Raw genomic sequence first — 57671 nt, forward strand, 5'->3', positions numbered from 1 at the left:
CTCCGCTCACCGACCACCGAGTCCTGGTCCTCGGTCCCCGATCCTGAGCTGAGAGACGAGGCCGATCAGGTCTGGGCAAGGGGAGAAGTGCGTGCCGTCGCACCGCCGGCAAGCGACTGCGAAGCGCGCTGGCCGCGACGGGCCGCGCTGCGGCGGGCGTCGGGTCCGCGCGATCAGGGCAATCGGGAGCCTTCGACCAGCGGGGCGGCGATGCCGCGGATCAGCGTGGCCAGTTCCGGAAGGAACTCGCGGAAGGCGCTGGTCTTGCGCCAGAACAGGGCGATCGTGCGGGTCGGTGCCGGGGCCTTGAAGCGCAGCAACGCAATGTCCTCCGAGGTCGCCACTGGCGGCTGCACCGCCAGCAGCGGCAGCAGGGTGATGCCGACGCCGGCCGCCACCATCTGGCGCAGGGTTTCCAGGCTGGTGGCACGGAAGCCGCTGCGTTCGGCGGCACCGGCCAGCCGGCACACTTCCAGGGCCTGGTCGCGCAGGCAGTGGCCGTCCTCCAGAAGCAGCACGCTCTCGCCCTCGATGACCTCGGCCGGGACCGGCCGGTCGCGGCGGGCCAGCGGATGCGCCAGCGGCACCGCCAGCACGAAGGGCTCTTCGAACAGCACGTCCTGCTGGAGCTGGTCGTCGTGTACCGGCAGGGCCAGGACACCCGCATCCAGGCTGCCCTCGCGCAGGCCGCGCAGCACTTCCTCGGTCTTCTGCTCCAGCAGCAGCAGCTCCAGCCGAGGCCAGCGCGCATGGATGCGCGGTACCACATGCGGCAGCAGGTAGGGCCCCAGGGTGGGGAACAGGCCGATGCGCAGGGTGCCCGATTCCGGGTCACGGGCACGGCGGGCGATCTCGCGGATCTGGTCGGCCTCGCGGACGATCGCCCGGGCCCGCTCGATCACCTGGGCGCCGATGTCGGTCAGCAGCACCTGGCGGGGACTGCGCTCGAACAGTTCGACGCCCAGCTCGTCCTCGAGCTTGCGCACCTGGGTCGACAAGGTGGGCTGGCTGACATGCACCGCCTCGGCGGCCCGGCCGAAATGGCGGTGCTCGGCCAGCGCCACCAGGTAGCGAAGGTCGCGCAGGTTCACGGGCATCGCCTCCTGCTGCCCGGCCGTGCCGCACCGGAGCGCCCGCCGGGGCGACCGGCGAACGGCGCAGGCGCGTGCAGGGCCGGTGGCGGCATGGCGATCAGGCCGCCCGCGCCTCGGGCTGGCCGGCCTGTGCCGGCGCCGCGCTGCGGATCAGGTGGTCGAAGGCGCTGAGGGCCGCCTTGGCGCCCTCGCCCATGGCGATCACGATCTGCTTGTAGGGCACCGTGGTGACATCGCCCGCGGCGAACACGCCGGGCAGCGAGGTGCGGCCGGCGGCATCGACCTCGACCTCGCCGCGCGGCGACAGCGCCAGCGTGCCCTTCAGCCATTCCGTGTTGGGCAGCAGTCCGATCTGCACGAAGATGCCGTCCAGCACCAGGCTGCGCGACTGGCCGCTGGTGCGCTCGGTGTACTCCAGGCCGGTGACCTTGTTGCCGTCGCCCAGCACCCGGGTGGTCTGGGCGCTGACTAGCACGTCGACGTTGGCCAGACTTCGCAATTTCCGCTGCAGCACCTCGTCGGCGCGCAGCTTGCCGTCGAACTCGATCAGGGTGACGTGGGCGACGATGCCGGCCAGGTCGATGGCCGCCTCGACGCCGGAGTTGCCGCCGCCGATCACCGCCACCCGCTTGCCCTTGAACAGCGGGCCGTCGCAGTGCGGGCAGTAGGCGACGCCGCGGTTGCGGTACTCGTCCTCGCCGGGCACGTTCATCTGCCGCCAGCGCGCGCCGGTGGCCAGCACCACGGTGCGCGCCTGCAGCGTCGCGCCGGATTCCAGCTCGACGCCGATCAGGCCGCCGGGTTCGCCGGCCGGGACCAGGGCGCGGGCGCGCTGCAGGTTCATCACGTCGACCTCGTAGTCGCGCACGTGCTGTTCCAGCGCGGTGACCAGCTTCGGGCCCTCGGTGTGGCTGACCGAGATGAAGTTCTCGATGCCCAGGGTGTCCAGCACCTGGCCGCCGAAGCGCTCGGCGGCGATGCCGGTACGGATGCCCTTGCGCGCGGCGTAGATCGCCGCGGCGGCGCCGGCCGGGCCGCCGCCGACCACCAGCACGTCGTAGGGGGCCTTGTCGCGCAGCGCCAGCGCGGCGCGCTCGGCGGCGCCGGTGTCGAGCTTGGCGAGCAGCTGCTCGACGGTCATCCGGCCCTGTCCGAAGTGCTCGCCGTTCATGTAGATGGTCGGTACCGCCATCACTTCGCGTCGCTCGACCTCGTCCTGGAACAGGGCGCCATCGATCGCGATGTGGCGGATGCGCGGGTTGATCACGCTCATCGCATTGAGCGCCTGGACGGTGTCCGGGCAGCTCTGGCACGAGAGCGACATGAAGGTCTCGAAATCGTAGTCGCCGGGCAGGTTGCGGACCTGCTCGACCACCGCGTCCTCGAGCTTGGGCGCGACGCCGCCGACCTGCAGCAGGGCCAGCACCAGGGAGGTGAATTCATGACCCATCGGGATCCCGGCGAAGCGGACTTCGACATCGGTACCGGCGCGCCGGATCGCGAACGAGGGGCGCAGGGGCGCCTCGCCGTTGCGAACGAGGGTGATGTGGTCGGACAGCGAGGCGATGTCGGACAACAGGGCCTCCAGCTCGCGGGAGGACTCGCCGTCGTCGAGCGAGGCGACCAGCTGCATCGGCTGCGTCACCCGGGCCAGGTAGGCCTGCATCTGCGATTTCAGTTCGGCGTCAAGCATGGCGGCGCTCCGGGATCGGGGTGTCGGGAAGAGAAGGCGGCACCCGGGCATTCCGGATGCCGCCTGACCGAAGGGTGCGGGCCGGCGGGTCCCGCGGCGCGCGGCTGCATGGCTGTCGCCGCGCGCGCCCTCAGGGTTGGGGTGGCGTCGGCGTCAGATCTTGCCGACCAGGTCCAGCGACGGCTTCAGGGTCTTCTCGCCTTCCTTCCACTTGGCCGGGCAGACCTCGCCCGGGTGGCTGGCGACGTACTGCGCGGCCTTCAGCTTGCGCAGCGACTCGGTGACGTCGCGGGCGATGGCGTTGTCGTGGACCTCCATGGTCTTGATCACGCCGTCGGGGTTGATCACGAAGGTGCCGCGCAGGGCCAGGCCCTCCTCGTCGATGTGGACGCCGAAGGCGCGGGTCAGCTGGTGGGTCGGGTCGCCGACCAGCGGGAACTTCGCCTTGCCGACCGCCGCCGAGGTCTCGTGCCAGACCTTGTGCGAGAAATGGGTGTCGGTGGTGACGATGTAGACCTCGGCACCGGCCTTCTGGAACTCCGCGTAGTGCTCGGCGGCGTCCTCGACCTCGGTCGGGCAGTTGAAGGTGAAGGCGGCCGGCATGAAGATCACGACCGACCACTTGCCCTTCAGGCTGGCCTCGGTGACCTCGACGAACTTGCCGTTGTGGAAGGCCTGCGCCTTGAACGGCTGGACGGGGGTGTTGATCAGGGACATCTGCGGACTCCTGTGTGCTTCAGGGGTGGAGAAGGACGGCTGATAGGCAGCGGATGCCATCGTAGGCCGTGGCGATTGATACATCAAATCGATTCGCGGCATGAAAGTGATAGACAGGGACTATTGAGTCCCCCCTCCGGGGAGATTGCCCGCCGGTACGGCCGCCTGCTCTACCATGGCGCCATGCCCAGCCGTTTCAACAGCTTCCGCGAGTTCTACCCGTACTACCTTTCCGAGCACCGCAATCCCACCTGCCGGCGCCTGCACGTGGTCGGCAGCGGCCTGATCGTGCTGCTGGTGGTGGCCGTCGTGGCAGCGCTGCTGTCGCCCTGGTGGCTGCTTGCGGTGCCGGTGCTGGGCTACGGTTTCGCCTGGGTCGGCCACTTCGTGTTCGAAAAGAACCGGCCGGCCACCTTCACCCATCCGCTGTGGAGCCTGATGGGCGACTGGGTGATGTTCAAGGACGTGCTGACCGGCCGGATCCGCCTCTGAGGTCGCGGTTCGGCGTTCGGGATTGGAGCCGGGACTCGGGAGCCGGGACTCGGGACTCGGGACTCGGGACCCGGGACCCGGGACCAGGGACCAGGGACCAGGGACCAGGGACGAGGGACCAGGGGAAATGCGCCCCTCCCCCTTCTGCTTGGCATGCGGCGCAGGCCGGGTCGCCGCGGCATTCGTGTGCGAATGCCGCGGCGGAGTTGACGCGGCCTCTTGCCCCGTTGCGGTGGGCGGCTTCAGGCGCCGGCGCCGACCTCGGTATCGGCCAGGGTCATCAGCGACGCCGGTCCGGCCTCGATGCAGGCGGCGTGGCAGTCGGCGCGCGGCAGGATGCGGGCGAAGTAGAACGCAGCCAGTTCGCGTTGGGCGCGCTTGAACGCCTCGCCGCGGTCGGAGCGCTCCGCCGCCGCGACCCGCTGCGCCCAGCACCAGGCAAGCATCACGTAGCCGGAATAGAACAGGTAGTCGTAGGCCGCGGCCGGCGCCACGGCCGGATCGCCGGCCGCCTGCTCGGCGATCGCGCGGGTGAGCCGCGCCCATTGGTCGGTGCGGTCGGTCAGTGCCGACAGCAGGTCGGCCAGCGCCGGGTTGTCGGCCTCCATGCGGCAGAACGCGCCGATCTCGGCGAGGACGGCCTTGAGCCCGGCGCCATCGGCCAGCAGGGTCTTGCGGCCGATCAGGTCGAGCGCCTGGATCTGCGTGGTGCCCTCGTAGATGGTGGTGATGCGCGCGTCGCGGGCGATCTGCTCCATGCCCCACTCGGCAATGTAGCCGTGGCCGCCGTAGACCTGCTGGGCGTGGTAGGCGCATTCGACGGCCGCCTCGGTCAGCAGCCCCTTGCAGATCGGTGTGAGGAAGCCGACCACCGTCTCGGCCGTGGCGCGCTCGGCGGCGTCGCTGGCGTGCGCGGCGACGTCGGCCTTCAGCCAGGCGTACAGCGACAGCACCCGGCCGCCCTCGGCGAAGGCCCGGCAGGTCATCAGCATGCGCCGGATGTCCGGATGCACGATCAGCGGGTCGGCCGGCCTGTCGGGATACGCCGGCCCGGCCGGCGCGCGCATCTGCAGGCGGTCGTTGGCATAGGCCAGGGCGTTCTGCCAGGCGCGCTCGATCAGGCCCAGGCCCTGGATGCCGACTGCCAGGCGCGCCGAGTTCATCATCAGGAACATCGCTGCCAGGCCTTTGTTGGGCGGTCCCAGCAGCCAGCCCTCGGCGCCGTCGAAGTTCATCACGCAGGTCGCCGATCCGTGCAGGCCCATCTTGTGCTCGATGGAGCCGCAGCGCACCGCGTTGCGTTCGCCCATGACGCCGTCGCGGCCGACCTTGAACTTGGGCACCACGAACAGCGAGATGCCCTTCACACCGGGCGGCGCGTCCGGTAGCCGGGCGAGCACCAGGTGGACGATGTTGGGCGTGAAGTCGTGCTCGCCGGCGGTGATGAAGATCTTCTGGCCGCTGATCGCATGGCGGCCGTCGCCGAGCGGCTCGGCGCGGGTCTTGAGCAGGCCCAGGTCGGTGCCGCAGTGGGGTTCGGTCAGGCACATGGTGCCGGTCCAGCGACCGTCCACCAGCGGCTGCAGGAAGGCCGCCTTCTGCCAGTCCTCGCCGTAGTGACGCAACGACTCGATGGCGCCGTGGCCGAGCAGCGGGAAGGTGCCCCAGGCGACGTTGGCGCCGTTGATCATCTCCTTGAACGCGCCGTCCAGAACATAGGGCAGGCCCTGGCCGCCCTCCTCGGCGGGGGCGGTGATGCCGCTCCAGCCGCCTTCGGCGAACGCGGAGAAGGCGTCCCGGAAGCCCGCCGGGGCGGTCACTTCGCCGTCGCGCCAGGTGCAGCCGGCGTCGCCGCCCTGATACAGCGGCGCGATGACCTGGTCGCAGAAGCGCGCGGCTTCTTCCAGCACGGCGTCGACCAGTTCGGCGCCGGTCTGGGCATGCGCCGGCAGGCCGGCCAGGGTATCCGGGGCGGAAAGAACCTCGTGGATGACGAAGCGCAGGTCGGCCTGCGGGGAGCGGTAGGCATTCATGGTCGGGTCCGGACGAGGCGCGAGGAGGGGAAAATCAGCGGTAGACGCCGGCCAGGCCAGGCACCGGCAGCAGACGGCTGCGCCAGGCGACCTGGAAGCGCTGGTTGCGCGGCTCGCTGGCGACCACGCGACCGGCCACGTGGTAGGCGTGCTCGCCGGCGTCTGCGGCAATGCCGGGGCAAGGCAGGGTGTGATCGAAGGGTTCGGCGCTGGTCGGCGGCACGTCGATGCCGGGCGACAGCGTCACCGGACCCAGCGCATTGCCACCCAGCGTCAGCGTCTCCAGTTCCAGGCTGGCGTAGCGCATGCGCACGGTGGAGTGGTTGTGCAGGCGCAGGCGCAACTGGCACTGGCCGGCCTCGACGCGCAGTTCCTGGATGCTGACCGTCGGTGGATTGATGCGTTCCTTGGGCCGACCTGCGGTGCAGGCGACGAGCGGCACCAGAAGCAGCAGCATCAGCAGGGGGCGCAGGGGCATCGCTGGGTCTCCATACGGGCCCGTAGAGTCTACCCCGGACGCCACCGGGCAGTGCCGGATCCACCCTGAGCGCACTGGCCTCCTGTCGGGCTCAGCCGAGCTGGCCGCGCTGGCGAAGTTCGCGTTCGATGTGGTCGGCCAGGGCATTCACCCAGCCACGACTCTGCCAGCGCGCCATCAGCCGGGTGGCCAGGCGCATCGGTGCGCTGCTGCGGGCCAGCAGGTGGTCGATGGCATGCGGCAGCAGCGCATGGATGCGGCCGCGCAGCAGGCGCCGCAGATGCCGCATCCGTTCCCCGGGGATGGTCGGCCACGCGGGCATGGGCAGTGGCTGCGCCGCACTGCCGACCAGGGGCAGCACGGGCAGCCGGCCCCGACGGTCGGCGTGCCGCGCGCGCAGGGCGTCCGGCCAGCGCGCGAACAGCGGGTCGCCGCCGGGCAGGCGCAGGTGGCGCTCCAGGAAGCGTTGGCAGTTCAGGCGGCCCAGCCGGAAATCGTGGACCCGGAAGCTGCGGTCCAGGAAGCCGCCGAAACCGTCCAGCACGCCGCCGGCCAGGGGGTGGTCGGCGCGTACCCCGTCGATGCGTCGCGAAGGCGCCACCATGTGCCGGCTGGCCATCGGGTCGTCCTGGGCGGTGACCAGTTCCTCGGGCTTGAAGCGGGTCTGGTTCTTCATGGCGACGAGCAGCGCCCGCGCCAGGTCGAGCAGACCCTCGGGGACCGGCTCGCCGGGCCGGAAGCCGACAATGTCGGGGAACGGGTCGATCGACACCAGGCTCCGGCCGGCGACCGGCGTCCGGGGGCGCACCGGTGGGCGACCGACCAGCAGGCCGCGGCCCAGCGTGAACGGCTGGTTGTCCAGCATGCCGCCATCGACGGCCAGGAAGGCCAGCGTCTCCGGCGCGGCGTGCGCGCCCCAGTGAGGTGGCAGCGGGTGCCAGCGCCGGCACGCCGGCGGCTCCTCGTCGGGTCCGGCCGGGAACGGCCACAGTTCGTTGTCGTAGTCGACGACCGGGCGGACCAGGGCGCGCGGCGGCAGGGCCAGGGGAAACGCCCCCGAGGCCAGCGCAGCCTGCTGGAGCCGGGTCCAGCCAGGGCCCAGCATCGCCCAGTCCAGCACGGTGTCGGCGCCGGCAGGGTCTGCGCTGTCCGCGCCCAGGCGGAAGCGCAGCGCTTCGGCATGCCGGCGCATGCCGTGGCCCGGCCGGGGCAGGGACTCCGCTTCCGCCTCGCCGAAGCCCAGGTTGTAGGGGACACCGCGCAGGTTGGTGATGGTGAACGCCAGGTCCACCCCGGCGCCAGCCCAGGCTCGGGGCCGGCCGCCGGCGCCCGCAGGCAATGCCGCGGCGGCGATCTCGTCCAGGCTGCCGCCGTTGAGCAGGGACAGCAGCCGCTGCTCGCTGCCCAGGTCGTCGGGGGCGAGCAGCGCGTCGGCGTCGATCCGGTTGACCCAGCTGTCGAACAGGGCGTTGTCGGGCACGGCCGGCCCTGGATCGTCGGCATGGGCCGGCCGGTGCGGCCGGCCGGCCAGGATGCCTGCGAGGATGCCGGCGGTCATGGCACCGCCGGACGCGCCGGTGAGGCTGGCCAGACGAACCCGGTGCGGGGCCGTTCCGGGACCGTCGGGCTGCGCCTCGTGCCAGCCGTCCAGGGCCTCGACCAGGAAATCGACGACGCCGGCCGTGTAGGCGCCGGCCGACACCGCGCCGGCCATCACCAGGCCGAGTTCGTGGACTGGCGGCGAGTCGTCGGACGTGATCATGGCCGCCATGGTACGTGCTGCGGCTTTCGCGACGGGTCCCGGCGCGCGACACTGCCGCCATGGATTCTTCAGCCGAAGGTGTTCGCGTCGACGTGTGGCTCTGGGCGGCGCGCCTGTACCGCACGCGCGCCCTGGCCAAGGCGGGCGTCGCGGCCGGCCGGGTCACGGTCGGTGGCGTCGCCTGCAAGCCCTCCCGACTGCTGCGCCCCGGCGACCGCCTGGTCGTCGAGCGCGAAGGCGAACGTTTCGAACTCGAAGTGCAGGCCCTGTCCGACCGCCGCGGCCCGGCGCTGGTGGCGCGCACCCTGTACCGCGAGGATCCCGCCTCGGTCGCCGCCCGGGAGGCGGAGCGCGCCCGGCGCGCCGCCGAACGCGCCGGCTACCGGCCGCCCGAGGCACGCCCGGACAAGCGCGCGCGCCGCCTGATCCGCGCCCTCGGAGACTTTGACGCAACCTGACCCGGACGTTTCATGAGGCCGCGGCGGCCGGCGATCCGCGCGCCGCGGCGCGACCTGCACCTGTCAAGCAGATCGATGCAGGGTGGACCAGCCCTCACTGTCCGGCGTGGCTCCACCCGCACCACGACGCGGCGTCGGCGGCCACGCCAGGCGTGCTCATCAAGCCGCCAGGACAATGCCGTACACCTCTCGACCCGCTGAGGGTGGCGGGCGGGCCTCTTCAGTCCGTGGCAGCCGGGATCGACCCGCTACCCGCCGGCGACGGCACGCGTCGCGCAGCCTCAGGACTCGCCCGAAAGCCACGCCAGGAATCGATACCAGGCCCAGGCGAGCAGGCAGGCCAGCGGCGTCGCCGCGAGCAGGCCAGCGGCCGCTTCCAGTTCGCGGCTGCCGCTCCGGGCGGCCTGGTCGACCGCAGTCGTCAGCCACGGCGCGAAGCGCAGCACCAGCGCGATGTTCGCGAGCATGGCGACCACGAACAGCGGCAACACGGTGATCGCGAAGATTGCGCGGCCGGGCTGCCGGATTCGCGCGCGGCGCCAGGCGATCGTCGTGACGATGCCATACAGGAGCGCGACGAAGAGCGAGATCAACGCGGTGCCGAACGACATTCAGGGTGCCTCGTACGGTGGCCCGGTCGTGGCGTGCGAGGCGGAGGGCGCCCGTTCTGGACGAACCTCAACCGCCCAGGCGGTCGCGCAGCCAGGCCCGCGCCACCGTCCAGCGCCGGTGCACGGTGCGCTCGTCGCGACCGATCACCTGACCGATCTCGGCCATTTCCAGTCCGCCGAAGAAACGCAGCTCGACGACGCCGGCCAGCTCCGGGTCGATCTTCTCGAGCGCCTGCAGGGCCTCGTCGACCTCCTGCAGGCCGTAGTGCTCGGGGATCGGCAGTTCCAGGCTGGCATGGAAATCCTCGCGGATCCAGCCGCCGCCGCGCTTGCCGGCCTGGCTGCGGCGGGCGTCGTCGACCAGGATCTGGCGCATGATGCGGGCGGCGCCGTTGAACAGGTGCCGGCGGTCGCTGAAGTTGACGTGCCCGGCGCCCAGCAGGCGCACGAACATCTCGTTGACCAGGGCGGTGGGCTGCAGGGTGTCGTGGCCGCGGTGGCCGCGCAGCTCGGAGGCCGCCAGGGTGCGCAGGTCGCCGTAGACCATCGGCAACAGCTCGGCCAGCGCCGCCTGGTCGCCTTCCTGCCAGCGCGCCAGCAGCCCTTGCAGATGCTCGGTGTCCGCCATCGCGCAGCTCCCTGTCCTTCCCCTGGGGTGATTCTACGCCCGTGGCTCAGTCGGCCGGCGTGACCTGGTCGCCGGAAAGCTGCGCCAGTGCCAGCGTCGCCTGGCGGGTGTCCCAGGCCGCCTCGCCGAGGCCGTCGCGCAGCTGCGCCACCACGCCGGCAAGGGCGGCCGCCAGGTCGTCCGGGGTGCGGTCGTGCCGGCGCAGGCAGTCGATGCGATGCCAGGCCAGCGCCGGTGCCCGGAAGCGGTCGTCCCCATAGCGCGCGGCGGCGGCGCGGAAGCCGTCCAGCGCGGCCTCCAGGTCGCCGCGGGCGCACGCCAGCCGGGCACGGGCATGCTGCACGCGCGGAAAGTAGGCGCTGTCCGGCCAGGGGGCGATGATCGCCCAGGCTTCGTCGAGGTCGGCCGCGGCCTGGTCCAGGCGTTGCAGCCCGAGCAGGGCGGTGCCGCGGTTGTTCAGCGCGGCGGCCACATAGGCGTTGTCGTCCCCGAACACGGTGCGCAGGATCGGCAGCGCTTCGTCGAGCAGGACCTGCGCCTCCGCGAACCGGCCAAGTCGGATCTCCATCAGCGCCAGGTTGTTGAGCTTGATCCCGACGTCGCGGTGGTCGTCGCCAAGGGTGCGGCGCAGGCGGTCGATGCCTTCGCGGTAGTTGGCGCGCGCCTCCTCGTAGCGATGCAGGTCGGTCTGCTGGTCGGCGAGCTGGGCCAGTGCCCGACCGTAGTCGGGATGATCCACGCCGAAGGCCAGGCGGTACGCGGCCACCGCCTGGCGGGTCCGCTCGGCGGCCTGTTCCGGCCGCTGCAGCACTTCCAGGGTGCCGGCGCTGGTCAGCAGGGCCTCGCTGAAGAACGACGGGTCCTGGTCGAACAGCCGGTTGCGCAGGGCCAGCAGCCGGTCCTGGGCCTGCACGGCCTCTTCGAAGCGCCGCTGATTGAGCAGGCTGCCGGCCAGGGCCGACAGCGCGTGGGCATGGGCCAGACCGTCGCCGGGGCCCAGGCGCTCGAGGAGACGCTGCGCCAGGTCGTGGTGGCGAAGGGCGTTGTCCTGCCAGTTGCCGTCGGTGTCGGCCTGGCTGGCCGCGGCCAGGATGCGTGCCAGCTGGGCGCGCTGGGCGCGGTCGTCGGGATCGAGCAGCTCGAGCGCCTGGGCGTACAGGGCACGCGCCTCCGGATACAGGCCGATGCTCTGGTAGGAGCGCGCCACCGTGGCCAGCAGGCCGGCGCGGGTATCGGCGGGCATGGTGGCGGCGCCCGCCACCCGGCTGGCGCCCAGGTCGAGCAGCTCGCGGGCCGTGGTGTCGGCCTGGGGCTGGATCCGCGGGTCGGCGGCACTGAACATCTCCTGCATGAAGCCGGCGATGGCCTGGGCCTGGTCGCGCTCGACGCGGATCTGCCGGTTGCTGGCGGCGAGCTGCACCAGGTGCCAGACAGCGCCGGCGAACAGCAGCGTCAGGGCGATGCTGGCCACCTGGTTGCGGCGCAGGAACTTGCCAGTGCGGTACAGGATGTGGCCGCGTCGCGCGCGCACCGGCAGGCCGGCCAGCCAGCGTTGCAGGTCCTGCACCAGCGCGGCGACCGTGTCGTAGCGGTCCTGCGGCGACGGCGCCAGGGCCTTGCCGAGGATCCGCGCCAGGTCGCCGCGCAACTGCCTCAACAGGCGTTCGGGCGAGGCGCGGCGCAGGCTGGCAAGGTGCCGGGCGCGCTCGGGATCGGCGGCAAGCAGGGCCTTGAGCGCCTGGTCCGGGCGGGGCACGGTTGCCGTGGCGTCGGCGCCGGCGCGCGACCGTGCCTCGTGGGCGGGGATGCCGCTGAGCAGTTCGAACAGCACCAGGCCCAGCTGGTAGACGTCGCAGGCGGTGCTGACCGGCTCGCCGCGAATCTGTTCCGGGGACGCATAGGCCGGTGTCAGGCTGAGCGTGTGCAGGGGGCCGCCGGTCTCGTCGAGCAGGCGGGCGATGCCGAAATCGAGCAGGCGCGGCTCGCCGCTGCCGTCGACCAGGATGTTGGCCGGCTTGATGTCGCGATGCACGACCAGGCTGCGGTGCGCCGACTGCACGGCTTCGCCGACCCGGGCCAACAGTCGCGCCCGGGCGCGCAGGTCGAGCCGGCGGCCATCGCACCAGGTGGTGATCGCCTCGCCGCGGACATGCTCCATGGCGAACCAGGCCTGGCCTTCGTCGGTGAAGCCGCCGTCGACCAGACGGGCGATGCCCGGGTGGCCGAGCCGCGCCAGGATGCTGCGTTCGCGAAGGAAGCGCTGCGCCAGCACCGGCGTGTCGGCGCGGATCAGCTTGAGCGCGACCCGCTGCTCGAAGCCGCCGTCGACACGCTCGGCGAGATAGACCACCCCCATGCCGCCATGGCCGATCACGTCGATCAGGCGGAACGGGCCGATGCGCTGGCCGATCCGGCGTCTTGCCGGCGGCAGCCGCGTCGGCTCGGACCCGCCGGCCTCGCCGCTGAGTCCGGTTTCGGTGCAGTCGACCTGGACGAGCAGGGCGCGGACCCGGGCCAGCAGGTCGCGGTCCTCGCCGCAGCGCTCGGCGACCAGCGCCGCGCGGGCGGCGCCCTGCGGCTGCGCCAGCGCGTCCTCGAGTATCTCCAGAGCCCTGCGTTCCACCGTCCCGCCCCTTGCCGGTCCGTGTCGGCACCCGTTGCGGGCGCCAGAGGCCATCATGTCAGGTTTGCGTCCCGGTCTGCGTAGGAACCTCAGGAAGGACGGAAGAGCTCCGGGCTGCTAGCGTGGCTCGGCGGCGCCCGAGCCGCCGTCCGATCCCCGCCTCTCACGGAGTCAAGGTCATGACCGATTCGCGTCTTCCCGCCCGCGGCCTGCATGCAGGCACAGAACAGCCCAAGCCCGGCGACAGTCCGGAACCGGAGCCGACGCCGACGCCGAAGACCCCGGACTTTCCGAACGGTCCGCGCTGATCACAGCAGGGCACGCAGCCGGTACAGCGCGGCCAGTGCGTCGCGCGGGCTGAGCGCATCCGGGTCGAGATCGCGCAGCGCCTGCTCGGCGGCCGACGGCGCTGCGGCCGTGAACAGGCTGAGCTGGCCCTGCGCAGGTGCGCCGACGCCGGCCGCGGCCTGGCGTTCGAGGCCGGCCAGCACGGCGCGCGCCTGCGTCACCACCGTCGCCGGCACCCCGGCCAGGCGCGCCACCTGCAGGCCGTAGCTGCGGCTGGCCGGACCCTCCTTGACCGCGTGCAGGAACACCAGGCGCTCGCCGTGCTCGACGGCATCCAGGTGCACGTTGGCGATGCCCTCGTGCTCGCCGGCCAGGGTGGTCAGTTCGAAGTAGTGGGTGGCGAACAGGCACCAGCAGCGGTTGGTGGTGGCCAGGTGCACGGCGATCGCCCGGGCCAGCGCCATGCCGTCGTAGGTGCTGGTGCCGCGGCCGATCTCGTCGACCAGCACCAGTGAGCTGGCGCTGGCGTTGTGCAGGATGTTGGCGATCTCGGCCATCTCGACCATGAAGGTGGACTGGCCGCGCGCCAGGTCGTCGCCGGCGCCGATGCGGGTGAAGATGCGGTCCACCGGCCCGATCCGCGCGCTGCGCGCCGGTACGAAGCTGCCGATGTGTGCGAGCAGCACGATCAGCGCCACCTGGCGCATGTAGGTGCTCTTGCCGCCCATGTTCGGACCGGTCACCACCAGCATCCGGCGGTCCGCATCCAGGCGGATGTCGTTGGGCTCGAACGGGCCGTCCAGAACGCGCTCGACCACCGGATGGCGGCCGCCCTCGATGGCGATTCCGGGCGCTTCGTCGAGCACGGGACGCACGTAGTCCAGGGCGCCGGCGCGCTCCGCCAGGGCCGCCAGCACGTCCAGCTCGGCCAGTGCCTGCGCTGCCCGGCGCAGCGGGTCCAGGCGGTCGGCCAAGGCGTCGATCAGGTCTTCGTAGCGCGCGCGCTCCCGCATCAGGGCGCGCTCGCGCGCCGACAGCGCCTTGTCCTCGAACGCCTTGAGCTCCTCGGTCACGTAGCGCTCGGCGTTCTTGGTGGTCTGCCGGCGCGTGTAGTGCGCCGGCACCCGGGCGTCGTGGCTGCGGCCGAATTCGATGTAGTAGCCGTGCACCCGGTTGTAGCCGACCTTGAGGGTGGCGATGCCGGTGGCGGTGCGCTCGCGCGCTTCCAGCTCGGTCAGCCAGCCGGCGGCGTCGGCATCGATCCGTCGCAGCTCGTCGAGTTCCGCATCGAATCCGGCGGCGATCACGCCGCCGTCGCGGAGCAGTGCCGGTGGCGTCTCCACCAGAGCCGCGGCGAGCAGCGCGAGGCTGGCGTGCTGGTCGCCCAGCGCATCGAGCAGGCTGGCCAGCAACGGACTGTCGTCCTCGACCGCCAGGATCTCGCGCAAGGCCGGCAGCAGCGCCAGGCCATCGCGCAGCGCCGCCAGGTCGCGCGGCCGGGCCGAGCGCAGCGCGACCCGCGACAGGATGCGTTCCAGGTCGCCGCAGCCGCGCAGCAGGTCCCGGAGCGACTGCTCCCGGCGCGTTTCCTGCAGCCAGGCCAGCGCCTGCTGGCGCTGCGCGAGCACGCCGCGGTCGCGCAACGGGCGATGCAGCCAGCGGCGCAGCAGGCGGCCACCCATGGTGGTCACCGTGCTGTCGATGACGCCGAGCAGGGTGTGCTCGCGGCGGCCCTCCGGATGGCTGTCCAGCTCGAGGTGCCGCCGGGTTGCGGCGTCCAGGGCCACCGCCTGCTCGGCGACCTCCAGGGTAAGCCCGGTGAGGTGGGGCAGGGCGGTCTTCTGGGTGTCCTGGACATAGGCGAGCAGCGCGCCTGCCGCGGCCACCGCCAGCGGCGCGTCGCTGCAGCCGAAGCCGCTCAGGTCGCGGGTCCCGAAGAACCGGCACAGGGCCGACTGCGCGCCCTCGGGGTCGAAATGCCAGGGCGGCCGCTGGCGCAGGCCGGCCAACGCCGGCAGCCCATCCGGCAGCGTCACGCCCTCGGCGAGCAGGGTTTCCGCGGGCGCCAGCCGCGCCAGCTCGGCGGCCAGGGCCGGCGGCCCGTCCAGCTGGGCCAGGCTGAAGCGCCCGGCTGCCAGGTCCAGCCAGGCAAGGCCGTAGCCGTCGGCGCCGGCATGGATGGCGGCCAGCAACTGGTCGCGACGCTCCTCCAGCAGCGATTCGTCGGTGACCGTGCCGGGCGTGACGATGCGCACCACCTTGCGTTCGACCAGCCCCTTGCTGGCGGCCGGATCGCCGACCTGCTCGCAGATCGCCACCGGTTCGCCCAGGCGGACCAGCCGTGCCAGGTAGTTCTCGGCGGCGTGCACCGGCACACCGGCCATCGGGATCGGCGCGCCGGCGCTGGCGCCGCGCTGGGTCAGGGTGATGTCGAGCAGGCGCGCCGCCTTGCGGGCGTCGTCGTAGAACAGTTCGTAGAAGTCGCCCATCCGGAAGAACAGCAGGATGTCCGGGTGCTCGCGCTTGGCCGCCAGGTACTGGCGCATCAGCGGCGTGTGCTGGTCCAGCTCGGAATCGGTGATGGCCACGGAATGGTCGGTCGCGAGGGGGCGGCGCTACAGTGGCGCGGCCCGCCCTTGTACCGTGACCGCCGATGATGCTCAAGCCGGCCGACGACGACCTCGACGCCCTTGCCGACCGCGTGGCGGCGGCGCTGCGCCGGCGTGGCTGGCGCCTGGCCTGCGCGGAGAGCTGCACCGGCGGCTGGCTGGCCAAGGTGCTGACCGACCGCGCCGGCAGCTCGACGTGGTTCGAGGGCGGCGTGGTCGCCTATGGCAACGACGCCAAGCAGGCCCTGCTGGACGTGCCGGCGCCGTTGCTGGCCAAGGTCGGCGCGGTCAGCGAGGCCTGCGCCCGGGCGATGGCGCTTGGCGCGCTGCGTCGTTTCCGCGCCGACCTGGCGGTGGCGATCACCGGCATCGCCGGGCCCGGCGGCGGCAGCGCCGACAAGCCGGTCGGCACCGTCTGGCTGGCCTGGGTCGGGCCGGGGCCGGCGATCGCTGCCCGATGCCATCGCTTCGAGGGCGACCGCGACGTGGTGCGCCGGCAGGCGGTTGCCTGCGCCCTGGCCGGCCTGGAGGAACGGGCCTGAACGCGCCGGCGCCACGGCGCGAGCCGCACATCCTGCTGATCCTGCTGGCGCTGGCGGCGCTGCTCGCCCTGCTGCTGCCCTGGCTGCCGGCGGGCAGCTTCACCGCCGGCGAGCCGGTGTCGATGGCCAGCTACCAGGCCAGCGAGGCGCCGGTGACGGCGCGGCTGTTCGCCGGGCCCGGACAGGGCACCGGCTTCGTCAATCTGCTCTACGAGGGCTTCGTGTCCGGCGGCCGCAGCAGCGCCGCGATCGGCGTGATCGCCTTCGTGCTGATGGTCGGCGGCGCGTTCGGCGTGGTCCAGGCCAGCGGCGCCATCGACCGCGGCCTGGTACGCGTCGTCGGCGCCACCGCGGCCCGGCCGGGCCTGCTGCTGGCCGCGCTGTTCGTGGCCTTCTCCCTGGGTGGCGCGGTGTTCGGCATGGGCGAGGAAACCATCGCCTTCCTGGCCCTGCTGCTGCCCTTGCTCGACCGCCTGGGTTACCGCCGCGAGGTCGGCGTCATGGTCACCTACCTGGCCAGCCAGGTCGGCTTCGCGAGTTCCTGGATGAACCCGTTCAGCGTCGCCGTCGCGCAGGGCGTCGCCGAGCTGCCGCTGCTGTCCGGGGCGCCGCTGCGGATGGCCGCCTGGGCGACCCTGACCACGGTCGCCCTGCTGCTGGTGCTGCGTCATGCCGCGCGTACCCGCATGGCTCCCGTGGACTCCGGGCCGGTCCCACAGGCGGTCCTGGCGTCGGCGGCGCCGGCGGGGACGGAGCGCCTGCACTGGAGCGATCGCGCCATCCTGCTGGCGGTGGCCGCTGCCGTGGCCTGGATCGTCTGGGGCGTCACCGCGCGCGACTACTACATACCGGAACTGGCCAGCGTGTTCGTGGCGCTGGCCATGGTGGTCGGCGCGCTGGCGGTGGCCGGCGGCCGACTAAGCGCCAATGCCGCGGCCGAAGCCTTCGTGGACGGCGCCCGCGCGCTGCTGCCGACCGCCCTGGTGATCGCCCTGGCCAAGGGCCTGGTGATCCTGCTGGGTGGCACCGACCCGCACCAGGTGTCGGTGCTGAACGCCTGGCTGCACGGCCTGGCCGGCGCGCTGGCCGATGCGCCGCCGGTGCTGGCCGCCCAGGGCATGCTGGCCGCGCAGTCGGGCTTCAACCTGCTGGTCACCTCCGGCTCGGCGCAGGCGGCGATCACCATGCCGCTGATGGCGCCGCTGGCCGACCTGGTCGGCCTGACCAGGCAGGTCGCGGTGCTGGCCTTCCAGTTCGGCGACGGCCTGACCAATGCCCTGACCCCGGTCTCGCCGACCCTGATGGGCGTGCTCGGCGTCGCCGGCCTGTCCTGGACGCGCTGGCTGGCGCTGGCCTGGCGCATCGTCGCCACCACCCTGCTGCTCGCCGCCGGCTTCATCGCCTGGGCCGTCCTCACCGGCTACGCCTGATCCCCGCCCAGCAACCCGGCCACCCACACGCCCAGTCCCCGCTCCCCACGCCCCGCTTCGCGCCTCCCGCTCCCCGCTCCCCGCTCCCCGCCGCTTCCCGCCGCTTCCCGCCGCTTCCCGCCGCTTCCCGCCGCTTCCCGCCGCTTCCCGCGTCTCCGCTTCCCCGCTTCCCTGGTCCCTGGTCCCTGGTCCCTGGTCCCCGGTCCCCGGTCCCCGGTCCCCGGTCCCCGCCCCTTGCATCACGACCCCATGAGTAGTAATACTGCTAACCCATGGAGCTCACAGCCACCCAGCAGGCCATCCTCGACCTGATCGCCGAACGCGTCGAGGCCGAGGGCGTGCCGCCCTCGCAGGCCGAGATCGCCCGCGCCTTCGGCTTCAGGGGCGTCCGCGCCGCCCAGTACCACCTCGAGGCCCTGGAGGCCGCCGGCGCCATCGAGCGGATGCCCGGGCGCGCCCGCGGCATCCGGGTGCTGCGCGCGCCGATGCCGCCCCAGGGCAGCCTGCCGCTGGCGCCGGCCCTGCCCGATGCCGCGGTGGCGCTGCCCGTGCTCGGCCGGGTCGCCGCCGGTGCCCCGATCGGCACCGACCTCGACCACGACCACCAGGTCATCCTCGACCGCAGCCTGTTCTCGCCGATGCCCGACTACCTGCTGCGCGTGCAGGGCGATTCCATGCGCGACGAGGGCATCCTGGACGGCGACCTGATCGGCGTCCGCGCGACCCGCCAGGCGCGCGCCGGCCAGGTGGTGGTCGCCCGGATCGACGACGAGATCACCGTCAAGCGCCTGGACCTCACCGCCGCCGGCGTCCGGCTGCTGCCGGCCAACCCGGACTACCCGGCCATCGAGCTGGCGACCGGCCAGGATTTCGCCATCGAGGGCCTGTACTGCGGCCTGGTGCGCCCGAACCGATGAGCCGGCCCCGGCCACCGGAATTTTCCGCCCGCCCGCCGCGGCGTCTTCCCACGGCCGGCTGCGGCGCCGTTCCGCTGCCGCCGTCCGTCCGGCCCGGCATCCTTCTCAGGGCGTGAGACCGCGCCCGCCCATACTCCAGCCATCCAAGCCAACGACACGGGACAAAGCACCATGGACGAGAACCGCAAGCGCGCCCTGACCGCCGCCCTGGGCCAGATCGAGAAGCAGTTCGGCAAGGGCACCGTGATGCGCATGGGCGACCGGCCCAGCGACTCGGTGGATGCCGTGTCGACCGGCTCGCTGGCGCTGGACGTCGCGCTCGGCATCGGCGGCCTGCCGCGCGGCCGCGTGGTCGAGATCTACGGTCCGGAATCCTCGGGCAAGACCACCCTCACCCTGCAGGTGATCGCCCAGGCCCAGAAGGCTGGCGGTACCGCCGCCTTCATCGATGCCGAGCACGCGCTGGACCCGTCCTACGCCGAGAAGCTGGGCGTCAACATCGACGACCTGCTGGTCAGCCAGCCGGACACCGGCGAACAGGCCCTGGAGATCGCCGACATGCTGGTGCGCTCCGGCGCCGTCGACGTCGTCGTGGTCGACTCGGTGGCGGCGCTGACCCCGAAGGCCGAGATCGAGGGCGAGATGGGCGAGCTGCAGGTCGGCCTGCAGGCGCGCCTGATGAGCCAGGCGCTGCGCAAGCTGACCGGCAACATCAAGCGCAGCAACTGCATGGTGATCTTCATCAACCAGCTGCGCATGAAGATCGGCATGATGATGCCGGGCCAGAACCCGGAGACCACCACCGGCGGCAACGCCCTGAAGTTCTACGCCTCGGTGCGCCTGGACATCCGCCGCATCGGCGCGATCAAGAACGGCGACGAGATCGTCGGCAACCAGACCAAGGTCAAGGTGGTCAAGAACAAGATGGCGCCGCCGTTCAAGGTGGTGAACTTCGAGATCCTCTACGGCCAGGGCATCTCCCGCGAAGGCGAGATGATCGATATGGGCGTCGAGCACAAGATCGTCGACAAGTCCGGCGCCTGGTACAGCTACGGCGGCGAACGCCTGGGCCAGGGCAAGGAGTCGGCGCGCCAGTTCCTGCGCGACAACCCCTCGGTGGCCGCCGAGATCGAGGGCAAGCTGCGCGAGAAGCTGGTGGTGCCGGTCGCCAGCCGCGGCAGCGAGGCCGAGGTCGCGCTGGAGGAAGCCGACTGATGGCACGGCCGGCGGCATGCCGGATGGCAGGGCCGGCGCCGGACGGCCTCGTCCCTGCCGTGGCGGACCGGGTGCCGCCGTCGTCGCCTGAAGTGGCCCGGCTGCCATGAGTGGCCGGGGGCCGCGCTGGGGCGGCGGGCGCGGCGGCCGGCGCGACCGGGACGAGCCGCCGCCGGCGGTCGATCCGATGGCCCGGGCCATGGGCCTGCTTGCCCGACGCGAACATTCCGCGCGGGAGCTGGCACGCAAGCTCGCCGACGGCGGCGCCGAGGCCGATGCCATCGCCGCCACCCTGTCCGAACTGGGCGACCGCGACCTGCAGTCCGACCAGCGCTTCGCCGAACTGCTGGTCCGCAGCCGCATCGCCCGCGGCCAGGGTCCGATCGCCATCGCTTCGGAGCTGCGCAGCCACGGTGTCGACGACGCCAACGCGCGGGCGGCCGTCGAGGCCCAGACGGTCGACTGGGCGGAACGGGCGCGCGAACTGTGCAGCCGCCGCTTCGGCGCCAGCCTGGGCGACCCGGCCGGGCGCCGGCGCTGCGCGGCCTTCCTGCAGCGGCGCGGCTTTCCTGGTGCCCTGGTCCGTGAGGTCCTGGCCGGGTTCTCCCTGACCGGCGAGTCCGACGACGACTGACCCCGGGACGGCTCGCGCGCGGCGATCCCGGCGCGGCGATGGCATCATGCGCGACCGCCTTCCCGATCTCCCGGCATGAGCATCGATCCCGACCTCCAGCAGCACTTCGATCGCGACCGTCTGTTCCACGACAGCACCGCGCACGTCTACGACCAGGTCATCTCGGAGCCGCGGGCGGCCGGCAGCGCCCTGCTGTTCCGCCGCATCGAAGCGCACCTGCCGCGCGGCGGCGACATGCTCGACCTGGCCTGCGGGACCGGCCACATGCTGATGCGCTATGGCGACCGGTTCCAGGGCCTGGTCGGCGTCGACCAGAGCGGCGGGATGCTGGCGCAGGCGCAGCGCAACCTGCAGGCCGCCGGCCTGGCGCGAGCGCGGTTGCAGCAGGCCTCGGTGTTCGATTTCCTCAAGGCCGACCGGCAGCGCTACCGCTTCATCAGTTGCGTGGGCTTCGTCCACCACCTGCCGCCCGAAATGTTCGCCGGCCTGCTCGACCTGATCCGGCCGCGGCTGGCCGACGATGGCGTGCTCCTGCTCGCCGAGCCGGTGCAGCCGAAGGTGTCGCGCGCGCCCTGGCCGATCGAGCGCTGGAACGCCGGCAGCGTGATGAGCGAGCGCGTCGCGCTGCTGGCAGGCGACCACGAAGACGCCGACGAGGCGCCCCTGCCCGAGGCGCTGTTCCTGGAAACCCCGCTCCGCCACGGCTTCCGCCTGCTGGGCGAGAGCCGCGGCTGGGAGCTGTATGCGCGACATCTGCCCGAGCGCTGGATCGACCGCCTGGCGATCCGCGTCCTCGACGCCCTCTATTGGCGTCAGGGCTACATCGTCGTCCGTGTCCTCGCCCCGGGCTGACCGGCGGGTCGCCCACCCGGGCCGGCGATCCGGACGATCGCCCTGCCTTTCCGGCGCGACTGCGCGTCCCGCGAGCAGGCGGCGGCCTTCCCGACACCCGGGCAGGGCCCGCGTGCGGCACGCGCGGGCGCGCCCGCCATCCCGAGAAACCCTGCGGCCCGTCAGGATCCGGGGACGTCCACCCGGCGCGTGGCGAGGCGCCAGCCCGGGTGTTCGATGAGGACGCCGCTGAGGCCGCCGACCTTCGCGCCGGGGCGCAGGCCGCTCGCGCTGGCCGGATCGACAGGGCGTCGGGCGTGCCTTCACGGTCCGGCGGTCCGCCGCCCGCCCCACGACGCGATCCCGACAGCCTCGCTGCGCGTCCTGACGAAACGTCCGGGCTAGAATGCCCAGTTCCCGGCGAGTGCCCCCCGGTCGTCCCCAAGCGGCCGGCCGGGCCCGCCCGACCCTTTCGAAAGCCGCCATGCCCAGCAGCAACCAGATCCGCCAGCAGTTCCTCGACTTTTTCCGCGGCAAGGGGCATGAAGTCGTGCCGTCCAGCCCCCTGGTGCCGGGCAACGACCCCACCTTGCTGTTCACCAATGCCGGCATGGTGCAGTTCAAGGACGTGTTCCTGGGCGCCGAGAAGCGCAGCTATGCGCGCGCCGCCACCAGCCAGCGCTGCGTGCGTGCCGGCGGCAAGCACAACGACCTCGATTCGGTCGGCTACACCGCGCGCCACCACACCTTCTTCGAGATGCTGGGCAACTTCAGCTTCGGCGACTACTTCAAGGACGAGGCGATCCGATACGCCTGGGAACTGCTGACCGGCGTCTACGGGCTGCCCGCCGAACGGCTGTGGGTGACCGTCTACCACACCGACGAGGAGGCCTTTGCGCTGTGGCGCGACGCCGTTGGCGTGCCCGAGGAGCGCATCGTCCGGATCGGCGACAACAAGGGCGCGCCGTTCGCCTCCGACAACTTCTGGCAGATGGGCGACACCGGTCCCTGCGGGCCCTGCACCGAGGTCTTCTACGACCACGGCCCGGAGGTCGCCGGCGGCCCGCCCGGCTCGCCCGACGAAGACGGCGACCGCTACATCGAGATCTGGAACCTGGTCTTCATGCAGTTCGACCGCCAGCCAGACGGTACTCTGGTGCCGCTGCCCAAGCCCTGCGTCGACACCGGCATGGGCCTGGAGCGGCTGGCGGCGGTGCTGCAGCACGTGCATTCCAACTACGAGACCGACCAGTTCCGGCACCTGATCGGCGCCGCCGCGGCGCTGACCGGCACCGCCGACCTCGAGAACAAGTCCCTGCGGGTGATCGCCGACCATATCCGCGCCTGCAGTTTCCTGGTCGTCGACGGCGTGCTGCCCTCCAACGAGGGGCGCGGCTACGTGTTGCGACGGATCATCCGCCGCGCCCTGCGCCACGGCCACCAGCTCGGCTGCCGCGAGCTGTTCTTCCACCGCATGGTTGCGCCCCTGGTCGAGGTCATGGGCCAGGCCTACCCCGAGCTTGCGCGCAAGCAGGCCCTGGTCGAGCAGGCCCTGCGCACCGAGGAGGAGCGGTTCGCCGAGACCCTCGACCAAGGCATGAAGGTGTTCGAGGAGGTCGCGGCGCGCAGCAGCGGCACCGTGGCCGGCGAGGACGTGTTCCGCCTGTACGACACCTACGGATTTCCCGCCGACCTGACCGCCGACGTCGCCCGCGAGCGCGGCCTGGCCATCGACATGGCCGGCTTCGAGGCGGCGATGACCAAGCAGCGCGAGCGTGCGCGCGCGGCCGGCCAGTTCGCCGCCCGCGGGCAGATCCCCGCCGACCTGGTGCAGCGCCTGGCGCCGACCCGCTTCCTGGGCTACGACGGCGGCGCTGCCGGCGACCTGCAGGTGCTGGCGATCCTGCGCGATGGCCGCGAAGTCGATTCCCTGGCCGAGGGCGAAGAGGCCATCGTCATTCTCGATGCCACCCCGTTCTACGCCGAGTCCGGCGGCCAGGTCGGCGACACCGGCACGCTCGAGGTCTCCGGTGGCCGTTTCGAGGTTTCCGACACGATCAAGCTGGCTGGCACCTTCCACGGCCATGTCGGCCGCTGGCAGGGCAGCGCCGCATTGCGCGTCGGCGACCGCGTCAGCGCCGGCATCGACACGCAGCGTCGCGCGGCCACCGTGCTCAACCACACCGCCACCCATCTGCTGCACGCCGCCTTGCGCGAGGTGCTGGGCGAACACGTCCAGCAGAAGGGTTCGCTGGTCGCGCCCGACCGCCTGCGCTTCGACTTCTCGCACTTCCAGCCGGTCGGCGCCGCCGAACTGGCGCGCATCGAGGCGATCGTCAACGCGCAGATCCGCGCCAACCACGAAGCCGACATCCGCCACATGGGCATGCAGGAGGCGCTCGATTTCGGTGCCCTGGCTCTGTTTGGCGAGAAGTACGGCGAGCGCGTCCGCGTGCTGCGCCTGGGCGATTTCTCCACCGAGCTGTGCGGCGGCACCCACGTCGCCCGCACCGGCGACATCGGCCTGTTCCGCATCGTGTCCGAAGGCGGTGTCGCGGCCGGCGTGCGCCGCATCGAGGCGGTCACCGGCGATGGCGCCCTGGCCCACGTCGCCCAGCAGCAGGCGCGGCTGGAGGCCGCCGAGCAGCTGGTCGGCGGTCGTGGCGAGGATTTCGTGGACAAGCTGCGCGCGCTGCTCGAGCGCCAGAAGTCGCTGGAGAAGGCCCTGGAGGCGGTCAAGGCCCGGCAGGCCGCGGCCGCCGCCGGCGACCTGGCGGCGCGAAGCGTGGAAGTCGGCGGGTTGAAGGTCCTGGCGGCGGTGCTGGACGGTGCCGACAGCAAGGCGCTGCGCGACGGCGTCGACAGCCTCAAGCAGCGCCTGGGCGATGCCGTGATCGTGCTGGCGGCGCGCGCCGACGGCAAGGTGCAACTGGTCGCCGGCAGCCACGGCGCGGCGCTCGGCAAGGTCAAGGCGGGCGAGCTGCTGGGCCATGTCGCTGCCCAGATCGGCGGGCGCGGCGGTGGCCGCCCCGACATGGCGCAGGGCGGCGGCGAGGACTCGCCGGCGCTCGAGTCCGCCCTGGCCGCGGTGCCGGACTGGGTCCGCCAGCGGATCGGCTGACGACAACACTTGCCGGCTTCCGGTCTTCCGCTGCCAATCCCCACCCGGGGCCAGGCAGCGCAGATCGACCAGGTCTCTCGCTCTGCGGTCGTCGCTTCGAGCCTTCCGCGTCCCACCCCCGGTCCCTGGTCCCTGGTCCCTGGTCCCCGGTCCCCGGTCCCCGGTCCCCGGTCCCCTTCGCCACCGCCACCGCCACCGCCACCGCCACCGCCAAGTGTGCGCCTGTTCCGCGTTGCGGCTTTTTCCGCGGCTCCGCTACTATCGGGCGCACAGGGGCCCGTCCCGGGTGCAGGCGCATCCGGGGTCGGAGCAGTGGAAGCTCCGTACCTGCGCAGGAATCGCGCAGCGGGCGGCTAGGAGGGCAGCGAGCATGCTCATACTCACGCGCAGGGTCGGCGAGACCCTGATGATCGGCGATACCGTCACGGTGACCGTGCTCGGCGTCAAGGGCAACCAGGTCCGGCTCGGCATCACCGCGCCGCGCGACGTCACCGTGCATCGCGAGGAGATCTTCCAGCGCATCCACCCGGAGGCTGAGCGCGGCGAACCGCCGGCGCCCGGCGACGGCGGCAAGGGCAGCGGCTGAGCGGCTTTGACCCGGGCCCGCCGCTGCCGCTATGCTTTGCGGCCGCGGTTGCGCTCCGGTTGGAGCCTGGCCGGTGCGTTCCCGGCGAGATCAGGATGATCGAGCCTGGAATGATTACGACCGGGCGATGTCACCGGCTGCGGAGTTGCACGAACAACGGAGAGATGCCCGAGAGGCCGAAGGGGCTCCCCTGCTAAGGGGTGAGCCGCAAGGCGAACGGGCCAGGCAGGAAGCCTGGCCCCGGCATTCTTGGCGAGATCAGGATGATCGAGCCTAGAATGATTACGACCGGGCGATGTCACCGGCTGCGGAATTGCACGAACAACGGAGAGATGCCCGAGAGGCCGAAGGGGCTCCCCTGCTAAGGGAGTATGGGGCTAAAAACTCCATCGAGGGTTCGAATCCCTCTCTCTCCGCCAGATAAGAAAACGGCCCCGACGGGGCCGTTTTCGTTTCCGGTGCCTGGAGCCGGCGCCCTGGACTCAGTCCTCTTCCGGGTCGTCTCCGGAGTCGTCTTCCCCACCGCGCCGCGCATCGGCGGCGGCGAGCAGTTCGCGCAGGGCACGGAACAGCGCGCGTGCGGCATGCGGTGGTGCGTTCTCCTCGCGCTCCTTGTGCGCCTGGCGCAGCAGTTGTCGCAGGTGCGTGGCATCGGCATGCGGGTGCTCATCCAGCAGACCTTCCAGTGCGCCGTCGCCCTCGACGAGCAGGCGGTCGCGCAGGCGCTCGACGCGATGCAACCTGGCCGCTTCACGGCGGGCGGCATCGCGGTCCTCGGTGAAGGCGGCACGGATCGTCTCCAGCAGTGCGGCATCCTGCCTGCGCAACTGCTTGGCCAGGTACTGGGTCTGCCGCTTGCGGGCGATCTGCTGCTGGACGCGCCTCGACGTCGCGACCAGCTCGGCCAGTTCCTCCGGCATCGCCAGGCGCTGGACCTGGCCAGCCGGCGCCGCCATCAGCGTGGCGGCCAACGCCAGCACGTCGAGCGCCTCGCGCTTGCGCTGGCTGCGCGACGGGCCGGTGGCGCGCTTGCTGATGCGCTCGGCCGGCGCGAAGTCGTCTTCATCGTGATCCATCGTCGCAGTGTATTGCCCGGCGACGGCTGTGGCACGATGACCGTCGAAGGGAGAGGGACGTCCCGATGTCGGACAACCTGCCCGCCAGGATCGGCGGACACGAAATCATCGGCGTGCTGGGCGAGGGGGCGATGGGTCGCGTCTACCTCGCCAGGCAGCGCTCGCCCGAACGCGAGGTGGCGCTCAAGGTGGTGGCCGGGGTCGGGCCGGCGGCCAGCGCCCGGATCCAGCGCGAGATCGCCGCGCTGGCGCGCCTGGCGCACCCGGGCATCGCCCGCCTGTACGCCGCCGGCGAGGAGCCGGGCGCCGGCCTGCCGCTGTCCTGGTTGTCGATGGAGCGCGTGCGCGGCATCGACCTGCGCGCCTGGCGGCAGCAGGTGCAGGGCCGGCCGCGCGCCGTGGCGCACCTGCTGGTTGCGCTGTGCGATGCGGTCCAGCATGCCCACGGCAACGGCATCGTGCACCGCGACCTCAAGCCGGAGAACATCCTGGTCGATGCCGAGGGTCGGCCGCGGGTGCTGGATTTCGGCATCGCCCGCCTGCTCGGTCCGGACGACGGTGCCACCCAGGCTGGCCAGGTGCTGGGCTCGCTGCCCTACATGGCGCCCGAGCAGCTCGCCGGGCCGCCCGAAGGCGTCGACGCCCGCGCCGACATCCATGCGCTGGGCGTGATCGCCTTCGAGCTGCTGGCCGGCCGCCTGCCCTGGCCGCAGCTCGCCAGCGCGACGCTGTTCGAGGCCGTCGCCGTGCACCGCGGCGGCGAGCCGCCGCGCCTGGCCCAGGTCCTGCCTGGCGTCGACGGCGATCTCGACGCCATCGTCGGCAAGGCGATGGCCCCGGCGCCGGAACGCCGCTACGCCAGCGCCGCCGAATTCGGCGCCGACCTGACGCGCTGGCTCGACCAGCGGCCGGTCGAGGCGCGCTCGCCCACCGCCGCCTACCTGCTGTCGCGGCTGCTGCGCCGGCACCGGGTCGCGGCGCTGGCCGCGAGCCTGGTGCTCGCCACCCTGGTGGTCGCCACCGCGGTCTCGCTGCGCCTTGCCTGGTCGGAGGCGCAGGCGCGTGCGCTGGCCGAGCAACGCCTGGCCGGGCAGGAGGCCGTGAACGAGTTTCTCGAGCGGATGCTGTCGGCGGCCGATCCTTCGCGTGCCCTGGGCCGCGCGGTCACCGTGGCGCAGGTGCTGGACGAGGCCGAACTGGGGCTGGACGACATCGCGCTGCCGTCGGTGCGTTCGGCGGTCCGGCGCACGCTGGCGCAGACCCGCGCCGGGCTGGGCGAATTCGAACGCGCCCTGGCCCTGGTCGACGAGGCGCTCGCCCAGGCGCCGCGCGACGAACCGGAGCTGGCCCACGGCCTGCTGCGCCTGCGCGGCAGCCTGCTCGCCGAGCTCGGCCGCTTCGACGATGCCCTGGCGACGCTGGCCGAGGCGCAGGCGGCCTGGCCCGGGGCACCGGCGTCGCGACGCGCACGCATCGAACTGGCCAGCGCCCGTGTCCACGACGAGGCCGGGCGACCGCGTGAGGCCGAGACCGGCTACCGGGCGCTGATCGCCGCGGCCGAGGCCGGCGGGCTGGCCGGCGACGACGCCTCCGCGGAGACCGCGCGCAGCAACTTGCTGGGCCTGCTGCGCGACAGCGGGCGCCTGGACGAGGCGATCGCCCTGGCCGATCAGGTGCTGGCACTGCGTCTGGACCGCGACGGCGAACGCCATCCGCGGACGCTGTCCACGCGCCACGCGCGCGCCACCGTGCTGCAGGCCCTGGGCCGTCTGGACGAGGCGATCGCCGAAACCGGACAGGTGCTCGCCCTGCGCGCCGAGGTGCTGGGCGACCAGCATGCCGACACCCTGACCAGCATGCAGATGCTCGGCAACATGCTGCTCGAGCGCGGTCGCCTGGACGAGGCCGAGCCGCTGGTGCGGGGCAGCCTCGCCGGTTTCCGCGAGCGCTTCGGGCCCGGCCACGCGCAGGCGCTGACCAGCCTCAACGCGTTGGCCTTCCTGCAGGAGGCCCGGGGCGACATCGTCGGCGCCGAGGCCACCTACCGGGACCTGTTCGCGCAGGGCGAGGCGGCCGGGCAGGGCGACAGCCCGCCCCTGCTGGCGCCGCGCAACAATCTGGCCATGCTGCTCCTGGAATCCGGCCGCGCGGCCGAGGCCGAGGCGGTCTACGTCGACCTGCTGGAGCGCACCGGGCGGGCGCTGGGGCGCGAGCATGCCTACCACGCCATCTTCACCAGCAACCACGGCCTGGCCCTGCTGCGCCTGGGTCGCCGCGCCGAAGCCGAGGCCGTCCTGCGCGACGCCCGCGCCCGCCTGGCCGGACTGTTCGGCGAGGACCATCCGCGCACCCAGGCGGCCGACCAGCGCCTGGCGCAGGCGCAGGTCGCCGCCGGAGCGGCGCCGTGAGCGCCCTGCTCGGACTGCTGGCGGCGGCGCTGGCCGTCTCCGTGCTCGGCAATGTCCTCCTGCTGCGTCGGCTGCGCCGGCCCGGCGCGGCGGCCGGGACGCACGCCCCGGCCACCCGGGCGCTGGTCGAGCAGGCGGCTGCCGAGGAACGCGCGCGCATCCACGCCGACCTGCACGACGACCTCGGCGCCCGTCTGCTGGAGATGGTCTACGCCGCGCCCGACCAGGACAGCGCCGACCGCGCCCGCGCCCTGCTGCAGGACCTGCGCGACATGGTCACCCGTGCGCGCGGCGAGCCGGGTACGCTGGGCGAGGTGCTGGCCGACATCCAGGCCGAGGCGCGCCGGCGCCTGGCTGCGGTCGATGCCGGCCTTGCCTGGCAACAGCCCGAGGACCTGCCCGATCCGGCCCTGGACAGCGCCAGCGCCCTGCATCTGCGGCGCATCGTGCGCGAGGCGATCAGCAATGCCCTGCACCATGGCGGCGCGCGCAGCCTGCGCGTGCGCGTGCAGGTGGCGGCCGGCCCCGAGCTGCTGCTGGAGCTGACCGACGACGGCAGCGCCGACCTGGCCGGCGTCGGTGCCGCTGCCGGCAGCGGCGTACGCAACATGCGCGATCGCGCCCGGGCGCTGGACGGCGAGATCGACTGGCGCGCCGGGACGCTGGGCGGCACCAAGGTGCTGCTGCGCGCGCCCCTGCCCGGCGGGGATGGTCGGTGAGCGGAGGAGCGGTCGCGCGGGTGCTGGTGCTCGACGACCTCGCGGCCAGCCGCGCCTGGCTGTCCGCGGCGGCGAAGACGGCGTTCCCTGCGGCTGCCGTGGTCGAGGCCGGCACGGTCGCGCAGGCCCTGGCCCTGCTGCAGCCCACGCCCGACCTGGCCCTGGTCGACCTCGGCCTGCCCGACGGCTCGGGCATCGAGGTGATCGCCGCCCTGCGTGGCGCCGGTGCGACCACGGTGTGCGTGGTCGCCACCGTGTTCGACGACGACGCCCACCTGTTCCCGGCCCTGCGCGCCGGGGCCCAGGGCTATGTCCTCAAGGACCAGTCGCGCGAGCCGCTTGCGGCGATGCTGCTCGGCATCGTCGACGGCCAGCCGCCGCTTTCGCCCAGCATCGCCCGCCGCCTGCTGCGCCAGTTCCAGCCGGCGCCGCCGGCCGCCGCCGGCGGCGCGCCGGGCGAGGACGACCAGGAGGCGCTGACCGCGCGCGAGCGCGAGGTGCTGGGCCTGATCGGCAAGGGCCTGACGGTGCCCGCGGTGGCCCAGGCGCTGGGTCTGTCGCGGCATACCTGCGCGGGCTACGTGAAGGACATCTACCGCAAGCTGCAGGTCGGCAGCCGGGCCGAGGCAACCCTGGCCGCCACCCGCCTGGGGCTGGTCGGCCGCGACGCGCGCTGAGCGCTGCCGCAGCCCCGGACACCGGTCAGGGGCGCGGCACCGGGCGGCGCCACAGCCACAGGCCGGCCAGCGCCATCGCCAGGGCCATCAGCAGCAGGCCGAAGCGGTCCAGGGCCGGCACCGGCAGGGCTGGCTGCGGCGGCGTCGGGCCGCCGACCGGCGCCGAGCCGAAGCCGTCCAGGTACACGTAGCCGCCGTGGGCGCCCAGCGAGCAGTCGGCGGCGATCGCGGTCAGCTCGATGGTCTGGCCGATCGCGCTGGCCGGCAGTACGGCGTCGACGTCCTGGAACGGCAGGTAGCGCCAGTTGCCGACGTCGTTGCGGAACTGCACGCCCGGCTGGCCGGAGTAGGCGAACTGCTCGAACAGCACGCTGTTGTCGGCGGTGTTGCGCACCGCGACGTAGAAGTAAGGTTGCTGCTGCGGAAGGTGGCTGGGGTCTTCCAGCACCGGCGCGAACGCGAACCGGACGTGCGGCAGTCCATCGCCGGGATCGATGTCGGCCTGGGTCAGCACGTCGCTCTGGCGCAGCGTGGTGATGCGCGCGCCGCTGGCCTCGTCGTTGATCTTTGCGGTGTGGTTGCCGACCCGGGGCAGGGCGATCTGCGGCGCCCGCGGATCGCTGCTGCCGGGGCCGACGATGCTGGCCGGCCCGGGCGTGCTGCCGTTGATGCGGATCGAGTCGCCGGTGAACGGCGGCGCGCCGGCCAGTCCCGGGTTGCTGCCGCCGCCCAGGGTCCAGCCCTGGAAGCTGTTCTGCTCGAAGCCGCCGTTTACGAACACGGCATGGGCGGGTCCGGCGACGGCCAGGGCCAGGACGGCGGCCAGCAAGGTGCGGCACGGTGCATTCATCGAAACGTGTCCTCGGGGGTGGGCAGGGGCTGCAGGGCGCCGGCGGCGACCTGGGCGGGGCTGGCATCGGCGTACAGCGTCGGCCTCGGCGCGGTGCGCCGGGCCGCCGCCAGGACCGCAGCGCGCTCGCGCGGCGGGGCATCGGCCTGCAGGTCGAAGGCCAGCAGTTCGACGCCGGTCGGGCCCTGCTCCGACAGCCGCAGCAGCCGCGCCAGGCAGGGCCAGCCGTGGAAGCACGGCGCCCGGTGGCTGCGCACCAGCACCTGCCGGCGCCAGGCCTCGATCTCGCCCGATCCGGTGCCCGGAGGGAACACCGCGACGTACTGGAAACGCGTGTCGCGGTCGACGCGACGGTCCGGGGCGGCCGCGAGTCCGGACGGCAAAAGTCCGGCTGGAGGTGGCCGCAGGGCGGCGACGGCGCTGGCTGTGGCGCCACACAGCAGGAAGCAGGCGAGAATTCTGCGCTGACTGGGACGGGGCGCGGGCATGTCGGCTTCCGGACGGGACCTGCACAGTCTCGGCGCCGGGCGTTGCGGCGCCCACCCCGCGAACAGGGGGTGGGATCGGCGTTGCGGTCGGCATGCGACAATCGCGCGGCCATGAATTCAACCGCCACCACCGATTCCGACCTGCGCCAGCGGGAACTCGACCAGCTCGCCATGCAGGCCGACGATCTGGTACGGCGCTGCCTGCGCCATGGCGCCAGCCAGGCCGAGGTGGTGCTGAACAGCGATCGCGGCCTGAGCGCCAGCGTCCGTCTCGGCGAGGTCGAGACCATCGAGCGCCAGCGCGACCGCGGCGTCGCGGTCACCGTCTACTTCGGCCAGCGCAAGGGCAGTGCCAGCAGCGCGGATCTCGACCCGGCCTCGCTGGAGACCACCGTCGCCCATGCCTGCGCGATCGCCCGGCACACCGAGGCCGACCCGGCCGCCGGCCTGGCCGACCCGGCGCTGATCGCCACCGAACTGCGCGACCTCGACCTGTGGCATCCCTGGCCGGTCGAAGCCGGCGAGGCGGTGGCCCTGGCGCGCGCCTGCGAGGCGGCGGGGCTGGCGGTGGACGCGCGCATCGGCAACTCCGAGGGCGCCACCGTGCAGACCGGCGAATCGCTGGGCGTGTACGCCAACAGCCACGGCTTCGTGGGCGCCGAGCGCAGCACCCGGCACAGCCTGTCCTGCGTGCTGGTCGCCGGCAGCGGGGAAAACATGCAGCGCGACTACTGGTACGACAGCACCCGGGCGGTCGCCGATCTCGCCGAGCCCGGGGCGATCGGCCGGCGCGCCGCGGAGCGCGTGCTGGCGCGCCTGCAGGCCAGGCCGTTGTCGACCCGAGAGTGCCCGGTGCTGTTCGTTCCGGAAACGGCGCGGGGCCTGATCGGCCATTTCGTCTCGGCGGTCAGCGGCGGGCCGCTGTACCGGCGCGCCTCGTTCCTGCTCGACTCGATCGGCCAGCAAGTGTTCCCGTCTTTCCTCGACATCGCCGAGCGGCCCTTCCTGCCGCGCGGCCACGGCTCGACCTGCTTCGACTCCGATGGCGTCGCCACCCTCGATTCGGACCTGGTCCGCGAGGGTGAGGTGGCGCGCTATGTGCTGGGCAGCTATTCGGCCCGGCGCCTGGGCCTGGCCAGCACCGGCAACGCCGGCGGCATCCACAACCTGGTGGTGACCGGGGCGTCGTCGCCCTCGTTCGAGGACCTGCTGTCCGAAATGGGCAGCGGCCTGGTGGTCACCGAGCTGATGGGCCAGGGCGTGAACCTGGTGACCGGCGACTACTCGCGCGGCGCCGCCGGATTCTGGGTGGAACACGGCCGCATCGTGCATCCGGTCGAGGAAGTCACCATCGCCGGAAATCTTCGCGACGTGTTTTCCGGCATCGTCGCGGTTGGCGGCGACATCGACCCGCGCTCGGCCATCCTCACCGGCTCGATCCTGGTCGGTCGAATGACCGTCGCCGGCACCGACGGCTGAGCGCCGGGTGGAGCCGGGACCCGGGACCCGGGACTCGGGACTCGGAGCGCGCGCTGCTCCCCTCTCCCGCGGCGCGGGAGAGGGGTTGGGGGAGAGGGTGGTCCGTGAAGGCCGGGTACGCCGGCGCACCGTGAGGAGCGCGTGCCGGCGCGGACGGCTGGGCACCGCGCCCGCTGCCTTGTCGCCGCGCTCAGCGCTCGTAGCGGTAGTTGATGCCGGCCTTGTCCTCGCGGGTGCCGGAGGAGGCCTCCAGTTCGAAACGTTCGCTGAGCCGGTAGCGCAGCATCAGCAGCTGGCTGCCGTCGAACAGGCTGCGGCCATAGCCGAGGTAGAGCCGCGGCGACAGGTACTTGCCGACGGTCAGCGCACCGGCGCCCAGCTCCCGCGAGGAGCCGACGCCCACCTCATCCAGCCCAAGGCGCGCGCCCAGCGAGCGCGCCAGCAGGTCGCCGCCGGCGGTGGTCAGTGCCGCGGCGGCGGTGCCGAGCAGGTCGGCGTCGCTGGCGCTGGTGGCCTGCCGCAGCGGCCGGCCCAGCACCAGCCAGGACAGCGCCTCGGCCTGGTCCATGGCCGGCACCGAGTAGACCTCCAGCACCGGCCGCGCGGCGTTGCCGGTCACCGCCAGGCCGACCACCACTTCCCGGACGCGGCGTACGGCGCGGATGTCGAGCAGCGGGTTCTCGATCGGTCCGCCGGCGAACACCAGCCTGCCGCGTTCGATCTCCAGGTCCTGGCCATAGGCCTGGTAGTCGCCGGCGACGACGATCTCGCCGCGCGCGGTGGTCGGCCGCCGCGGCCGTTCGCGTACCTGCAGGGAACCGGTCAGACGACCATCCAGGCCATAGCCCTCGATGGTGACGCGCTGGCCCAGGCGGACCTCGATATCGGCGATCACGGGAAGCGCCGACGCCGCCTCGCTGGCCACTGCCTGCTCGTCGTCGACCACCACGATGTCCGGCGAGGGCCGTGCCGCGCCCAACTCCAGGCGATCCGGACGCAGCGCCGCCTGCGGGACCAGCACGGTGCCGGTGACGCGCAGACCGCGCGCATTGCCTTGCACCTGCAGGTCGGGCGAGACCACCACGCGTGCCGCGGGCAGGTCGGCCACCAGGACCTCCTGGCCGGTGACGCGCAGGTCCATGGGCAGCCGTCCGTCGGCGGGCAGGCCGACCCAGCCATCGACCGCCAGCGTGCCGCTGCCGCCGGTTCCGGCACGCGCCTCGACCTGGAAGCGGCCATCCTCGCCGCTGGCCACCCGGGCCGTGCCGTCGCGCACGCGCAGGCCCAGGGCGGGCAGTTCGGTGGTGAACGCCGACAGCGTCAGCTCGCCCTCGGCGCGCGGCGCCGCCAGAGTGCCGGACAGCGCCAGGCGGCCGTCCAGCCGACCCTGGGGTTGCTCGAGGTCGGGCACCAGCAGCGCCAGCAGCGACAGGTCGGGCAGGGCGAGCTCGACGTCGCCCTGCAGCGCCCGGGCCTCCCCCTCCGTGATGGCGCGCGCCTGGATGCGGCCGGCGGGCAGCAGTTCGACCTGGATGTCCGCGGATCCCTGCGCCGGCTCCAGGACCAGGGTGGCCTCGACGGTGGTCCAGCCAACCAGCATCTCGTCCGCTTCGCCCTCAATGCCGGCCAGGACGAGACTGCCCGGCGAGGCCTCGACGCGGGCACTGCCGAGCAGGGCGCCATCGCCGTCGATACGCAGGCGCAGCTCGCCGCCCAGCTCGCCGTCGGCGCGCAGCTCGCTGGCCGCAAGCGCGGTCAGCCAGGCCGCCGGCAGGCGGCGCAGGCTGGCGTCCAGCGCGCCGCCGGTCTGCTCGCGCCAGTCTGCGGAAACACACAGCCGGGTCGGCGCGGCCTGCAGGCAGGCCTGCGCCAGGTTGAGCTGGGTGGAGGACAGGGTCAGCGCTGCCGGTTCGGCGAGAACCAGGGGCTCGGGCAGGTCTGTCGCGCGCAGGGTCAGCTCGCGGAGCCGACCCTCGAAGGCCGGTCCTGGCTGGCTCAGACGGCCGTCCAACGCCAGCGCCACCGAGCCCCGCCCGGCCACCGCGAACTCGGCGGCCAGCTCGGTCAGCGCGTCGCGCGACGCCAGGCGCATGGTGAGGGCGTCGATGCGTTCCTCGCCCACTGCCACGCCGCTTGCATGCAGCGTCGCCGTGGGCTGGCCGGACAGGTCGGCGCGTAGGTCGAAGCTTGCCTCGGCCTGGGCGACCTCGAGGCCGGGCACGCGCAGGGCCCGGGCGTCGGCGCTGCCGGCCAGGGACAGCGCGGGCCAGGTCCCGGTCACGCGCAGGTCGGCGCTGGCGCTGCCGTGGGCGCCCTCCAGCACGAGGCCGGGTTCGGGCAGACGCAGCACCACGGCGGCATCGAACGACGGCGCCAGGTCACCCGCCACCTGCAGCCGGTTGTCGCCCAGCTCGATGGCCAGGTCGGCGGCGATCCGCTCGCCGCTGGCCGTCAGCCAGCCGCCGCCGGTCAGCGGGCGGTCGCGCAGGGTGCCGCCGACGCGGTCGAGATCGAGACGGCCATCGATGCCGCCCGCGTCGCGCAGCGCGCCGCTCGTGCGGGCCTCCAGGTCGACCGCACCGGGCCAGTCCGGCGCCAGCATGCCCGGGTCCAGACCGCGCGCCGAGAGCGACAGGTCCCAGGCCGGCGCGGCGGCCAGGTCGAGCGTGCCGGCGGCTTCCAGCCAGCCCGCGCCGGTGCCCAGTCTGGCCTGGCGAAGCGCCAGGGTGCCGGCCGGGTCGCCCTCGACCTGCAGGCGCAGGTCCAGGATGCGCCCGTCGACCGTCGCGACCAAGGCGGCGGTCGCGGCCAGTTCGCCGTTGCTGCCGGCCACCACCACCGTGCCGCTGCTGTCCAGGCGCTGGAAGGGACTGGCCAGCGGCGGGCTGAGCGACTGCCAGGCGAACACGCCGTCGGCATTCAGGCCCGCCTGCGAGAAGTCCAGACGCCCATTGCCGAGCACCCGTCCGGGACCGTCCGCCTCGGCGACGTCCAGGCTCTCCACGACCAGGACCGGGTCCTGCCAGGTCGCAGCGAGGCGATTGAGGACCAGGGTCTGATCGTCCAGGGCCAGGGTTCCGGAGAGCGCGCCGGCCGTGCCCTCGCCCTCGCCGGTGAGCGCGAAAGCCACCCTGCCCAGGGGCGGGTCGGCCAGCAGATCGGCCAGTTCGATGCCGTCGCTGCGCGCCTCGAGCAGCCAGGCGGCGCTGCCCGCGCCGGCGGGACGGCTCAGACGCAGCGTGGCCGGCCCCGGCTGGTGCAGCGCCAGGTCCAGCGCGGGCGTCGATTGCGGCCCGCGCACCCGCAGGTCGGCGCGGACCGGTGCGGCCATCCCGTCGATCTGCCAGGACCCCGCCAGCCGGGCCTCGCCGGTCCAGTCGGCGGCGGTGTCGACATCAGCGTCCAGGCGCAGCTCGCCCTCGGGGGCGCGCACCTGCAGGGCATCTACCTCGACGCGCGCGCCGCGCCAGCGCAATCCGCCGGTGACCTCGTCGAGCACCAGCAGCGTTTCGCCGGCGGCGTCCTCGACCCGCACGCCATCGACGCGCAGTGCGTCGATGCGCAGCGCCACCGGCAGCGCGATGGCGGGCAGCTCGAACGGCGCAGCAGCTTGCGCCGGGGGCTGGGCGGGCGCAGGCAGGCGCACGCGAACCCCCTCGACCGTCACCCCCGTGAGGTGCAGCTCCCCGCCCAGCAGGCGGCGGCTGCGTGGGCTGATCTCGAGCACGTCGGCCTGGATGCGGCCCACCGCGGGATCCTCGTAATCGACGCCCTCCAGCCGCAAGCCACCCAGCAGCGAGCCTTGTGCCCGCTGCCAGCGCAGGTTGTCGTCGAGCAGGATCGCGGTCCGGCCGAGCACGAAGCGCAGGCCGCTGCCGGTGCCGCCCAGCCAGGCCACCAGCAGCACGAGCGCCAGCAGCACGACGGCCAGGCCCAGGACGATACGGCGGAGCCAGCGCCGCCTCACAGCGACGGTCCGATGACCAGGTGCAGGGCGATCTGGCGATCCGGTCCGTCCAGCCCGTGTGCGATGTCCAGCCGCACCGTGCCGACCGGCGAGCGCCAGCGCACGCCGGCGCCGATGCCGGTGCGGGTCCGGAAGCGGCCCTGGGTGTAGGCGTTACCGGAATCGACGAAGGTCGCCACCGCCCAGTCGCGCGCGACGTCGCGTTCGAACTCGACGCTGGCCACGGCCAGGTGCTCGCCGCCCAGCACCCGGCCCTGCTCGTCCTCGGGGCCCAGGGTCTGGAAGCCGTAGCCGCGCACCGTGCGGTCGCCGCCCGCATAGAAGCGCAGCGGCGGCGGCAGGGCATCGAAGTCGTCCACCCAGGTGGCGCCGAGCTGGCCGCGCAGGTGCAGGCGCTGGCGCTCGCCGAGCGGATGGATCAGGCGCGCCTCGGCACGCAGCTGCACGAAATCGGTATCGGAGAGCAGCGCCTCGCTGCCGGCGCGCGCCTCCAGCGCCAGGCTCCAGCCGTGCGTGGGGAACAGGTCGTCGTCGGCGACCCGCCGGCTGAGCCGGCCTTCGGCGAACACCAGGGTGGAGTTGCGGCGCTGCTCGGCGACCTCGAAGTCGCCGTACATGGCGCGCAGCCCCAGGTCGCGCAACCAGCCGCGCCACAGGCGGTTCTCCATGGCGTACAGGCTGGTGGTGTCCGAGCGGCTGGTGTCGGTCTCCTCGCGCAGGTGCGAGACGCCGACATTCAAGGTGCGCATGCCTTCGCCGGGCCTGGGCATGGCGTAATTCGCGGCCGCCGCGGTGCGCCGCTGGCTGAGCTCGGCCTCGCCGCTGACCCGGTGGCCGCGGCGGTTGACCCAGCGGCGCAGCGCGCTGCCACGGACACCGACGCCCGAGTCGGTGCCGATCGACACGCCGCCGGTGAACACGTGACGCGGTGCAGGGGTGACTTCGACGACGATCGGCACGCTGGGCGGTCGATCGTCGTCCTCGTCCGCCGAGGCTTCCTCGGCTGTGCCGCCCTCGAAGGCCTCGCGAGTGGCATCGCCTGCCGGCTGCCGGTCCTCCTCCGGGCGACCTTCGACCAGCTCGCCCGCCGGACCGCGCCGCCGCGCGATCCGTGGCGACACCGATACGAAGGCGAAGTAATCGGCATCGATCAGGCGACGTTGCAGGGCCAGCAGGTCGTCGGCGAGATACGGTTGGCCTGGACGGTGCCGGACGAAACGCTGCATGAAGTCGTCATCGAACTGCGAGCCTTCGAAGACCGTCTCCCCGTATCGGTAGCGCGGCCCGGTGTCCCAGGCCAGTGCGATGTCGGCGGCCCGGTCTTCCCGATATACCCTCACCTGCGACGTGGTCTGCCGCGCCCGCAGATAGCCGCGGCCCTCGATGGCGCTGCCCAGCGCGGACTTGCCGCGCTCCCAGTCGCTGTGCACCAGGCGGTCGCCGGCCTGCAGGGGGAACCCCGGCAGCAGGGCGGCCAGCCCGGGATCGCCGGCGCCCTCGCCGAGAAAGCCGATGTCCAGGTCGCGCACCCGGATCGCATTGCCGACCCGCACCCGGTAGCGCGCGATCCAGTCCTCGCCCTGCCGGCTCAGCTCGCCCTCGACGGTGGCCCGGTAATAGCCGAACGCTTCCAGCGTGCGCAGCAGGGCGTCGGGCCCCTGGGCGTGCAGGCGGCGCGCCTGGCCGGGGCTGATCCGGCGGTCCCGCCAGGCGTACAGGGGCGCCGCGCGTTCCAGGCTCTCGCGCAGCGCGGCACCGCGGATGCCTTCGATCTCCACCCGCACTGCCGCGGCAGCCGGCGCAGCGCTTGCCAGCATGAGGATCAGCCACAGGGCCGCGGCGGGGAATCGGGTTCGCATGCCGGCAGGCTAGCCTGCCGTTCCTTAACGTTCTGCGATGGTGCCCCTACGGGAACGCAGCAGCGCCGGGACCAGGACCAGCAGGGACAGCGCCAGCAGGGGCAGCCACCAGCGCGGATCGCCCAGCATCTCGGCGCGCAGCGGCCGGCCGGAACGCAGCTCGAAGGCCAGCTGGCTGCCCAGCCAGGCGAGCAGGCCGGCGTTGCCCAGCGGTCCGATCGCGCTGGCGGCGATGAACACCGGCCAGGGACAGCGCAACAGGGCCAGCACTGCGGTGGCGATGCCGTTCGGCAGCACCGGCAGCGCGCGCAGGAACAGCGCGAACAGCAGGGGGCTGCGTCGGAACCGGTCCTGCCACTGCGTGGCGGCGCGACTGGCTCGCGGGTCGAGTTCGCGCGAGGCGGAAAGCGCCAGGCGCAGCGTTGCGTACAGCACGCTGGTGCCCAGCACCGTCCCGACCATGGCCGCGGCCAGCGCCGGGCCGACGCCGAGCAGGAATCCGGCGGCCGCGAACAGGCCGGCCGCGCCGGGCAGGCCCAGCGTGCTGACCAGGGCGATGGCGAGTGCCAGCAGCGCGGCGGTCAGCAGTGGCCGGCTGCTGGCCAGTCCCAGGAAGCTGCTGGCCTGGTCGAGCAGGGCGGTCGGGGTCAGGCGTTCCAGGTTGCCGCTGGCGACCAGGGCGACGGCCACGAGGCCCAGCAGGAGCAGCGGCAGCAGACGCAGGAGGCGCACGTTCATGGCCGGATGGTAGCCGCGGCGGCCCTCGGGTGGCCGCTCGTCGGATCAGGGATTGCGGGCGGGGTGGGGACCGGGGACCGGGGACCGGGGACCAGGGACCAGGGAGCAGGGAGCGGGGGAGAGCAGGGATCAGGAACCGCACCGGAAAAGAGGGAAGGCCGCACTGGGCGGCCTTCCGGGGTCACTCGGGGTGGCGGCGGCCCTGGCCGCCGCGGCCCGTTCAGCGCACGCAGCGGCCGACCAGCTCGAAGTCGTAGGCGCCGATGCGGTCGGTGAACAGGCGGATCACGAACCCGTCATGGTCCGAGCTGCCGACCGCGCCGGTGCCGGTGTTGCGCAGCTCGGCAGGCGCGTCGGCGTTGCCGCGGCCGTAGACCAGACCGCCGCACCAGGGCAGGGTCGCGACATTGACCAGGCCGTGATCGAGCACCTGCACGTTGCCGAGCTGGCGCGGGTCTTCGCCGATCAGCGGGCCGAAGGACTCGCGGAACGCGTAGGAATAGCGGTCCTCCAGCGGCACGTCCTCGACCAGGTTGAGCAGCGGCGGGTCGACCAGGTTGGGGCCGGCCAGCTGGTACTCGTTCTCGTCGTCGTCGTAGGTGCCCATGATCAGGCCGATCACATCGACATAGCCGTCGGTGTACTCGAAGGTGTTGTAGTCGCCGACCAGCACCAGGGGCACGTCCTGGGTGTCGATGCCGCCGACCGGGTTGGCCGGTTCCAGCTCCTCACCGGTCTGGAAGCGCTGCACCAGGCGGCCGATCGACTTGCCCTGCTCGAAGCGCTTGAAGCGCACCCGGGTGCTGGCCGGGGGCGGGTCGTTGATGCCGATGAAGGAACGGGTGTGGTTGTTCATCACCGCGAAGCGCTCGCCGGCGCCACCGGTGAAGGTCGCCTCCAGCAGGTAGGGCGGACGGTCGTGCAGCGCGCAGGGCGGCGTGCCGCTGCACTGGTCGATGGTGACGGCGGCGTCCAGGTTGCGCACCCGCTCCACGGCCACCCGGCTGGTCTTGACCAGGAAGCCGACCCGGATTCCGTCGGGGAACGGGCTGGTCCCGGTGTAGGCGACGTAGTCGGTGCCGTAGTCGGTGTTCAGGCGGGTCGCCAGCACGGTGCCGGCGGTGGCGGTGCCGAGCTCCTGCAGTCCGACCACGTCGGGCAGGCCCAGCACCTCGCCGATCTGCTCGGCGATGCGCGCCACCTGGGTCGGGTTGCAGGTGCCGCCGACGCACAGGTTCAGCACGTTCTGCGAGCCGATGCGCAGCTCGGCGTCGCCGCCGCTGGCCGGCACCGCGCGCGGCAGGTCGACCAGGACACGGTCCAGGGTCACCGGGCGCAGTGCATAGTTGCCGAACTGGTAGCTGATCACGCCGGTCGCCGAGAACAGCTCGCCGCCGAAGATCGGCGTGCCGACCGGCACCGCGCCGGCGCCATCGGCGTCGAGCTCGAACACCTCGGGATTGCCATCCCACACCGGCAGGCCGGGAAGCGGCGGCACCACGGTGGGCAGCAGGCCCCTCTCGCGCCGGGCCCGCTCGCCGCTGGCGGTCACGAAGGCTTCGGCGAACAGGTCGCTTGCGTAGCGCTGGTTGCCCATGTTCACCGCGCCGGCCGGCACATGGACCAGCATGTTCTCGAAGCATTCGAAGTTGGTGTCGCCGCAGCTCAGGTTGGCCGGATCCGGCGACGGCCGGGTCTCGTCCAGCACGATGGCGGTCGGCATGGCGGCGCCGGAGGCCGTCACCGTGACGGTCGCCTGGGTCAGCTGGGTCCAGTTGAAGTACTCCTGGACGCGAGCGGTGACGTCGACGACGTCGCCGATCTGCGCCGGCTGGCTGGCGCCGGTGAACACGAAGATGCCGTTGCTGGTCATCGCGTCGTTGTCGTCGCGGGCGTCCGGCGTCTGCATGAAGAAGCCATTGCTGGCCAGGGCGGTGACGACATTGGCCTGGGTGGTCACCATCTGGCCGAGGTCGTTGCCGCTGGCCGGCGCGTAGGGCGAGCGCAGGCCGCTGCCCTGGATCTCGAAGATCTCCAGGACCAGGGCGTCGTCGTTGAGGATGGTGCCGGTACCCGTGCCGGTGCCGACCACCACGCCGGCGGCGCCGGTGGTGATGCTCACCGTGAAGGTCTCGTCCGGCTCGGGCACGGTGTCGCCGACGATGTCGACGCTGACCGTGGCCTGGGTCTCGCCTTCCTCGATCAGGAAGCCTTCGGCCAGCGCGATGTAGTCGTCCGGGGCGGTGGCGGTGCCGTCGGTGGTGGTCGCGGTGAACGCGATACCGCCGGTCGGCGCCGGGCCGGACAGGGTCACCGTGAAGTTCATCGGGGTAAGACCGGCGTTGCCTTCGGCCTGGCTGACGCTGTCGATCGACAGCACCAGGTCGCCGCCGCCGGCGCAGGGCGCCAGGGCGGTGGCGGTGTTGCGCGGTGCAGGTGCGCCGACCGTGAAGTCGGCACTGTTGTCGCCGGTGTTGTCGCAGCCGTTGCCGTTGCGCAGGGCGGCGGTGGTGTTGCTGAGCGGCGCCGTCGGCGCATTAGGCGCGGTCGGGCAGTTGGCGGTGCCGAAGCCGACGAAGTCGAGGATCGTCGGGCCGGACGGGCAGGTCGCATTGGCGATCTGGTCCGTGCCCAGGATCAGGGCGACCTTGCCGTTGGCGGCGGCCATCGCGATGTTGCCGGTGGCGTCCGGGGTGGGTAGGGGCTGCGTCCCGCCGGTGCCGGCGGCCTGCTGGATCAGAAAGTACTGGCCGGGTTGCAGCACCACCGCCGGCAGCACGGTGCGGTTGTTCCAGGTGTTGCCGGTGGCCGAGGCGTAGGCGACCTGCAGGCCGTCCAGGCTGGCGGGCGTGGTGCCGGCATTGAACAGCTCGATGAAATCGTGCGTATAGAACGCCCCGGCATTGCCGCCGCCGCCATAGACCTGGCTGATGACGACCTGCGCCGATACCGGCGCGCTGGCGAGGGAACAGGCGAAGACGAGCGCCACTAGGGCGCCGCGCAGGCGTAAGGCAGGCATGGGGAAACCTCGGACGGGCAACAGGGGGAGTCAGCGAAGTGCAGATGTTACCGGCGAAATGTGACCGGTGGGTGGCACCGCCAGCGACTGGATGCCCCATCGGGCCACCTGGGTGCGACTGTGCCTTGTCTGCCATGTGCGCGGGACCCCGGCATTGCCGGTCACGCGGCCGGCGCCGCAGCGTGGTGCTGGAGATCTTCCGAAGACTGAGTTGCAGGCTCTCCCGGCCCGCTTCCGCCGATCGCCGCCCGCTCCCCCGCGTCCCGACGCCGCAAGCGCGCCCAAGCGAAATGCCCCTCCCGCCCGCCGGGACAGAATGCCCGGAACGCGGCACCCCGGCGCCTGGGGCTCAGCGACTGGCGACCCGCAAGCCGATCCGGGACGCGTCCCCACACCCTGGGAGCGAGCGGCGGGCCGGTCGAAACCCACCTGCCGCCGGGCTGCGCCTGGTTCGGCGAGCGGAGACCGGGCGCGATGTCGGCTTGCCGGGGCGGTCCCCTGCCGCGCGCAAGCGGGCAGGGGCGAACGCCGCAGTGGGGTGGCGACCGTCGGATGCGCCCGACCCGTGCGGTCAGCGGCGTCAGGGCGACTCGAAGCCGTTGGCGAAGATGCGGTCGCCCGGTGCCGTCGGCCGGCCGCTCCAGAAGCCCGCCTGGAGGTCGAAGCCGCCGGCCGAGGCACTGCCGGCGTCGGGTTGGCCGACCGTCGAGCCGCGCAATTCGAAGCCGCCGCCACCGGCGCTGCCACCGCCGGCATCGATGGTCCAGCGCCTCAGCGCGATCGCCGCCTCGCCGAAGAACGCATCGTCCCAGCGCACCAGTCCGCCGATCCCGGTTCCGATCGCCTTGCGGATGGACAGCGCGACCCGCACCGACTGGATGTGCGGGCCTGCGGGATGCCAGGTCGACGAGGCCGACTGCCAGTCCGGCGTCCCCGGGTTGACGGTCAACGATTCGATCGCCGCGGCCTCGCCGCTGCACAGGGCATTGGCGAACTGCATGACCACCAGCCAGGCCTGGACATCGGCCTCGCCTTCGTCGAGCACGCGCGCGGAAGCGCCGTAGGGGACAGGTTCGACCGGGTTGACCGGCAGGCACTGCGTGAGCACGCCCGCTGCTGCGTTGGTGCCGGGGTTGGCGTTGCCGATCTGCGCCGAACCGGACGCGGGTGCGCCCTGTGCGTCCTCGGCCACCCAGGACGCCGAGAACCCCGGACTGTTCTGGATCTGCCAGCCGCCAAGCCCCGTGGCGAACCCGCCGTTGGCCAGCTGTGCGGCGGCCGGCGGGCAGAGCGCGTTCCCGGCCAGCAGCAGGCCTGCCGAGAACGCGGCGCGCCATGTCCGGGCCATCACGCACCTCCGGACGGCTTGTCGGCCTGGTCGATCACGGTGCCCCTGGTGACCGGCTGGCCATGGCCCTGGGGATACAGGTAGCGGCCGCGCTCGCCGGCCGGCTTGTCGACCTCGACCTCGATCCGGTGGTCGCGCGCCCAGGCGTCCTGGCGAATGCCGGACACCTGCCAGCTGACCTTGACCTGCGGCTGGCTGGTCTGGATCACGAAGCGGTTGCCGGCGACCTCTTCGGCGACGATCGCCTGGGCAAAGCTGCCGATCACCGTGAGCTGGTAGCGGTAATCGCCGTTCAGCGCCTCGAACCAGTCGGGCAGCTCGACGGTCGCGAAGCCGCGGGCATCGGTGACGATGTTGCCGTTGTACAGGTTCATCATGTCCGGCGACTCGACGAAGCTGTGGTACAGGTACTTGTTGCCGGGGTCGAGCGGATGATCGATCCGGAAGCTGCCGCCCAGCTTGGCGACGTTGCCCACGACGTTGACGTTGCCGTCGAAGCGGGCGGCCTCGGCGCCCGGAACCAGGTTGACGAACTGCGCGGCCCGGCCGCTGGCGCTGTTGACCTGGCCGTACACCGCGATGCCGGAAGTCGCGGGGTTGGTCAGTTCGGCACTGAGCGCCCGCCCGCCGGCACCCGCGCTGCGCGCCCGGATCGCCCAGGAACTGGCGGCGCCGAGCGCTTCCACGGTCAGCGTGTCGCCGCTGGTCGCCTGTGCCGTGGCGAAGATCGCATTGGCCGTCCCTGTCGTCGCGGTGTTCTCGGCGCGCAGCCCGGCGCCGCTGGCGGCGCCGGAGCGGGCGCGCACGCCGAGCGCGCCGCCTGAGGCCGGCGTCGCGTCGGCATCGACCGCCGTCGCGCCGCTGCCCGAAACCGTGGCCCACAGGCCGGTCTGGACGCCTTCGGCCAGCAGGCCGGTCGCGCCGCTGCCATGCACGCCGACACCGCTGCCGGTGCCGATGCCGCGCAGGCCGATGAAGCCCTGGCCGCGCGCGCCGGTGCCGTTGCCCGATGCGGCCACCGCCTCGATCGCCGTGGTGGTGCCGGTGCCGCTGGTCGCCTGGGCGCGCACCACGACGGCCTCGGGCGAGCTGCTGGTGGCGCCCAGGGCGATCGCCTCGCCGCTGCCGGACAGGTTCATCGCGACCACGCCGTAGCCATCGGCGTTGCTGCCGATGCCGCGCACGCCGGTGCCACCGGCGGTCGCCGTGCTCGCACCCTCGACACCGACGCCGGTACCCGACGCGGACTCGCCGCGCACGCCGGCGTTGAAACCGGTGATCGCCGTCGCCTGGCCCAGCACGCCGCGGCCGTCCGGCGACACGACCACGCCGCGAACGCCCGCCCCGGTGCCGGCGGCGAGGTTGTTGACGCCGAACACGCCATCGGCGGCATTCGCCGCAGCCCGACCTTCGATGCCCCGAGCCGATCCGATACCGAGCACGCCAACGCCCTGCGCGTTGTCCTGTGCCTCGCCATGGATGCCGACCGCGGCGCCGCCGCCGGCATTGATGTTGAAGCCGCGCAGGGCGGTGAAGGCGTCGGTGCTGGTGACGGTCAGGCCGTGGCTGCCGCTTCCGGCCCAGTGCTGCCCCAGGTGCTGGTGATTGCTGTGGGCGGCATTGAAGCTGTTGCCGGAGCCGGCGAAAACGACACTGAAGGTGGTGCCGGCGAGGTTAAGTCCGGCGCCGGCGCTGTAGCTGGTGCCGGCATCGGCCTGGCAGGTCCAGGCACTGCCGTTCCACTTCGGAATCTGGTTCAGGCTGCAGCCCTGCGGCAGCTGGAAGGTCGGCACGATCGAGAACTCGCTGCCGGCCAGGGACAGGCCGGTGCCGGCGCTGTAGCTGCCGCCGGCCTCGTTGGCCGGCGCCCACTGGCTGCCGCTCCACTTCAGGACCTGGCCTGCGGCCGGTGCAGTCGCGCTGACGCTGCGGCCGCGCAGGGCGTTGGCGGACGCTGCCAGCGGCGCCGGCAGCACCGCGATCCGGGGTGACAGCACGACGCCGCCCGCCTCGATCTCCAGCCAGCGCGGCGTACCGTCGAAGACGACGCCGGGAAAGTCCAGGTCGATGGTCAGTACGCCGTCGGCGATCGGCCAGGCCGGGGCGTCGAAGGCGGCACCGAGCGGGCTGCCGCCGCTTGCGGCGCCGAACAGGCGGAAGCGCAGGTCCGTGTCGCCGTTGATCGGGTTGCCGGCCTGTTCCAGCACGCCCTGGAAGGTGAAGGGTTCGGCGTGCAGGTTCGGTACGGCCAGCGCGGCGGCGAGCGCCACAGCCAGCCATCGGTTGCGCAGGTTCATCGGTGAGCCTCCATGGTGGTTTGCGGTCCGGCGCCCGCCAGCCTCCCGGCGATGCGATCCGACCGGGCTCCCTCCGCATGGGGCGTGCCAGGCCCGCTGCGCCTGGACCTGGCGAATGGCCGCGTTCGGCAGCGCGAACACCGGCGGCCTGCGCGGGCCCGCGCGGTTCGCCATCGCGAACGAAACCGGCCCCTCGCCGCACGGCACCCGCCCGGTGGTGCCTCCAGGAGCCCAGGCGACATGGGGCGGCTACGCGCGCAGTCGCCTTTCCGGTCTGCGAGGCTGCGACCAGGCACCCGCAGGCCTCGGCACGCGCCGGCCGGCACGGGGGGGCGGATCCAGCAAGGGCGGCGGACGCTGCGGCGACCGCCGCGCAGGGCCGGTGCGTGCTGTGCCAGCGGCAGCCGCAGTCGCGCCTGGTGGATCGGCCGCCCCGCCGGCTTGTTTTCGGGCGCGACTTCCGGTGACCGTCGCGGTGGTGGACCGGACCAGGTCCAGGTCAGTCAGCGCACGCGCGGCTCAGTCGTTCCAGTTCGGCGAACAGGGTTTCGTCGACGCGGGTGAAGTTGAAGCAGGTCTTGCCCTGCCTGCGCCTGGACAGCTCCGGCGAGAGGCCGTCCGCCAGTTCCGGGCGAACGTACAGCGGCATCAGGTGGTAGGCCACGTAGGACTTCTTGAGGGTGACCGTGCCGAACCAGCCGGGCTGCCGGGTCCTGGGGTCGATCTCCGGCGTGCGCAGTTCCAGCGTCCCCGGCGCGTCCTTGGCGGCGATCATGCCCGGCGCCGCCTCCAGCATCAGGCGGCGCAGGCGCGCGAACACGACAGCGAAGCCCCCAGTCATCCCGCAATCTCCTTGTGCCGGTCAAGGCCGCCATGATGAGAGCAAATCAGCGCTCCGGGCACCAGGGCGCCGCGGACACCCGCCAGGGCCTGGTCGCCGACGTCGCCGACATACTGCGACAAGCCAGGAGCAGGATTGACCTCTCTCGGACGACTGCGCGAGAAGCGCGAACCGACTCCGTTCTCGCCGCTGCGACGGCGCCGCACTTCTCCCCTCCCCCGCCGGCGGGGGAGGGGCGGGGGAGAGGGCCGCCCCGCGCAGGGCGTACACCGGGGGCCTGGGCTGTTCCACGTGTCCGACGGCGGTGTGCCCGTTCCCGCCAGGCTCAGCGATGGCAGAGGCGGGCGAAGCGCGCCGAGCCGATCAGGCAGCACTGCGAGGGCCGCAGCCGCGTGCGCGGGGTGCCGTTGAACACCGACATCACGTTGCCGACCTCGTCGTCGTGCCGCCACAGGTCCGCCAGGTGGCCGATCTCATGGACCAGGGTCGCGGTGTCGACCAGGGCATCGACCGCGACCAGCACGTAGTTGGTCCCCGGGATGGCATGGCCGCGCGCGCCGCTGTCCAGGCTGCGGATGAAGTAGACGGTCACCCCGCTGCAGCAATCGCAGACGTTGCGGTTGAACCAGGCGAAGGCCCGGTTGAACAGTTGCCCGGCGCCGGTCGGCACGTTCTCGATGAGGTCCGGCTTCGCGACGAAGCGGATGCTTCCGACCACCAGCGTGACATTGCACTGGCGCAGCAGTTCGTTGGAATCCCGCACCATCTGTTCCGCCTGTTCTGCGGTGATGGTCGGTCGGCCGCGGTCGTCGGTCAGGATGGTCAGACACAGCGGAATGCACCTGCGCAGTTCGATGCCCGCCCGGCAGAGCAGGAAGGCCAGCCAGCGGAAGGCGATCCAGTCGACCAGCCAGCACACCCACTTCAGCACGAAGATGAGGTACTCGACGAACAGTTCGACGAACTCGACGATCGTCTTGAGCACGGTTTCGCAGATCCATTCGGTGACCGTCTCCAGCACCTCGATCAGGCGCCGGACCCAGCCGCAGAGCACGCTGAGCGGCCAGGGCAGCCGGCGGCAGACGCGCTCGGCCACCTCGCGCACCACCCGGATGGTGCGCGTCACCCAGCCGCACACGGTCTCGACGATCTGACGCAGCAACGCCACCAGCACGCGCAGGATGCCGACGATCGGGGTGAGGACCAGGTTGCACAGGGTCATGGCACACCTCCGGGAGCCCACGCGGACCGCACGCGGCGTGCGGCCCTGCATGGATCTACGGAGATTTCCCGCCGGACCCGACAGGTGTCCGGATTCCGTGCCTCGCCGCGGCCTGCCCATGACACAGGCGGCGCGCATTCCGCGCCATGGCGGTCATCGATTCCCTCGCGGAGCCCATGACCGTGCCGAAGCCACCGTCCAACCGTCGCACGACCGCCGCGGTACGCCGCGGCCGGCCTGGGACGCTTCTGCCCGTCCTGGCCCTGCTCGCCGTGGCCGGCCTCGCCCATGGCCAGGGCGTCGACGAAAACTTCCAGGCCAACGCCGACGGTCTGGTGACGGCGCTCGTCGCCCAGCCCTTGGGCGGTGCGCTGGTCGGCGGCAGCTTCACCAGCGTCAACTCGGTGCCGCGGGTCAATCTCGCGCGGCTCGGCGCCGACGGCGTGGTCGATACCGGCTTCTCGACGCCGGCCAACGGCATGGTCCGCACGCTCTCGCTGCAAAGTGACGGGCGTGTGCTGGTCGGCGGCGCCTTCACCGCGCTCGGCGGACAGCCGCGCGCCTTTCTCGGACGACTGACCGCCGGCCTGGGCCTGGATGCCGGCTTCAATCCCGCACCGGACGGTGAGGTCAGGGTTGCGCTGGAGCAGGCCGGTGGACAGATCCTGGTCGGCGGGGCCTTCTCGCAGATCGCCGGGCAACCGCGCAGCCGGATCGCCCGGCTGAACACCACCGGCGCGCTCGACGGTGGCTTCGATCCGGGCGCCAACGACACGGTGACGGCGCTGGCCGTGGACGCCCAGCAGCGGATCCTGGCCGGCGGCCTGTTCACCGAGCTTGGCGGCCAGTCCCGCCAGCGCATCGCACGGCTGCTGCCGAACGGCTCCCTGGATCCAGGCTTCGCGCCACAGGCGAACGGCGCCGTGTTCGCCATCGCCCTCGATGGCGATGGGCGGATCTTGATCGGTGGCGCCTTCACCGAGGTCGCCGGCCAGCCACGCAGCCGGATCGCCCGGCTGTTGCCGAACGGCGCGCTGGACCCCGGTTTCCAGGTGCCGCTCGACGGCAGCGTGTTCGCGCTCGCGGTCGAGCCGGGCGGCGCCGTCGTGGCGGCGGGGACTTTCGCGAATGCCGGCGGTGCGCCCCGCTCGCGGCTCGTGCGCCTGCAGGCCGACGGCAGTCTGGATGCCGGGTTCACCACCGGCGCCGACAACCAGGTGACGTCGATGGCGCGCCAGCCGGACGGCAAGCTGATCATCGGCGGCGCCTTCGTGAATGCCGGTGGGGTGGTCAGGCAGCGCGTCGCTCGCCTGGTCGCCGCCGTGCAGACCGCGCAGGTCGATCCGGGCTTCGCGATCGAGGCCGACGCCGCCGTCAATGCTTTCGCGGGCCTTCCCGGCGGCGGTGCGCTGGTGGTCGGCGAATTCACCGTCCTGGGCGGGCAGCCGCGGACCCGCATCGCGCGCCTGGACGCCGCCGGCCAGCTCGATCCGGCGTTCGCCCCGGCGGTCGACGACACCATCCGCGACGTGCTGTACCTGGCCGACGAGAACCGCTACCTGATCGCCGGGAACTTCTCGACGGTGAACGGCCAGTCGCGTGCCCGGATCGCCAAGCTCGACCCCGCCGGCGCCCTCGATCCGGGCTTCTCGAACCTGTCGATCGGCGGCTTCGTGATCCGCATGGCGCGCCAGCCGGACGGACAGGTCGTGGTCGGCGGTGGTTTCGGAACCATCGCCGGGCAGCCGCGCTCGAACCTGGCGCGCATCTCACCCGCGGGTGTCCTGGACGCAGGCTTCGATGTCGCCGTCAACGACCAGGTCCAGGCAATGGCGGTCAGCAGCGACGGCATCCACATCGGCGGCATCTTCAGCACGGTCGGCGGACAGAGCCGCGCCAGGCTCGCCCGCATCCTGTTCGCGGGCAGCGTCGATCCGGGCTTCATCGTCAATGCCAACGGCCCGGTGCGCAGCCTGGTGACGCTGCCCGATCGCAGCCTGGTGGTCGGCGGCAATTTCGAACTGCTGGCCAACCAGTTCCGGACGCGGCTCGGCCGCGTCGCGCCGGACGGCACCCTGGATCCCGGCTTCAACGCCGGCGTCGCAGGCACCGCGGCCGCCAACGGGGCCGTGACAACCCTGCACCTGACGGCCGGCGGCATGCTGCTGGCAAGCGGCGAGTTCACGCTGATCGGCGGCCTCGAGCGCGGTCGCCTGGCCGGCATCGGCATGGACGGGCAGATCGATCCGGGCTTCAACCCGGGCACCACGGCCGGTGCCCCGCGGGCCTTCCTGGATCTGCCGGGCGGACGGGTGCTCACCGGCGGCAACTTCCAGCGGGTCGCAGGCCTTCCGCGCGGGCGACTGGCCATGCTGGTCGTCGATCCGATCTTCGGCGACGGCTTCGACGGGGCGACCTCGGGCGGCGGCTCCGGGCTCGGCATCGGCTTCGGCGCCGAGCAGTTCGCCCTGATCCCGGCCGGGTCGTTCCAGATGGGGACGGTGAGTGGCGGCCAAAGCGACGAACGGCCGGTGCGCACCGTGACCCTCTCCGCCTTCCGCATGCAGAAGACGGAAGTCACCCAAGGACAGTGGCGCCAGGTCATGGCGGGCACCAGCCTCGCGAACCCGAGTTTCTTCTCCAGCTGCGGCGACACCTGCCCGGTGGAGCGCGTGAGTTGGCTCGACATCGAGGAGTTCCTGACGCGGCTCAATCAAATTGATCCCGGCAAGGGCTACCGACTTCCCACCGAGGCCGAGTGGGAATACGCCGCCCGCGCCGGCACGACCGGGGACTACGGCGGCACCGGCGTTCTGAACGACATGGGCTGGTGGAGCGGGAACTCGAACGGCCGCACGCACCCGGTAGCGCAGAAGCAGAAGAACGCCTTCGATCTGTACGACATGCACGGCAACATCTGGGAGTGGGTGCAGGACTGGTACGACACCTACCCGAGCGCGCCGCAGACGAATCCCACCGGACCCGCGACCGGATCGTTCCGCGTGCTGCGCGGCGGGTCGTGGGTGTTGTTCGCGGCTGGCGCGCGCTCGGCCTTCCGCGGCAGCCTCTTGCCCTCCTCCCGGGTCAGCAGCCACGGCTTCCGATTGGTGAGCGCCCCGTAGCCACCTGCCCTCCATCAATGGCCTCTCGGCGGACATCGAACACAGCTGCGGCACGACGGCCTCGGGCGGACGGGTGCTCACCGGCGGCAACTTCCAGCGGGTCGCAGGCCTTCCGCGCGGGCGACTGGCCATGCTGGTCGTCGATCCGATCTTCGGCAACGGCTTCGACGGGGTCGCGCTCCTCGAACCTCGTTGACGGGCGACCAGCCGGATTCCATGCGCGGCGATGGATGACCCCGGTTCTCAGCCGCAGCGCGCGTAGCTCAGCACGGCGCGATAGCGCTGCATGCCCTCGGCCTGCGGGTCGCTGCTGGCCTGCCAGGCGCAGATGGCCGGCGCGATGACCGCGTCGTGCATGGCGCTGCTGCCGTTGTCGCGCAGCAGGTCGGGGCGGTAGCGGGCCAGGAAGCGCAGCCGTTGCGGCCAGTCCAGCGCCGCCAGGCGTTCGGCCAGTGCGGCGTGCACGGCCTGCGTCGCCGCTTCGAAACTGTCGGCGCGCTGCGCGGGCGGCTCGAGCAGGTCGAGCACGGCCAGCCAGCGCGCGTGGCGCGAGCCGACCGGCGCCCAGTGGCCGCGCACCAGGTCGGCGTCGTCGTACGCGGGCAGCGCTGCCGCCTCGCCCGTGTGGCCGCCCTGCAGGGCCGCGCGCCAGGCGCTGACCGGTGCGCTGTCCATGCCCAGCCAGCCCGCCAGGGCGGGATGCCGGGGCATCCAGTACAGCGCGCTGGCGCAGACCAGCAGCCACAGCGCGAGCATGCCCAGCACGCGGTGCCAGTCGGCCGCCTGCCAGTGGCCGTTCAGTGCCGCCAGTCCGGCCACCAGCAGCAGTCCGAGGGCCACGCCGAAACCGCCCAGCACCGCGCTGCTGCCCTGCAGCCCGACGCGTGCCGGCGTCGCCGCCAGGGCATCGGCCTCACGCTGCACCGGGGTGCCGGCCGGCGCGTCGGCGCGGTAGACCACGCGGAAGCGCTCGTCCACGCCCGGCTGCATCCAGTGGATCGGCAGGCTGCGGTCCAGGGTGTCCAGGCCGCCCAGCACGCCGAAGTACATGCGCCGGTAGGGGCCGTCGGCGCCTCGCCCGCGCGCGCGGTCGATCTCCAGGCGGTCGAAGCGCAGCACGCCGTGCTCGTCGACCTTGATGTCCAGCACCTGGCGGGGGATGGCGAAGTCCAGCCGGGCGGGCACCAGGCCGCTGCGCGCGGCGTCCTCCAGCACCTTGCCGGGTTCCACGGGCTGCCCCTGGGACTTCTGTCCATAGTGGGGCCAGGCCAGCGGCCGGCGTGCCGTGGCCGCGTCGCCGTCCGCGCCGACCTGCACCTCGACCAGGGTATGCGCGGTGTAGCCGCCCAGCGGGTCGTCTTCGCTCGTCCAGGGCGCGACCAGCCATTCGAAACGTTCGAGTTGCGCCTGCGCCACCGTGTCCCAGGGCGGCTCGACGGCGAGGCGGCCGGTCAGGCTGAGATGCGCCTGCGCCGCCAGCCACGCCGCGACCAGGCAGACCAGCAGGCCCGCGAACAGCGGTGCGCGCAGCAGCCAGGCGGCGGCCGTGCTCAGGCCGCGCGAGATGACGCCGTCCTGGCCGACCACCCGGTCCAGGTTGCGCGGCAGCGGCGCCTGCGAGGCCAGAAGGCGCGCCAGCAGCGCCCGCGCCGGGGCCTCCTCGCTGAACCGGGCCAGTTCCAGCGACTGCGGCCGCGCCACCATCCGCACGCCCGGGTCGCGGTCGAGCAGGCCCGGCAGCACCACCGTCCAGTACAGCGTGCTGGCGTGCAACTGGCCGTAGGTGGCGGCGTCCTTCAGGTACTGCGCCGCCAGCGCCTTCACCTGCTCGGGCGTGTAGCCCTGCCTGGCGAGCGTGGCCTGGGTCTGCTTCAGCCCGTCCCCCTTTTCGAACAGTCCTTCCAGTTGCACGCCCATCGGCGGCACCAGGACGGGCGGCCGCGAAGGGCGGCGCGGCACCCGCTGCGTGAACAGCTCCAACGGCCCCATCGCCACGCTGCGGTACAGGCGCGGATGGCCCCAGACCACGCGCTGCACGGTGGTGCGGTCGCCGAACAGCAGAATAAGGACCAGCACCGGCAGCAGCACCAGGACCAGCGGCCCCAGGGCCGCCGCCACCAGACCGGTGAGCGGCGGCAGGGCGTCGTCCGGCCGGGCCAGGGTGCCGAAGGTCAGCAGCCCGGGTGCGAAGAACACCACGAAGGCCAGCACCGTCAGCGCTCCCTTGCGCAGCTTGCTGGGGCGCGGCGTGGTGATGACCAGGCAGCCGGCGCGCTCTTCGACCACCGAGTCGGCATGCACGGCGGCCTGGCGGCTGAGCCATGGCATGCCCAGGCCGAGCAGCGCCATGGCCAGCAGCGGCCCGAGCATCTGGTCCAGGAACGGCGCCAGGATCACGGCGATCACGCCCAGGGACACCAGCACGGCAAGCATCCGCCGCGCGGGCGTCAGGCCCAGGTTGGGCGTGTCCTTGCCGCTGCCGGCTCCCTGGGACCCCTCGTTGTGCTTGTCCATGCCCGTTGCCACTCCCCGTGTGCGCCGGCGGCGCCTTCCGTCAGGGCAGCACGAAGGATGCCGGCGGCGGGGGCCACGGGGCGAGCGGCGCGGCCAACCGGACGGTGCGGTCCTGCGCACGCAACCCGACCCTCGTCCAGGCCTGGTGGCCCGCCCGCTGCGCTTTGCGCGTGTCAGCCAAGGACCGCCGCCACCTGCCCACCGCCATGCCCCTGCCTGCCCGCCTGCTGCTTCCCGTCCTGGCCCTGCTGACCGGCTGCGCCACCCTGAGCGAACAGCAGTGCCACAGCGTCGACTGGTGGCAGCTCGGCCAGTCCGACGCCCTGGCCGGCGCCGGCCCGGACCACGTGTTCCGGCACCGCGAGGCCTGCCAGCGCCACGGCGTCCTGCCCGACCAGCACCAATGGCTGCAGGGCTATGCCCAGGGCCTGCCCGCGTTCTGCACCGGCAGCCAGGGCTATCGCCACGGCAGCCGCAACGGCGACTACCACGGCCAGTGCCCGCCCGATCTGGAAACCGCCTTCCTGGCCGGCCTGCAACTGGGCCAGGAACTGCACGAGACCGACCAGCGCATCGCCGAGCAGGACCGCGAGATCGAGCGCCTGCGCCGCGCCATGCGCGCCGAGGACGCCACCGAGACCAGCCGCCGCATCGACGGCCGCTGGCTGGACCACCACAAGCGCGAACGCGACCGCCTGAACCAGCAGCGCTGGCGGGTGCAGGAGCGGGCTAGGGCGGCGGGGTTCGTGTACTGAGGGCCCGCGTCCCTGACTTGCGGGTTGATGCGCCGGCTGCGAGGATTCCACCAGGCCACTTCTGGAGCCTGGAAACACTGAAACGACGCTGGAGCTAACGAGAATCGGACGCGGAGCCGCCTATCCTCTCTTGGCGGCGCGAGAAATGCACTCCGACCCCATTTTTTGAAAACCAAATATACGCGCAGAAGAGTGCCACGCAGGGAGGGCCGAGCACAGCTGTCTGGATCCCATTAAGTGCACCGGTGATCCAAGGTGCGAGCAGAATATTGCGGCACGGAGAGTAGAACTGGAAAACACTTGGCGAACGTCTGCGGGGGTATTTAGCAAATGATGTACGCTATGGTTCGGCTCATGCTAAGCTTAGTCGGGAACAATTGTCCATTGTCAGATGATTTTCTCGTTGATTATGCAGTTAATCTCGCTTCACGAGATATTGGCACCTATGTTCTAGACTATTCTGGACGGGTGGAGCGTGGGTTTGGGGGAGTCTCAATTATACTGACGCACCCAAACCTATATATTGATTCTCATATTGTTTATGAGCTTGATTGCAATTCACTATACTTCTCAAAAGTCTTTCCTTATTGAGCAGGGGCTGATCAAATGGCGGCGTAGGGGGGCACCCTATCGCCGCATCTGTCAACAGGAAGAACGCCGCTCTCCCGATGCCGGTTAGTGCAGCAGGAACGGGGTCAGGTTCAGTTTTTTTAGGGCGTGAACGCGTTTTGCGGGCGAACAAAAATGTTCTCCGGGGGAGTCTTCGGAGAACGGGGTTGGGGTCGACTTCTTACGCACGGCGACGCGCAAGGTGCACTCAAGCCAAATCGCGCCAGCTCAAGCCCCCAACTTGCGCTCGCTTGCTTTCTGCTCGGCGATCCGACAATGCAGAACGAAGCCTACTACTGCTCGCCCAGAGAGTGGACCTTCAGTGAGGTCAGACTGAGGTACCAACGGTTGTGCAGCTCATACAAGGTCAAGGAACCCCTCTTGTTGCAGTACCCATACGAATCGGAGTTGGCCAAGCTCAAGCATGCGCTATGGGATATTTCCTTGGCCGTCAAGGGGCAAGATGAGGCGGCTATTGAAGTCGCAATGGAATTTGTATTGTCAAGAGTCTTCTTTCATTACTCAGGGTATATTCGTTCAACTATGGCCAGACGGCTGAAGGGCGTCAGTCTGTCAGAAACAACGAAGGAGCGCTTGCGACGCGGTCTTTTCGATATTTTCTCATCCGACATCTTCGGGCCAGAGCACAAGGAGTTCGCGCGGCTGCTGCGAAGTATCGGGCTGGGTGCAATGGAGGCGGAGTACAAGATGCTCCTCAATGGCAGTCCCAAACAACAAGCGGTGGGCAGAGAGGTATTCAGCAATTTGGCTGTGCCTATTGGCAGTCGCCCAATTGAGACGTAACCGCTGAGGGCTGCCTTCGCTCTCCAGGCACAGCGGAGCCCGAGTCGCGTGGAGAGCAGGCTTAGGGAACCCAGGGTTAGAGTCTATTTTTCTCACACGGCGACGCGCACCATGCGCTCTGGCCGCAGTCCTGCATAGTTGGCCTGCTTTGACTAATATTCACGGTGTAGAAGAGTGCTTCCTGAATGAGCGTGTTCGCCCTACTTTCTCTGCTATACATGCGCGGCGAGGACTTTCCCATTTTCCGAAGTGTTCTTTTTCGGCGACGCGATCAGTATCGCGGCAAGGGATGTAGGCCCCTTCGCTCTGGATTACACCGGCGATGCGGAGAGGCGACAGGGAAGAATGACAATCATGCTTTTCCATCCCAAGCGATATATCGATACTCATATCGCCTATTCATTCGACTGCAACTCGCTGTTCTTTGAGAAGGTCTATCCCTACTAGGCCATCTGTACGCGGACGCTGGGGACACAGTCGACTTTATCTGCACGGCGATGCACAATGCAAACTCTGGTCCCGGTCCAGGAAGGATTTGACATGCTCCAGTTATTGATGACCATCTCTGCGGGCGCAGTTTTCGGAAGCGCATGTCTCGAGCATGAGCGTTGTTTTGTAAGACTGGATCCGAGCGACGATTGTGAGCGCGTGTGCTTGAGCCAGCAAAGCCAGATCTACGGTTCCGCCACCCGGCTCTTGACTGATCGTGGAGTTGATGTTGCTGGTGCGACCGAGGTCAGGTCGTATCAGTGCTCATCCAGTCACCGGATTTATTTTTTTTTCTGCAATGAAGGAGAGTTCCCGTTGGTTCTGGTGGCAGAGCTTCCGCATGGGGCCGCGTCACCATTCTTGTGGGACTCCGAGTAGCAAGAACTGATGCCAGTGTCACGCTTCATCGGTCTTGAGAAAGCGAGTATTGAAAAGAAGGCCGAGAGTCGTCTCACGCGGTGAGGACTCACAAGAATGAGTGCCTTATGGGATCCTGTCTTTGTCTACTGGATGTCGGTTGTGCTGTTCATCTCCTACCCAGTGCTGCAGATCCTGGTTTCAAGCGAGACCAGATGCGTCGCTTTTTTCTGGCTTTCCTTGCTGCCGGTGTTTGTTATAGCTATAACGGTCAGCGTGATACTGCTGGGTTCTGGTGGCGGAGACCTGTTTCTTCCGGCGGTCCCGCTTCCCTTCATCTATATCAGTGGCTATCTTTGCTTGATCTTTGTCCTGGACAGGATATTTTGCAGACGCGCTGAGTTAATCAAATGACGCTAGAGGCTCAGGACGATGGCGCGGTTCGCACCATTATGGCTGCGAATTTTGACCTGGCGCCCATAATTCTCGAAGAGATATGGGACCTAAGCTATGCGAGCTATGACGGTTCTCTGGAGGATGCGCAAGATTTGGCTGGCCGAACCTGGGTTGAGATTGCGGAATCTGGACCCTTCCCTGTGCTAGGTGCGCTCTGGTATGGAATGAAAACAAGCGGAAAGCGAAAGATTGTAGCGGCGGGTGCTTGGTCGGTTTATCTTTGGGGGATAGAGGATAACTGGAGTTTCCTTGACCATTTGCAGAGCGGGCTATGCGGCGGGCTAGGATATCCGCCGCAATGGCCTGATGCGAATGAGATTCTCCGAACGGATCAGCGCCTGCTTCTCGCTTCAATTTTTGAGCTAGCGGCCAAGTGCCAATCTGAGGCGTGTACAAAAAATGAGATTCGTGATCTGGCTGTCCTGGTGCAATGTTTAAAGCGCCCCCCTTAAGCAGAACCAGAATTACGGGCTCAAGTTCAGTTCCTTCTGCCCGACAATCACTTTTCCCTGGCCGTCGGCAGGAGCGGAACTCGGTGCCGAATGAACAACGCGGATTCACCGCCGCAGGAACGGCAATCTCGACGGTTCAGGCCCGCAACGCCACCACCGTCACCTCCTCCCGGTCGTGATAGAGCTGCCGGCAACGCACCTCCAGCGCGATGCCGGCGCTCTCGCGCAGGCGCGCCAGGCAGGCCAGGGTCTCGGCGTGGCGCTTCTTCATGGGCAGCTTGAGGTTGAACAGGGCGTGGCGGCAGGCGCCGTCGGCCAGCCAGCGGCCGATCAGGTCGGCGACGCGGCCGGGTTGTTCGACCA

At 71.6% G+C, this 57671-nt stretch carries 41 protein-coding genes and 1 tRNA gene (1 of these 42 running past the window's edge); 19 read left to right on the top strand and 23 right to left on the bottom strand.

The annotated features are described in order from the left end of the window. Positions 1–173 precede the first annotated feature (173 nt). The 3 genes from oxyR to ahpC all read right to left on the bottom strand — a co-directional run bounded on the left by oxyR (position 174) and on the right by ahpC (position 3504). The gene (gene oxyR / locus KF823_14880) at positions 174–1091 is read right to left on the bottom strand and encodes a DNA-binding transcriptional regulator OxyR (GenBank protein MBX3727192.1); all 918 of its coding nucleotides are present in this window, start codon (positions 1089–1091) and stop codon (positions 174–176) included. A gap of 100 nt (positions 1092–1191) precedes the next feature. Further along, positions 1192–2787: an alkyl hydroperoxide reductase subunit F gene (gene ahpF / locus KF823_14885; GenBank protein MBX3727193.1), complete on the bottom strand. Its 1596-nt coding sequence runs from the start codon at positions 2785–2787 to the stop codon at positions 1192–1194. Positions 2788–2940: 153 nt separating this feature from the next. Beyond that, positions 2941–3504: a peroxiredoxin gene (gene ahpC, locus KF823_14890; protein MBX3727194.1), complete on the bottom strand. Its 564-nt coding sequence runs from the start codon at positions 3502–3504 to the stop codon at positions 2941–2943. A gap of 183 nt (positions 3505–3687) precedes the next feature. On the opposite strand from ahpC, the gene KF823_14895 reads away from it, so the two are divergent. Then, on the top strand, positions 3688–3996 hold the full coding sequence (locus tag KF823_14895) for a DUF962 domain-containing protein (protein MBX3727195.1): 309 nt from the start codon (positions 3688–3690) through the stop codon (positions 3994–3996). 242 nt (positions 3997–4238) lie between these two features. Here the strand turns inward: KF823_14895 and KF823_14900 are convergent, their stop codons facing one another. The 3 genes from KF823_14900 to KF823_14910 all read right to left on the bottom strand — a co-directional run bounded on the left by KF823_14900 (position 4239) and on the right by KF823_14910 (position 8269). Continuing rightward, on the bottom strand, positions 4239–6029 hold the full coding sequence (locus KF823_14900) for an acyl-CoA dehydrogenase C-terminal domain-containing protein (protein ID MBX3727196.1): 1791 nt from the start codon (positions 6027–6029) through the stop codon (positions 4239–4241). 34 nt (positions 6030–6063) lie between these two features. Beyond that, positions 6064–6507, bottom strand: a complete 444-nt coding sequence (locus KF823_14905) for a hypothetical protein (GenBank protein MBX3727197.1) — start codon at positions 6505–6507, stop codon at positions 6064–6066. Between the two features lie 91 nt (positions 6508–6598). Further along, the gene (locus KF823_14910; GenBank protein ID MBX3727198.1) at positions 6599–8269 is read right to left on the bottom strand and encodes a patatin-like phospholipase family protein; all 1671 of its coding nucleotides are present in this window, start codon (positions 8267–8269) and stop codon (positions 6599–6601) included. 59 nt (positions 8270–8328) lie between these two features. On the opposite strand from KF823_14910, the gene KF823_14915 reads away from it, so the two are divergent. Next, positions 8329–8727: an RNA-binding S4 domain-containing protein gene (locus tag KF823_14915; GenBank protein MBX3727199.1), complete on the top strand. Its 399-nt coding sequence runs from the start codon at positions 8329–8331 to the stop codon at positions 8725–8727. A gap of 281 nt (positions 8728–9008) precedes the next feature. Here KF823_14915 and KF823_14920 read toward each other — a convergent pair whose 3' ends face one another. The 4 genes from KF823_14920 to mutS form a co-directional block, all read right to left on the bottom strand. Then, positions 9009–9338, bottom strand: coding sequence for a hypothetical protein (locus tag KF823_14920; GenBank protein MBX3727200.1), 330 nt, complete (start codon positions 9336–9338; stop codon positions 9009–9011). Positions 9339–9405: 67 nt separating this feature from the next. Further along, a complete protein-coding gene (locus KF823_14925) occupies positions 9406–9966 on the bottom strand; it encodes a sigma-70 family RNA polymerase sigma factor (GenBank protein ID MBX3727201.1) in 561 nt (186 codons plus the stop codon). A gap of 46 nt (positions 9967–10012) precedes the next feature. Next, positions 10013–12589, bottom strand: a complete 2577-nt coding sequence (locus tag KF823_14930) for a serine/threonine protein kinase (protein ID MBX3727202.1) — start codon at positions 12587–12589, stop codon at positions 10013–10015. 308 nt (positions 12590–12897) lie between these two features. After that, a complete protein-coding gene (gene mutS, locus KF823_14935) occupies positions 12898–15423 on the bottom strand; it encodes a DNA mismatch repair protein MutS (GenBank protein MBX3727203.1) in 2526 nt (841 codons plus the stop codon). Between the two features lie 110 nt (positions 15424–15533). Here mutS and KF823_14940 point away from each other — a divergent pair, with 110 nt between their 5' ends. From KF823_14940 to KF823_14980, 9 genes are all read left to right on the top strand, one after another. Further along, complete coding sequence (locus KF823_14940) at positions 15534–16028, top strand: CinA family protein (GenBank protein MBX3727204.1); 495 nt, start codon at positions 15534–15536, stop codon at positions 16026–16028. Next, a complete protein-coding gene (locus KF823_14945; protein ID MBX3727205.1) occupies positions 15944–17458 on the top strand; it encodes an AbgT family transporter in 1515 nt (504 codons plus the stop codon). The genes KF823_14940 and KF823_14945 overlap by 85 nt, the downstream gene beginning before the upstream one ends. Positions 17459–17730: 272 nt before the next feature. Then, the gene (lexA, locus tag KF823_14950; protein MBX3727206.1) at positions 17731–18375 is read left to right on the top strand and encodes a transcriptional repressor LexA; all 645 of its coding nucleotides are present in this window, start codon (positions 17731–17733) and stop codon (positions 18373–18375) included. 171 nt (positions 18376–18546) lie between these two features. Then, positions 18547–19590, top strand: a complete 1044-nt coding sequence (recA, locus tag KF823_14955; protein MBX3727207.1) for a recombinase RecA — start codon at positions 18547–18549, stop codon at positions 19588–19590. Between the two features lie 106 nt (positions 19591–19696). Further along, entirely contained in the window at positions 19697–20224 is a 528-nt protein-coding gene (locus tag KF823_14960) for a regulatory protein RecX (protein ID MBX3727208.1), read from the top strand. 75 nt (positions 20225–20299) lie between these two features. Continuing rightward, the gene (locus tag KF823_14965; protein ID MBX3727209.1) at positions 20300–21076 is read left to right on the top strand and encodes a class I SAM-dependent methyltransferase; all 777 of its coding nucleotides are present in this window, start codon (positions 20300–20302) and stop codon (positions 21074–21076) included. Positions 21077–21539: 463 nt separating this feature from the next. After that, positions 21540–24176: an alanine--tRNA ligase gene (alaS, locus tag KF823_14970; protein ID MBX3727210.1), complete on the top strand. Its 2637-nt coding sequence runs from the start codon at positions 21540–21542 to the stop codon at positions 24174–24176. A gap of 370 nt (positions 24177–24546) precedes the next feature. Continuing rightward, on the top strand, positions 24547–24762 hold the full coding sequence (gene csrA, locus KF823_14975) for a carbon storage regulator CsrA (GenBank protein MBX3727211.1): 216 nt from the start codon (positions 24547–24549) through the stop codon (positions 24760–24762). 326 nt (positions 24763–25088) lie between these two features. After that, positions 25089–25181 (top strand) — tRNA-Ser (locus tag KF823_14980). A 63-nt stretch (positions 25182–25244) separates the two neighbouring features. Here KF823_14980 and KF823_14985 read toward each other — a convergent pair. Next, entirely contained in the window at positions 25245–25838 is a 594-nt protein-coding gene (locus KF823_14985; GenBank protein MBX3727212.1) for a DUF615 domain-containing protein, read from the bottom strand. A gap of 65 nt (positions 25839–25903) precedes the next feature. Between KF823_14985 and KF823_14990 the strand changes: the two genes are divergently transcribed. From KF823_14990 to KF823_15000, 3 genes are read left to right on the top strand one after another with little or no spacing between them, the layout of a single operon-like run. After that, on the top strand, positions 25904–28246 hold the full coding sequence (locus KF823_14990) for a serine/threonine protein kinase (protein ID MBX3727213.1): 2343 nt from the start codon (positions 25904–25906) through the stop codon (positions 28244–28246). Next, the gene (locus tag KF823_14995; GenBank protein MBX3727214.1) at positions 28243–28965 is read left to right on the top strand and encodes a hypothetical protein; all 723 of its coding nucleotides are present in this window, start codon (positions 28243–28245) and stop codon (positions 28963–28965) included. The genes KF823_14990 and KF823_14995 overlap by 4 nt, the downstream gene beginning before the upstream one ends. Then, entirely contained in the window at positions 28962–29642 is a 681-nt protein-coding gene (locus tag KF823_15000) for a response regulator transcription factor (protein ID MBX3727215.1), read from the top strand. Before KF823_14995 ends, KF823_15000 begins: the two co-directional genes overlap by 4 nt. Before the next feature lie 25 nt (positions 29643–29667). Here the strand turns inward: KF823_15000 and KF823_15005 are convergent, their stop codons facing one another. Then, positions 29668–30492 carry a hypothetical protein gene (locus KF823_15005; GenBank protein MBX3727216.1) on the bottom strand — a complete coding sequence of 275 codons (825 nt, stop codon included), beginning with the start codon at positions 30490–30492 and terminating at the stop codon, positions 29668–29670. After that, positions 30489–30980, bottom strand: a complete 492-nt coding sequence (locus KF823_15010; GenBank protein ID MBX3727217.1) for a hypothetical protein — start codon at positions 30978–30980, stop codon at positions 30489–30491. Before KF823_15010 ends, KF823_15005 begins: the two co-directional genes overlap by 4 nt. Positions 30981–31091: 111 nt before the next feature. Between KF823_15010 and pmbA the strand changes: the two genes are divergently transcribed. Continuing rightward, complete coding sequence (gene pmbA, locus KF823_15015; protein MBX3727218.1) at positions 31092–32459, top strand: metalloprotease PmbA; 1368 nt, start codon at positions 31092–31094, stop codon at positions 32457–32459. A 190-nt stretch (positions 32460–32649) separates the two neighbouring features. On the opposite strand, the gene KF823_15020 is transcribed toward pmbA, so the two are convergent. From KF823_15020 to KF823_15055, 8 genes are all read right to left on the bottom strand, one after another. Then, a complete protein-coding gene (locus tag KF823_15020) occupies positions 32650–36426 on the bottom strand; it encodes a translocation/assembly module TamB domain-containing protein (protein MBX3727219.1) in 3777 nt (1258 codons plus the stop codon). Continuing rightward, positions 36423–38285 (bottom strand): outer membrane protein assembly factor, encoded by a 1863-nt coding sequence (locus KF823_15025; GenBank protein ID MBX3727220.1) that lies wholly within the window; start codon positions 38283–38285, stop codon positions 36423–36425. Before KF823_15025 ends, KF823_15020 begins: the two co-directional genes overlap by 4 nt. Positions 38286–38309: 24 nt before the next feature. Further along, entirely contained in the window at positions 38310–39023 is a 714-nt protein-coding gene (locus KF823_15030) for a VTT domain-containing protein (protein MBX3727221.1), read from the bottom strand. A 220-nt stretch (positions 39024–39243) separates the two neighbouring features. Then, positions 39244–42042, bottom strand: a complete 2799-nt coding sequence (locus tag KF823_15035) for a lamin tail domain-containing protein (protein ID MBX3727222.1) — start codon at positions 42040–42042, stop codon at positions 39244–39246. A 580-nt stretch (positions 42043–42622) separates the two neighbouring features. Further along, positions 42623–43390: a hypothetical protein gene (locus KF823_15040; protein MBX3727223.1), complete on the bottom strand. Its 768-nt coding sequence runs from the start codon at positions 43388–43390 to the stop codon at positions 42623–42625. After that, the gene (locus KF823_15045) at positions 43390–45687 is read right to left on the bottom strand and encodes a hypothetical protein (GenBank protein MBX3727224.1); all 2298 of its coding nucleotides are present in this window, start codon (positions 45685–45687) and stop codon (positions 43390–43392) included. The genes KF823_15040 and KF823_15045 overlap by 1 nt, the downstream gene beginning before the upstream one ends. A gap of 499 nt (positions 45688–46186) precedes the next feature. Next, positions 46187–46528 carry a hypothetical protein gene (locus tag KF823_15050; GenBank protein ID MBX3727225.1) on the bottom strand — a complete coding sequence of 114 codons (342 nt, stop codon included), beginning with the start codon at positions 46526–46528 and terminating at the stop codon, positions 46187–46189. Positions 46529–46853: 325 nt separating this feature from the next. Then, positions 46854–47750 carry a hypothetical protein gene (locus tag KF823_15055; protein MBX3727226.1) on the bottom strand — a complete coding sequence of 299 codons (897 nt, stop codon included), beginning with the start codon at positions 47748–47750 and terminating at the stop codon, positions 46854–46856. Between the two features lie 176 nt (positions 47751–47926). Here KF823_15055 and KF823_15060 point away from each other — a divergent pair, with 176 nt between their 5' ends. Then, the gene (locus KF823_15060) at positions 47927–50872 is read left to right on the top strand and encodes an SUMF1/EgtB/PvdO family nonheme iron enzyme (protein ID MBX3727227.1); all 2946 of its coding nucleotides are present in this window, start codon (positions 47927–47929) and stop codon (positions 50870–50872) included. 243 nt (positions 50873–51115) lie between these two features. On the opposite strand, the gene KF823_15065 is transcribed toward KF823_15060, so the two are convergent. After that, entirely contained in the window at positions 51116–53386 is a 2271-nt protein-coding gene (locus tag KF823_15065) for a hypothetical protein (GenBank protein ID MBX3727228.1), read from the bottom strand. A 170-nt stretch (positions 53387–53556) separates the two neighbouring features. On the opposite strand from KF823_15065, the gene KF823_15070 reads away from it, so the two are divergent. The 3 genes from KF823_15070 (at position 53557) to KF823_15080 (ending at position 56814) form a co-directional block, all read left to right on the top strand. Then, positions 53557–54141, top strand: a complete 585-nt coding sequence (locus KF823_15070; GenBank protein MBX3727229.1) for a DUF2799 domain-containing protein — start codon at positions 53557–53559, stop codon at positions 54139–54141. Positions 54142–55158: 1017 nt separating this feature from the next. Next, a complete protein-coding gene (locus KF823_15075) occupies positions 55159–55554 on the top strand; it encodes a hypothetical protein (protein MBX3727230.1) in 396 nt (131 codons plus the stop codon). A gap of 963 nt (positions 55555–56517) precedes the next feature. Continuing rightward, positions 56518–56814: a hypothetical protein gene (locus KF823_15080; GenBank protein ID MBX3727231.1), complete on the top strand. Its 297-nt coding sequence runs from the start codon at positions 56518–56520 to the stop codon at positions 56812–56814. Between the two features lie 630 nt (positions 56815–57444). Here KF823_15080 and rlmM read toward each other — a convergent pair. Beyond that, positions 57445–57671, bottom strand: the 3' portion of a protein-coding gene (gene rlmM, locus KF823_15085) for a 23S rRNA (cytidine(2498)-2'-O)-methyltransferase RlmM (protein MBX3727232.1). 871 nt of this gene lie beyond the right edge of the window; only the last 227 of its 1098 coding nucleotides appear in the window; its start codon lies beyond the right edge, outside the window; it ends in the stop codon at positions 57445–57447.

Source organism: Lysobacterales bacterium, assembly GCA_019634735.1.
In the GTDB taxonomy this organism is placed as follows: domain Bacteria; phylum Pseudomonadota; class Gammaproteobacteria; order Xanthomonadales; family UBA2363; genus Pseudofulvimonas.

What these genes read in the sequence shown, in the direction of transcription:
- ahpF (MBX3727193.1), bottom strand. Translation starts at nt 2,787, where the DNA reads ATGCTTGACGCCGAACTGAAATCGCAGATGCAGGCCTACCTGGCCCGG.
- ahpC (MBX3727194.1), bottom strand. Translation starts at nt 3,504, where the DNA reads ATGTCCCTGATCAACACCCCCGTCCAGCCGTTCAAGGCGCAGGCCTTC.
- KF823_14895 (MBX3727195.1), top strand. Translation starts at nt 3,688, where the DNA reads ATGCCCAGCCGTTTCAACAGCTTCCGCGAGTTCTACCCGTACTACCTT.
- KF823_14900 (MBX3727196.1), bottom strand. Translation starts at nt 6,029, where the DNA reads ATGAATGCCTACCGCTCCCCGCAGGCCGACCTGCGCTTCGTCATCCAC.
- KF823_14905 (MBX3727197.1), bottom strand. Translation starts at nt 6,507, where the DNA reads ATGCCCCTGCGCCCCCTGCTGATGCTGCTGCTTCTGGTGCCGCTCGTC.
- KF823_14910 (MBX3727198.1), bottom strand. Translation starts at nt 8,269, where the DNA reads ATGATCACGTCCGACGACTCGCCGCCAGTCCACGAACTCGGCCTGGTG.
- KF823_14915 (MBX3727199.1), top strand. Translation starts at nt 8,329, where the DNA reads ATGGATTCTTCAGCCGAAGGTGTTCGCGTCGACGTGTGGCTCTGGGCG.
- KF823_14920 (MBX3727200.1), bottom strand. Translation starts at nt 9,338, where the DNA reads ATGTCGTTCGGCACCGCGTTGATCTCGCTCTTCGTCGCGCTCCTGTAT.
- KF823_14925 (MBX3727201.1), bottom strand. Translation starts at nt 9,966, where the DNA reads ATGGCGGACACCGAGCATCTGCAAGGGCTGCTGGCGCGCTGGCAGGAA.
- mutS (MBX3727203.1), bottom strand. Translation starts at nt 15,423, where the DNA reads ATGCGCCAGTACCTGGCGGCCAAGCGCGAGCACCCGGACATCCTGCTG.
- KF823_14940 (MBX3727204.1), top strand. Translation starts at nt 15,534, where the DNA reads ATGCTCAAGCCGGCCGACGACGACCTCGACGCCCTTGCCGACCGCGTG.
- KF823_14945 (MBX3727205.1), top strand. Translation starts at nt 15,944, where the DNA reads ATGCCATCGCTTCGAGGGCGACCGCGACGTGGTGCGCCGGCAGGCGGT.
- lexA (MBX3727206.1), top strand. Translation starts at nt 17,731, where the DNA reads ATGGAGCTCACAGCCACCCAGCAGGCCATCCTCGACCTGATCGCCGAA.
- recA (MBX3727207.1), top strand. Translation starts at nt 18,547, where the DNA reads ATGGACGAGAACCGCAAGCGCGCCCTGACCGCCGCCCTGGGCCAGATC.
- KF823_14960 (MBX3727208.1), top strand. Translation starts at nt 19,697, where the DNA reads ATGAGTGGCCGGGGGCCGCGCTGGGGCGGCGGGCGCGGCGGCCGGCGC.
- KF823_14965 (MBX3727209.1), top strand. Translation starts at nt 20,300, where the DNA reads ATGAGCATCGATCCCGACCTCCAGCAGCACTTCGATCGCGACCGTCTG.
- alaS (MBX3727210.1), top strand. Translation starts at nt 21,540, where the DNA reads ATGCCCAGCAGCAACCAGATCCGCCAGCAGTTCCTCGACTTTTTCCGC.
- csrA (MBX3727211.1), top strand. Translation starts at nt 24,547, where the DNA reads ATGCTCATACTCACGCGCAGGGTCGGCGAGACCCTGATGATCGGCGAT.
- KF823_14985 (MBX3727212.1), bottom strand. Translation starts at nt 25,838, where the DNA reads ATGGATCACGATGAAGACGACTTCGCGCCGGCCGAGCGCATCAGCAAG.
- KF823_14990 (MBX3727213.1), top strand. Translation starts at nt 25,904, where the DNA reads ATGTCGGACAACCTGCCCGCCAGGATCGGCGGACACGAAATCATCGGC.
- KF823_15005 (MBX3727216.1), bottom strand. Translation starts at nt 30,492, where the DNA reads ATGAATGCACCGTGCCGCACCTTGCTGGCCGCCGTCCTGGCCCTGGCC.
- KF823_15010 (MBX3727217.1), bottom strand. Translation starts at nt 30,980, where the DNA reads ATGCCCGCGCCCCGTCCCAGTCAGCGCAGAATTCTCGCCTGCTTCCTG.
- pmbA (MBX3727218.1), top strand. Translation starts at nt 31,092, where the DNA reads ATGAATTCAACCGCCACCACCGATTCCGACCTGCGCCAGCGGGAACTC.
- KF823_15025 (MBX3727220.1), bottom strand. Translation starts at nt 38,285, where the DNA reads ATGCGAACCCGATTCCCCGCCGCGGCCCTGTGGCTGATCCTCATGCTG.
- KF823_15030 (MBX3727221.1), bottom strand. Translation starts at nt 39,023, where the DNA reads ATGAACGTGCGCCTCCTGCGTCTGCTGCCGCTGCTCCTGCTGGGCCTC.
- KF823_15035 (MBX3727222.1), bottom strand. Translation starts at nt 42,042, where the DNA reads ATGCCTGCCTTACGCCTGCGCGGCGCCCTAGTGGCGCTCGTCTTCGCC.
- KF823_15040 (MBX3727223.1), bottom strand. Translation starts at nt 43,390, where the DNA reads ATGGCCCGGACATGGCGCGCCGCGTTCTCGGCAGGCCTGCTGCTGGCC.
- KF823_15045 (MBX3727224.1), bottom strand. Translation starts at nt 45,687, where the DNA reads ATGAACCTGCGCAACCGATGGCTGGCTGTGGCGCTCGCCGCCGCGCTG.
- KF823_15050 (MBX3727225.1), bottom strand. Translation starts at nt 46,528, where the DNA reads ATGACTGGGGGCTTCGCTGTCGTGTTCGCGCGCCTGCGCCGCCTGATG.
- KF823_15055 (MBX3727226.1), bottom strand. Translation starts at nt 47,750, where the DNA reads ATGACCCTGTGCAACCTGGTCCTCACCCCGATCGTCGGCATCCTGCGC.
- KF823_15060 (MBX3727227.1), top strand. Translation starts at nt 47,927, where the DNA reads ATGACCGTGCCGAAGCCACCGTCCAACCGTCGCACGACCGCCGCGGTA.
- KF823_15065 (MBX3727228.1), bottom strand. Translation starts at nt 53,386, where the DNA reads ATGGACAAGCACAACGAGGGGTCCCAGGGAGCCGGCAGCGGCAAGGAC.
- KF823_15080 (MBX3727231.1), top strand. Translation starts at nt 56,518, where the DNA reads ATGAGTGCCTTATGGGATCCTGTCTTTGTCTACTGGATGTCGGTTGTG.